Raw genomic sequence first — 56,241 nt, forward strand, 5'->3', positions numbered from 1 at the left:
TGACGGTTTTTGCGGTAAATGGCAAAGATGACCAGGGTCGCGAGGAGAACGCCAACCATGGCCAGGCTGAAGCCGGTCCAGGATGGCACACCGGCCGAAACACCAACCGTGCCACCGGTGCCCAACAGCGCGCCTTGGTTGGCCTGTGTTGCGGCCTTGTCGCTGGCCTTCTGGCCTTCAGCGGCCAATGTCTGGCGCGCCGCAGCGCTTGTACCGGTCGCAGCCAGGTACATGGCAACGCCTTTTGCCTCAACCTTGGCAACACGGGCCGACCAGCCGTTTTTATTGATGCTCCAGATTTTTAAGGAACGCATGAAGCTGAGACGCCGCGCGCACAGCGACTGGATGTGTTTGACGCCGGCGGTCGCGGACTTGGCAATGGTTTCGGGCCCAATCTTGCCGTCCACCTTCGCACCGACAATGGCCTGTGCTTCCCGCAGCGCCCGCGCGGGGCCGGAATTGACGCCGTAATCCCAGACCGCCAGATCAAAACCAGCCGGAAGGCTGTCACCGCCCACCGCATCCCAGTAGCGTGTCTTGTAGAGTGGCTTCACATCGGAAAGGGTAAGGTTGGCAATATCGAGATGCGGGAACGACGCGGCAGAAATGCCATATTTGGTGCCCTTGAAGGTGCCAACGCCCACTTTGCCGCCTGTCCAGTTGCCGGGGTCTTTACGGTCTTTCGACAGACCGCCTTCGGCCTGCAACGTAAAATCAAGGCATGCGCCATAATTGTCTTTTGCCATATCGCGATTTTCCTTGTTGATGAAAACGCGACATTTTTCCAGATAACGGTTGTGACTGTGGCATGGCGACAATGTTGCGGCGGCTTAAACCACCTGCCCATATTGCGTGCCGCCCTGAATCGTCACGCCCTGTGCGACCATGCCGGTGCTCAGGCGTTTCAGCTGGATATTGGGCATGGATTTCAGCCGCTGCGAGAAGGTGTTGACCGGTGGCAGGAAGCTTTCCTTGTAACCCTGATCGACCGCCCAGGTCTTGAAATCCTCAAACAGCCGGCTGGTGCGCAGCCAGCCGCCTTGCGGCTCAAACGGTGCTGGAACAACGCGGATATCGAACCATTCATTGAGCGGATCTAGCAGCAGCCAGGAATTCAGCGCGTCTTTTGAGCTTTCGGGAATGGAATAACCGCCATTCTTTTTCAGCCGGATGGCACCAGCCACAGCAAAACCCAACAGCAGATCCAGCTCTTCCGCCTGAATGCGCTCGGCAATATCGGTAATGACCTCGCTCTCGGGTATGGTGCGGTTAAATTGCATGACCACCAGACGGCGGCGCAGGCCGCGATCAATGCCGCCATTAAAACGGGGCAGGGTGTTGGTGGTAAAACAGTGCAGGGCGCGTGGCGAAAAGCTGACGACGTTTTTATAGAGGCTGCGGCCTTCAATCGGGTTGCCGGTGACCGCCGCCTTGAATTCCTCACCGGCAATGGCCGCAGCACTCAACTCGTCAGCGACATTGGCAGCCTTGCCAGCCAGATTGATGATGCGTTTTTCATCGTTGAAAAACGCCGGTGAAATCGACGACACCGCACCTTCGGGCAGAAGCGCGCGAAACAGTGCGGCGATGGTGGATTTGCCGTTGCTCGCGGTTTCGCCCAGCAGAATGAAGGCCTTCGGCTGTTTGACGCGTGTGGCAAGGCCGAAGGCAGCCGCCCCCAGCATTTCGGAAATCAGATGGATTTTGGCATCGGCATCGACATCACCCTTGAAGGCACCGCTCAGCAGCCGGTGCAGCAACGATCCATCAGGCGGTTTGCTGTCGGTGTGCAGATGATATTCGGCATCGATGGTGAACCGAAACCGGTCCAACGGATCATGGTCGCGGCAGGTCACCTTGCCACTGTCATCAATGGTAATCGTGCAGTTTTTGGCATTCATGCCGACCACGGGGTTCTTGAAAAAATCATCATCGCAAACCCGGGTGCCGAGCTCGTTGAGAATGCCGTCAATCATCCGTTTGCCAAGCTTCAGCGGTGTTGCCTTGGCACCAATGGCAACCGCGTCAAGCGCATGCACCGCAAGGCGAATTTTCTGGTCCGGTATCGGTCGCCATGCCGACGGACCAAAGGCCCAGAATTTCCCCTCCGCCCGCACGATGTCGCCGCCACAGGCCTGTTTCAACGCCTGCTGAAACTCACGCGCCAGCCAGACCTCGGACCCATAGCTTTGCGGCGGGAAATGCTCCGGCATGTCCTCAATACCGTCAGCGCCGCGCGGTTTGCCCCGTGTTGTGATGGCCGATTTGCCGACTGAGGATTTACCGGGGGCTGATGGTGTGACTTCTGTCGCGGCAGGTCTGCTGTCTGGAGGGGCAGGTGGCAGATAGGGGCGCATGGTCTGGCGCATGAATGTTTGCAGCCTTGCCTTTGTCCAGCCGGCATCCACCGCATCGGCACAGTCCCAGCCACGGCTGGGCAGGTTTCCGGCCTGCCAATCCGTATAGGAGAAAACCTCTGCCTGTGGGGCCTTGTCTGTCTCGGTAAACCCGACCAGCTGGACCCTGGCGGCGAGTGCCGTCAGGCGCTGCGCAATATCGCTTGCTGTCGACAGGCCCGGTTCATCGAAATCAGGCCAGATGATAATGTCGCGACCGGCCAGTGGTGACCAGTCGGCGTGTTTGGCGCCTTGTGTGCCGCCCGCCCATGACACAACGCTGTGTCCGGTCGCCTTGCGCAGGCTGTCGCGGCATTTTTCGCCCTCCACGACAATCACCCTGCCGCCGTCAGGCAATTCATGCAGGCCATAGAGTGGTCGTGGTTTGGGGAAGGGAAAACGGCACCATGTCTGGGTGCCGTCTTTCAGCCGCACAAACATCACCATCGGCGTTTCCTTGGTGCCACCGGGAAGGTCGTGCCGCAGCACATAGCCCATCAGCGAACCATCGCGGCGGTGATAGGGAAACACCATTGAAGGGGCAAATGCGCCCCATTCCGCCCGTTTGCCGCGGCGTTTGGGATTATAGAGCCGCACGCGGCGGCCGGGCAGCAAGGGTTCAACAGGGGGCGTTACCGGCACAATGCCGTCATAGGCATCCGTGGATGGGGTTTCAGTGCGTGCGATGTGATGATGGCTGCTGTCACCGATGCCCAGCAGGCGCATCGCCTCAGGCAGGCTGACGCCTTTCAATTTTTGCACAAAATCCAGCACGTCACCATTTTCACCACAACCAAAGCAATGAAACCGCTCAACGCCGTCCTGTCCGGCATAAATCGTAAATGATGCCGTGTTCTCTGCGTGGAACGGGCAGCAGGTTTGGTATTCGCGACCGTTGCGCTGCAGCCGGTAACCGTAGCTCGCCACGGTAGAAGACAGCGACACGTCGCGGCGCAGCCGTTCGACATCAGATGACATGTTGTTGTGACTCGTGTTGAATTATGTTGCGATTATCGCAACGTATTCGACGTAACGCAAGCCACCGACCGCGAAATATTTGCGGTCAAAGTGGTTTGCGGGTTTTGGGGATAGGGACTTGCGGCAGGGTTTAGGCTTTGACAAAAAGAGTTATGTCTCAAAGCGATCACGAGGACTCCAGGATAATTCACCGCTCAAACATGTTCGAGCCGCTGTTACTCGCTGATCCCACCTTTCGGGAGACTTGGGAAAGGCTCCGGCGCGAGCAGGAATCTGACGAAGAGGTGAGTGGCTATTTGATTGCTGGGGAATTCGCCTGCCATTTGATCCGATGTCTGGAAGCGGGTGATACATCGCGTTTTACCGCTGTTTTTCAGGTTGTAAAAGACTGGCATACCCATGGCGTCCAGTACGTGAAGGACGCAGCAATCGTCGGTTTGCTGGAAGATTTGCAGAACGAAAATCTGCACAACACGACCAAACCGGATGATTTTCTGCCATGGATGCACCCTGAAACAGTGACATGGTGGCATAAGGTGCGTGACTTCTGGGAAAAGGGAGTGCCTTTGGCCTGAGCGATTGGAGACTTCTTCCACTGCGCAGACTCGCGCCGCTGGCTTCCTCTCTTACGTCATCCCAGGGCTTGTCCCTGGGATCTAACCACGTACCGCAACCGCGACATATCTGGTCAACATGATTAGATCCTCGCCTCAGGGGCGAGGATGACGTGGAGTGAGTGGTTGGGGCGTTGTTTGGCGCTGAGGGTCCAACAAACGCTCCTCATGCCTAGTGCTTGTCACAGGCATCCAGCCGACGCGCGTCGGCGCGGCGAAAAGAGTCTATTCATCCCCAAGACTGGGGATGACTGGATCTCTGTGTCATCCCTCGGGTCAAGCCCGAGGACAGAGATGAGGGAGGATGTTGCGCCATTCATCCCACTCAGGCCGGACTGTCCGATGATGTGGCCCTGTCACCCAGAATAAGCCGGTACCCCTGTCGGTAACCCACCGTTTCAACCGAAATGCCGGAGCCTTCCAGCTTGGTGCGCAGATGGGACATGGCTACCTTGAAAGCCAGGTACATTTTTTCCTGCGTCGGTCCACCGTCAGGATCGTCGGCATACATTTCGGAAAACACCCGCTCCATGTGTACGGGTTTTCCCTTGCCGCTCCAGATGGCACGCAAGATACGGGCCTGCTGTTCGGTAATGCCATAGACCTGTGTTGCGAGATCTGCGGTCATCACCTGCACACCAGCGCCACAGCACGGGCAGTTCACGCCATATTTGCTTTCAAGCGGTTGCGGTGCCGGGGCAGGCTCCGGCATGTCCTCCTGCGGCAAAGGCCCGGCAAAACCGATATTGCCAATGCGGTCATTCAGATGGTCGCCATCCAGCGGCCGCAAGATGCGGTCTGTCTTGCCGTAATGCCAGTTCCACACCAGATAGCAGCGCATGTAACGGCGCACTTCCTGGCGGCTGCCCAGAGAAATTACCCAGACGGGATCGCCGCCGGTGGTCTTGCGCATCAGCTCGGAACCGGCTTCCGGACGCCGGCGACCGACCATGTTGCGCCAGTACAGCTTGCCATCGCGGTAATCAAACAGCGCGCGGGCGCGCTCCTTGTCGATCTGGTTGAAGGTTTGCCAGCTTGGAAAACGGTCCAGCGGGTTTTCAATTTTCCTGTAGCTGCTGAGGCGTGGTTTTTTGACGAAAATGTTCATGATAAAGCACCCTGACTGACGGTGTTTTCCTGTCTGCATTTGGCTGAGCAGGCAGGCACCGCCGGTTTTCTGGCAAATTGCCGTTTGGGGACTTTGCGAAGTGTGTTGCCACGCCTGCGATAACCGGTGCGAACCTGCCCATGGCGGCGCTCGCGGTTATCTGCTTCAAGGCGTTTTGGCCGAAGCGGCGAGGGGAAAGATATGTTGCTCATCGCGATTTCACCATCCCGTCGGGGCGGCCCTGAACATGCGACAGGCGCCTGAGATGATTGGCGAGCGAGATGAGGTTCTCTGCGGTCTGGCCGGTGATGACGAGAAGTGTTTCGTCAGCAACCACGCCACCGCGCATCACGCAACGACCGACAAGACGATCAATCATCTCTGCCTGTTCCAGCATAGACAGCGGCGACTGGCATTTCGCCATCGTATCCGTGTCTTGCTGAGGGTTGCCGCGCATGGTGATCATCCCGGTTAATTGTTGATGTTGTCGTAATCAACATTATGTTGTGATTATAGCAACGTCAACAGATAACAACACTGATAGACAGAAAAAATCAAGCGGCTGGAAACATGTGATTATCGGCAGGCCGAATCACTGGAATTATCGATAAATTACGGTGCTTTGAGCGCGCAAAAATGCCTAGTCTCTCATGCGATCAAGACCCGAAGACCGCCGCAATAGTGATCGTCTTTTCCATGCGCTCTTGCAAAATGTTGTGAATTTTGCAACAAATGCACAACGCTGCGCATCCAAGAGAGAATTTTATGGCCGAGATTGATGGCGAATGGTTTCACAACAGGTTGAAGGATACCGGTAAATCGCTGCGTGCGCTTGCCCGGCACCTTAACTCTGACCCGTCTGCCGTTTCGCGCACATTCTCCGGCAGCCGCAAGATGAAGATGGAAGAGGCGGTCCAGATTGCCATCTTTCTTTCCGTGCCGGTGTCAGAGGTGATCAAGCACGCGGGCATCACATCAGAGGCTGATGCCCTGCAAGCAAGAATTCTGCTGGCAGCCACCATTGATGAGGATGGTACGTTGCATATGCTACCGGAACCCCGGCCGCTGCCGCAGGCGGTTATTGAAAAGGCGCAACTGGCCGCCAGTGGCCATTACACACGGCAGATCATTGCCGCGCAGATCCGCGCATCCTCGGGCACTCTGGCAATTTGGGATGATGCGGTGGTGCTGTTTGGCCAGTCGGAACTGGTTGATCCGGCCGCGATTGGCGCGCTGTCCATCTGCGGGCTGCGTGATGGCAAGCAGATTTTGGCCAGGGTGGAGCGTGCGCGAAAGACAGGGGAAGCAGACCTTGTTTCACCAGCCGGCAAGATCGAAGACGCCATTTTGACCACCGCCACACCTGTCATTGCGCTCATACCCTAAGGGAACATAACCCAAGGGGAGGTTACAGATCAGCTTGGTCTGTCATGTCTGGAATAAGCGTAGCACCGCTTTCGCTGCTGAAACGTCAGCGAAGGCATCGTTGGTCGTGTAGACCGGGCGGATGTGAAATGTCAGGAAAACGACTGGCACCGGCTGAAGGAGTTTCGCAAAGTCCGGAGTATTCAGCCCCCATCCCATCGTTTTCCTGATGTTGATATAATAACATCATGTTGTGATAATATCAACATTCGCATCAAGCTATTTGCCGATCTTTTATCGTTTCAGTTGGCGCGCCAGCAGCGCACCGGCATCGCCAATGACAATTGCCGGGATTAGTACCAGCGCCATATCATTGATGTGTTTGGGCACATCGACCACCACAAGTGACAGCCCAAACCACGGATTGATGATCTGCACACAATAGATCGCCGCCCACCACAGGCCAAACGGCACCACGATCAGCAACCGACCAAGGCGCGTTGCGCTCCAACGATCTGCCGCTTCTGCAACGGCAATATCACGCGCCGCCTCAATGCTTTTGATTGTCTGTTCGGCCGCCAGCCGGTCCTTGTCGGTTTGCGCTGCCAGTTTGGCCTGATAGGCGGCAAGAAGGGGGCTGGTGAACTTTTCCACCATACCGCCCGGCAGAAGATTGCGCAGCCAAGTCATTTTGCCCAGCCAAACCTGTGCGCCAGATAATACCAACCTTCCGCAACAAGGGCGGCCACCATGCCGACAGCCAAGTGTAAACCGGTCGCAAGGTCCGGGTCATTGGACAGAATGTGCCCCATGTCAGGCGCAATCAGCCCCTTGGTAACAAGGATTGCTGCGACATAGCGCAGGAAGATGCGGGTGAAGACGAATGTCATGTTTGCCACCTCGATTGAAGATGGCGGCAGCATCGGGCAGGGATGGTTGTGGTGGCGAACCCGGAGCGGTCATAGGTAACGCAAGCCGGTCACCACTTTCATTGGAATTAGAGATGAGCAGACAGCGCGCCGGAGGCAAAGGCTTTTATCAGCAACACCGCAAGCGGCGAGAGAACGAGCAACAGCAAGGCCCACAATGCGTTGCGAATGCGGTCTGCCAGTTTGCCGACACTGCCTTCAATGCGCAGAAGCGCGGCATTGATGTGTGGCTGCTGCGCCTCCAGCGTCACAATCCGCTCCCTCATGTCGTTGATCCGCCCATGAAGCTTTTCAAGTTCGCCTCTGGTGACTTCATCCATTGTACCGCTGCCATGTTGATCGTTTGGCGACAGGGTACGGCCGAGATGGTTGCCCGCGAAAATCCAAGCCGTGTCGGACCATAGGCAAGACAAGAGCGGTTTAAAAAGTGGCGTTATCCGCTTATGATGTGCGGTACGAACCGCGAAAGATTGGCTGTTATCAGCGATTTGTCTTCACGAATGCCAATTCCGCAGGCCTGATCGCCGACAATCCAGCTGCCCAGCACCGCGTGTCCGGCCTCACTTTCAAACAGCGGTGCATAGGCCTGCACGATGTAACCCTCGTCACCGTAATCGCCAGGGGCTGCCAGCACCTCACGCCCGTCACGAAACAGGCTGACATTTTCGCCTTCACGCGACAAAAGCGGTTTCACCACATAGTCGGACAATCCGGCGGCGTCCGCATCATCGGCAAAATAGCTTGGCAGAAGATTGGGATGGCCGGGATAACGCTGCCACAGCAGTGGCAACAACCCCTTGTTGGACAACACGGCCTTCCAGGCCGGTTCAACGAACACCTGGCCGTTGTCGATAAGCTGCTCGGCAAAGGTCTCGCGCAGCATAAACTCCCACGGGTACAGTTTGAAGCAACGCTCGATGACGCGGTTCTGCAGGTCGGAATAACGGCCTTCGGCATCAATGCCGATTTTCCTGACATCAAGGAACTGCGCCCTGTGACCGGCCTGTATGGCGCAGTCCATCAGATAGGCCGTGGTGCCGTAATCTTCGGTGCTGTCGGATATGGCGGCAAAATGGAAAATCCGGTCCTTTGAGAACTGACCAAAGGCATCGACCAGCTTTTCCTGCACGGAGTTGAACTGGTCCGTATCCGGCGAAAGTGCGCCAAGGGCAATCTGGTCGATCAGCCAGTTATACTGGAAATAGGCGGTTTCAAACAGCGAGGTTGGTGTGTCGGCATTATATTCCAGCAGCTTGGCCGGGCCGTTTCCATCATAGGCCAGATCAAAACGGCCGTAGAGATGGCGGTCGCGCCGTTCCCAGGAATTTTGCACCACATCATGATACTCACGGGGAATGGCCAGCCGATCCAGCGCCTGTTCGTTTTTGACGATATCGCCGACCAGATCCATGCACATGTCGTGCAGTTCCTGGCTGGGGGCTTCGACATCGTCTTCTATCTCTTCCAGCTCAAAACAATAGGCCGCATCATCCACCCAATAGGCTTCGCCATACATTTCGTGAAACCTGAAACCAACGGCTTCGGCTTTTTCACGCCAGTCCGGGCGGGATGCTAGAGAGATGCGGCGCATAGCTCAGCCTCCCAACCTGAAATGGCTTCCGCTACCGGCACTGTGTCCGCTGCCAAAGCCGCTGCGGCTGGAGGTTTCAGTGCGAGGGTTAAAGGCGCGGGAGTCATAGGGCGCCATGCTGATCACATCTCGCAGTCCGCTCTGCTTGGCCTTGGCGCGTGCTTCAAGGTCCGGAACAACATTCTCACCATTTTTGTTGCGATAGATCGTTCTGCCGAAACTGCTATATCCACCACCACTTGTGCTGGTGCCGGGTGGCGTTTGTTGCTCTTCTTCCATACGCTTGCGGTATGCGTGATAAGTGGCCAGCGAATATATGCCGGAAGGCAAATAAAAGCCTACCAGTTTGGGGCTGAAAACATCGTTTCCGGACGGATTGTTGGCAGGGTTTGTCGGCAGCATTTCACATGCGCGAGCACCATATTCCATTTCACATGCGGGCATATTGATGAACCGCGGCGCAGTCGCAACATGGTCCTTTTTCGCATCTTCTATTGCAACCTTGCACACATCCTCACTGTGGGTTTGTGACAGGCAGCGATCAAGAGAGTCGATGATGGTCTGATCTTTGCTGCAACTCGTCATCATAATCGCACCGGTGGCAAGCGTACCAAGCGTAAGAAAGGGATGTTCTCCCATCAGACGTCTGACCATGATGGCACCTCAATACGTCATGCAGGCGGCATTCAAAATGCCGATAACAACTGCAATGCCACCACCCCAGATACCGGCGGCAATGTCACCATTGGTGATCTTGCCGTGCAGATCCTTCATCGTGAAATTGGCGATGTAAAAGGCAATGACCTGAACGATGATGCCGATCAATGCCCAGAGCGCATAATCGATCAGGCTGACGGAATGTGCAGCAGCCGAGGCCAGCGGCAGGCTGAAACCGAGAAGCGCACCCAGAAATGCCACGATGGCCGCGAGATTGCCTTCGCGGATCAGCCGGGATTCCGTGTGCGGTGTCAGCAGCGTGTAGATGAAGATAAACAGCCCGTAGCAGGCAAGACCGGTAACGAAATAGGTGAGGAAAGCCGGAAGGCCTGCCAGATATGCAGACATCTAAAATAACCTTTGTGCAGAGAAACCGGGAAAGACGTGATGGCGACGGCGCGCTTCAATCAGCGCGGCGCACACCTGATGGGCCAAGAGCATGTCGTGAGACGGTTACGGTGTGTCGGGATGCACGGAGCACGCGATAAAGCCAAACCCGCGCGCAGAGGTGACGGGGAAAAACGGCAAGGTGGGCATGGGGGGCACATCCGAATGAAGTGGGTCGATCGACAGAATCGGACGCTAGCGTTTTTCGCGTATGAGTTGAAGCGATTAATTGCCGCTGCACCTGAATTATCGTCAGGAAAACCGTCCCTTGAACGGAGCGGTCCGACTGATGGCGCGATGACATTGTGACGATGGCACCAAAAAAAGTGCCCAACCCCGAGGAGGTATCGGGGTTGGGCGTAGCTGCCCGTTTCGGGGACAGGGCGGGCAGTATGCGTTTAGTGCGACTGCAGCTGTTTGACTTGCGGTTCGGCCAGTTCCGTTTCCGTCTCATCCGCTTCCGGACGTTTGGTCCGCAGCAGTTTCAGCACGAAGACGAAGAAGGCCGGTACAAAGAACACCGCCAGAATCGTCGCAGAAATCATGCCACCAAGAACAGCAGTACCGATGGCGTTCTGGCTTGCAGCACTGGCACCGGATGCGATGGCCAGCGGCACAACGCCGAGTGTGAAGGCCATCGAGGTCATGATGATCGGGCGGAATCTGAGGCGGGCAGCCTCGATTGCCGATTCCAGCAATGGTTTGCCTTCGGCGTAGTTATCCTTGGCAAACTCGATGATCAGGATGGCGTTCTTGGCTGACAGACCGATGATGGCGATTAGACCGACCTTGAAGTAGATGTCGTTCGGCATGCCTGCCGCCATCACCGCCAGCACGGAACCAATCACCCCAAGTGGCACCACCAGCATCACCGATAGCGGGATCGACCAGCTTTCATAGAGACCTGCCAGGAGCAGGAACACGAACAGCAGGCTGATGCCGAACAGGAACGGTGCCTGCGAGCCGGACTTGATTTCTTCAAGCGACTGGCCTGTCCATTCAAAGCCGATACCATCTGGCATTTCGCTGGCAAGACGTTCCATTTCCGCCATCGCAACACCAGAGGAATTGCCCGGTGCCGGTTCGCCAGCAATACGCACGGTCGGATAACCGTTGTAACCGACGATCTGCGGCGAACCCTTCTGCCACTGTGCAATGGCGAAGGAGGACAGCGGCACCATGCCGCCGCTGGCATTGCGCACGTTAAGCTTCAGCAGATCCTCGACCTGAAGGCGGTTACGATCCTGTGCCTGCACGATAACGCGCTGCATGCGGCCCGCATTCGGAAAGTCGTTGATATAGGACGAGCCGAGATTGGCGGTGATGGTGTTGTTGATGTCAGAGAAGGTTACACCAAAGGTGTTGGCCTTTTCACGGTCGATAACCAGCAGAACCTGTGCGGCATCTGGCAGACCTTCCACACGCATGCCGGAGAGAACCGGGCTCTGGCTGGCCTTGGTCATCAGGTCGCCAGCAGCAGTGGCAAGTGCAGTCTGGCCAACGCCGTTACGGTCCTGAAGGCGGAAGGAGAAGCCGCCGGTGGCGCCAAAACCGTCAATGGCTGGAGGCGACAGCGCAAAGCTGGTGGCATCCTTCAGACCAAACAACTGCATGTTCACACGGTCGGCGATTTCCTGTGCGGAATTGCCGTCACCACGTTCACTCCAGTCCTTCAGCGTCACGAACATCAGGGCCGCATTGGCACCACTGCCGGAGAAGCTGAAGCCCTGAATGGCAACAATGTCTTTGACCGCAGGTTCTGCACGGAAGATCTTTTCGATCTGCTCAATGGATGCGGTTGTGCGGTTGGCACTGGCTTCCGGTGGGCCCTGAATATCGACAATCAGGTTGCCCTGGTCTTCCGCCGGAACGAAGGACGATGGCAGGCTGATGAACAGGTAACCGAGACCGGCAACCAGCGCGAGATAGATCACCATCATCCGGCCGGCACGTTTTGCCATGCCGCTGGTGACGTTGACATAGCGGTTGGTCAGGCCGTTGAAGTTACGGTTGAACCAGCCGGCCAGACCCTTCTTTTCGTGATGGCCCTTTTTGATGGGCTTGAGGAAGGTAGCGCAGAGCGCAGGCGTAAGCGACAGCGCCAGGAAGGCCGAAAAGGCAATCGACACGACCATGGTCAGCGAGAACTGACGATAGATGATACCCGTGGAGCCCGGGAAAAACGCCATGGGAATGAACACGCAGGACAAGACAAGCGTAATGCCGAGGATCGCCCCGGTAATCTGCTTCATGGCTTTGCGTGTGGCGGCCTTGGGCGAAAGCCCTTCTTCCGCCATGATACGTTCAACGTTTTCAACAACCACGATGGCGTCATCAACCAGAATACCGATGGCCAGAACCATGGCAAACATCGTCAGCACGTTGATGGAAAAGCCTGTCGCATACATGACCGCGACCGTACCCAACAGGGCAACCGGCACCACCAGTGTCGGGATGATGGTGTAGCGGAAGTTCTGCAGGAACACGAACATCACGACGAACACGAGAACAACCGCCTCGATCAGCGTCGACACCACCTTGTTGATCGACGCGGAGACGAATGGGCTGGTGTCGTAAGGTGTGGCGTATTCCACGCCGGCGGGGAAGAACTGCGACAGCTCATCCATCTTGGCCTGAACCGCAGCAGAGGTTGACACGGCATTACCAGTTGAAGACAGCTGGACACCGACAGCAGCGGTTGGCTGACCGTTCAGGCGGCTTGTAAAGTTATAGCTTTCCGCACCGAGTTCGACACGCGCCACATCCTTCAACAGCACGGTGCTGCCATCCGGATTGGCACGCAGAATGATCTCGCCAAATGCCTTTGGATCGGACAGCTGGCCCTGAACCAGCACGGTTGCAGTCAGGTCCTGGGAAATCGGGTTGGGGGCGGCACCGATCTGGCCGGCAGCAACCTGCGCATTCTGGGCCGAGATGGCGGCATTGATATCTGACGCCGTCAGATTAAGGCCAACCATCTTGTCCGGGTCGATCCACACGCGCATGGCGCGCTGGGCAGCAAACAGCTGGGCACGGCCCACGCCATCCAGACGACGCAGTTCGCCCAGAACGTTACGGTTCAGGTAGTCACCAAGTGCCACCTCGTCCATGCTGCCATCGGTGGAGGTGAGGGTAACCATCATCAGGAAGCCGGAGGCGGCCTCTTCAACGTTGATACCTTGTGATGTCACGGCAGAAGGCAGGCGCGATTCCACACGCCGGATGGCGTTCTGCACATCCACCGAGGCCTGGTTGATGTCAGTGCCAGCCTCAAAGGTTGCAGTGATGCTGACGGCACCAGACGTATCCGAGGTGGACTCGAAATACATCATGCCGGAAACGCCGTTCAGCTCCTCTTCGATCTGACGCGTCACACCCTGATAGATCTCCTGCGGAGATGCGCCGGGGTAGGACGTGGAGATGGTAAGCTGTGGCGGCGCGACCTTGGGGTACTGCGCAATGGGAAGAAAGGGCAGGGCAATGATACCTGCAATCGAGATGAACAGGGCAAAGACCCAGGCAAGGATCGGCCTTCTGATAAAAAACTGTGCCATTTTGTTACCTTACTGGCCAGAAGTTGCCGGGGCCGGCGTTGCTGGTGTTGACGTTGCCGCGTCTTGCGGCTGCTCGGCTTGGTTTTCGCTGGCGACCCATGGTTCAGGAACCACCTTGCTGTCCGGCTGCACCTTCTGCACGCCATCAACCACGATCTTTTCACCGGCCTTCAGGCCACTCTCGACCACCCATTCCTGACCGGTCGCCTGACCGAGTTCGACAACGCGCACCTTGGCGGTATCATCACCTTCGACGACATAAACCTGCGCCTTGCCATCCTGGCCGCGCACCACCGCACGCTGCGGCACGGTAATGGCGTCCTGTCTGACGGCCTGTTCAACCTTCACCCGCACATACATGCCCGGCAAAAGGTCACCATTCGGATTGGGGAATTCGGCACGCAGCGTGACCTGTCCCGTCGTGGAATCGACATTGGCACTGGAAAACAGCAGCTTGCCCTTTTCGCCATAGACATCGCCGCCATCAAAAACGAGCTCGACGCTGGCCTGTCCCGGTGCTGGGCTTTCAAGGCGCCCGTCATTGACGGCACGGCGTAGCGCCAGCAGGTCCTGTGCCGACTGGGTAAAGTCGGCGTAAACTGGGTCGATCTGCTGGATAAGGGCGAGGCTGGATGTACCATCCGCCGTCACCAACGCACCTTCGGTAACAAGTGCACCACCGATGATACCGCTGATTGGCGCGCGAACTTCGGTATATTCAAGATTGATCTTGGCTTCTTCCAGTGCGGCCTGCTGCAGCGCGACGTCTGCTTCTGCCTGCGCCAGATTGACGGATGCTGTGTCATAATCAATGCCGCTGGCGACATTGCGTTCACGCAGTGTCGTCTGGCGGGCCAGCTGAACCTTGGCATTGTCTCGGGTTGCCTCGGCGCGGCGCAACGAGGCTTCAGCACTGGCGACCCGTACGCGGAACAGTTTCGGGTCGATACGGTAAAGAACATCGTCCTGTTTGACGAAGGTTCCCTGTTCAAAAACACGTTCTTGCAAAATGCCCGAAACACGGGCCCGCACTTCCGAAACGCGGGTTGCGGCCACACGGCCGGGTAACTCGTTGATGACGGGAATGGGGTGCGCCTGCAGCTCAAGCACAGCAACGGCCGGCGGCGGCATGCCTTCCTGTGCCAGTGTACTGGTTGCGGTCAGGGCCAAAAGAGAAGTGGCAATAAGGCACGCCTTCAGGCGCGGCAAATATATGCTGCGGTACATAGTGGTTCCTTTAATATCGGGATCAGGCCTTAAGGCCCAAAATTACGTCTGATCGGGATAGGATGTGTAAATCGTTCGCACACCTTCAAGGATCTTGATCTGGTCTTCCGGGCTCCATTGGTAAAAGCCAAACAGCTCGGTGACAAAAAAGCCGCACAAAGCGAGGTAAGACATTAGCGCCGCATGCGGTTTCGGTCCGTTAGCCATCGCCTTGATGTCGGTCAGCGTCCACTCGCGCATCTGCCGCTGCAGTTTTTCTTCTGAGGAGACTGACGCGCAGACAGCAAGGGCAACCGCACGCTCCGTGTCATCGACCACCCGTGATGCAGCGTTGATGCGCCCGTACAATTCCGGGTGAGGGGTGTCCGCCGCCGCCTCAACGGCCGCAGACTGCCGTTCCAGCTCCATATTCATCCGGCGATCAATCAGTGCTTCCAGCAGTGCGCTTTTTGACTTGTGGTCATAAACCACCGTCGATTTGCTGACGCCGGCTTCCTGCGCAACCGCATCAATGGACAGGCCGGCTGCGCCAAGCCTCACGACGACACGCTCAGCGGCATCGAGAATATCGTCCTTCATGATTTTTCTGGTGCGACCCACAGCGCTCTCCGGATTGTTGTGGGTTTTGATTTACGAACGATCGTATTTAAAAGCAATAGAAAAACGACCGTTCGTATAAAAATTATCATTTATCAGGGTGTGGTGAAGTGTCGACAGTTGCGCAAGGGAAAGTCGCTCGATGGGCCGTTTCATCAGATTGTAATGCCGATGTCCCGATTTGGTTAAGTCCGGAATGGAGCCGATCCGAACGGCGAGAATCTGTGCTTAAGGCTCTATTTTCAGATGATGTTCGAAGATAATATTGATATACGCGCCGGGTAGATCTGGGGGATCATATGCCGACGCAAAGAATTGATGTGATTGATGGCTTGAGAGGCCTCGCTATTCTGATGGTGATCTATCAGCATGGTTACTCAATTAAGGCACGCGAAGTGTATACATTCTTCACTGGAGGATACCCATGGATTTTGGGCCACGCTTGGATGGGTGTCGGTATATTCTTCATTTTAAGTGGGTTTGTTCTCGCTATACCTTTTGCCTCAGGTAGGTCGAAATTGGCCAGCAGCGAGGATATTAGAAACTTCCTCAGACGAAGAGCAAAACGTCTTTTGCCACTCTTCATCTTCGCAGCGTTCGTCAGTTATGGCTTTTCGATGCACGCTGGAGCGCTGCAAACAAGGTCGCTCTTACTAACGCTGACCACGCTGACTATGTTTTCTAAGACCAACTTCTTTCCACTCATAAACGGCCCGTTCTGGTCACTCGCTGTGGAAATATGGTTCAGTATACTTTGCCCCTTCATCCTAGCTTATATGTTCCGGCACAACGTTGTACGTGCACTGTTGGCTATCTGCCTTTTTTCTCTCGTGGTGCGGATCGCAGGAACCTATTTTCCTTTCTCCAATTTGCAGGTAAATCCTGTTAAGGATTCTGTTTTTGGACGACTGGATGATTTCGCGATTGGGATCGCAGTCGCAATAGCTTTCGTCAAAGGAAAACTGCCCAAATGGGGTGACATGCATGCTTTTGCTGGAATCTGCCTAATCTTAGGAACCGCTGTTCTGTGGGATTCTCAGCTCCAGATGCCAAAGTTCGCTACCGCATTTTTCAACTTAGGCCTTCAGGCCGGAGTTGTTTTGATCGTAGTAGCAGCGCTCGGTAGCGCGCGATTTACACAAGCCGTGTTATCAATGTGGTTTCTCAGGTTAGCCGGAGCTATGTGTTTCTCTTTGTATTGCTGGCATGGCCTATTGATAGGTCCGACAATGCAGGCTAATCCGCTGAAATTCCAATCGATCGTGTCGTTTTGGTCTGCGCTGGTCGTGATATCCTGCTTCAGCTACAGGTTCATAGAGTTCCCAATGAAAAGTGCGCGCGAAATATTCTTCCTGAAGAAGGTATCTCCTGACAGTACAGCTAGCAAATTAAGCGAGACTTGACGACCGCTTGGCACAACTTAATGCCTTGCTCAATTTTTGGTTAGGGATACACCAGTACTTCGTACTGGATTCTCCAACACGACGTCCAGGTGTGTTTTCATATTCAGGCCGAGCGACGCTGCTATCTGGAGCAGTGTTGAATACCTGCAGTTGGAAGTACCGGCGTCTTCCCATTGGAACTGGCCTGTTTCCGTTTGCAAAGCTTTCAGGCACGAAGCGATATTAGATGCGATACTACCGTTTTTTAGCTGGCCGCGCCGATTATTCGTAATGATCCTGGACGTAAACCCAAAGCGTGTCCATTTGCTCGGCAGGAAAGTTTAACAACTGCGATAGTCGCATCACCATGGGATCATCTCGCCGGTAAGACTTTCTTCCCTCGACATCGAGCTCCGCGAGGTAACGTTCGTCTTGGTCTTCAATGGCGGCGTAAATATCCGCTTTTTTCAGAGACAACAGATCCCAGGCTGCCCTCCAAAACGGCACAGGCTCAATCGGCAAAAATTGCTTTGGGGCTCTTAAAGCTCGTTCTTGAAGTGCGCTAAATTCCGCATACTCAGCGGACGTCATTTCACGAAAAATACCGTCACTATATGTCTGTTCCATATCAGCCCCTCCTGCCTTCGATGATAAGACGTCCACTAAAATTGCCGGAACTCATGTAAATGCGCAGCCCATTGAGTGCCGCAGATGTGGAATGGGCACCGCCAACCAGAAGGCTGAAATAGGCGTTTCCGCTATCAACTCCCACAGCCTGTCCCGTGTAATATTTTGATTGCCCCTTGGCCTTGTTGAACTCGAAAATCATGCCTTCGAAGTTGAGATCATAGGTATTGGAAAGGCTTCTATAGCTGGGAGTCAGTGCTCCAACGCCCGACGTGCCTGCATCGTATCCGCTGCTGACGCCAATCATGCCGCTGGCCGAGATATAATAATTTGAGTTGATCCACGTCAGGCCGTTATCCGGGCTAAGTATCAGACAGGGAACCGCGTTGTTGACATTCGGGCGAATTGTGCCGCTGATCCTAATCTGACGAAACGCCTCAAGGCCTGTTCTGGTGTAGACTGCGACGTTTGATAAATCGCCGGTGTCATCTATTTGCTCCCACACCTTGCTGTTCTCAAGCGTTGTAACGCGGCCCCGTGCGTCAGCCACGTCATTGACCAGTTGGGTAGCAGTAAGGGTGGCTGTATCGACAGGAATGCTGTAGGCCTTGATGAACCATGTGACAGTGATGTTGGCTGGTCTAGTTTCTGCTGCGGTTCTGGGATTTCCGTTGACGCCATCCGAGATAGGATTTTGGACTTTGTTATTAATCGGAGTACTACTTCCGCCGGGGTTTGCTGCTGTGCCGCCAGCACTTCCATTATTGAAATTCTCCAGGATATGCCAGTGCCCCTGAAACGCATCTGCTTGTACCGTCCCAAACGCACGCCCGGCATCACGCAATGTTTGGCCAGCTCTCCACTGGCGTTTGAACAGTGCGTCATCAGTGGCAGGGAAGACCGGGTTGCCAGCGCCATTGACGGACCAACCGTTCGCCAAAGCCCATGTCCGCAATTCGGGATAGGCTGTGGTAATTTCAAGGCCCGGAATAATCTTGAGATAGCCCGGTGGTGTCGTGGTGCCGTTGCCGTAGACATCGATGATGGTGCCAATGGGCACGCCGCCATTCAGATAGGCTTGGTTGGCCCAATATTTGGCGGAGTGCTCAGTTCCATCCACAACCCCATCTAATTTGACAGCCCAATCCTGTGCGCGTGCCGACCATTGCGCTGCCGTCGCTGCGGAACTTGCCGTCTCAACAGCTGAGATTTCGGCATCCTGTGCGTGGCCTTGCGCGGCATCTCGCGCCTCATAGGCTTGCGTCGCATAACCAGCGGCATTGACGATCATGCCGGAATTTGGCCCTTTGCCCAGCAGGCCGCCGACCATCATCAGCGTGTCGCCTTCATCGAGATTATTGGCAATTTTTAAGCCGGACTGGCCATAATCGGCCAGAATGGAGCGGTCGGTCTGCTCCTTGAGTTGCTGGATCTGCATTGTCAGCAGATCCATACGCACTTCGACTGTCTCGGCGTAATAAGCGCCCTGATTTTCGAGATCGGTATCCTGCGTAAACGGCACGCCGCGCAGCAGCACGATTTTCTGGCCACTGGCTGGTGCGACATTCAATACGGCATTGCCGCCGGAATCGTCCGCCACACCGGTGACGGTAAAATCGTGCTGATGGTTGAGAACAGTTTCGCTGCCATTGGTATCGATAAGAATAACCCGCAAATGTTCGGGTTCATAAATCTTGAACTGATATTCAAATGCCGTTGTGACGCCGTTACCATTGTAAGGGCCAGAGCGGTTCACTTCGCTGGGTATCGTCATTGTTTCTCGCGCCTATGGGATTTGGCGAACCATAGGCGCAAGAAGGTTGTCAGGCCGATCTGGTGGTCAGAAGCTGCATGAGTGAGGTTTCTCCGCCCTTTGTCTGCGGCATGCGTGCCTCCACCACCTGGCTGATCTGTGTCGCTGGCAGGCCAAACGACAGGCCAGTCGTGTTGAGAGTTGCCATCAAACCGGCTGCATCAATGTCGTTGAGGACACCAGACGCACTGACCATGCCTGCCAGTCTTTTGGTACCATTCTTGCCCTTCGATCGCTGTCCTTTGCCACGGCGTGGCGATCCAGTTTTTAGACTTTCCGCATCGCGGAAAAACGGCATCGTCTCGGCAATCGAGAGCGCTGATACTGCATCACCGGCTGGAGACTTGCCGTGCGCAACAGCCTTCAACACGGCATCGATGTGAAATAAAGCGGCAATATCAATAGCCAGAGCGATACCCTCGGCAGCGTCATTACTGACCGGCATTCTACTTTGCGTAATACTGTTTTCACCCGTGCCGGATTTGGCTGTCATCAACGCGCCAAGGGCGGTCAGCAGGGTTTCAATCTCTCGTCCCTGGAGGCTGGTCATCGCATTGTCGGAGGGGTTTCCATCACGCGATGTCTGCAGCTTTTTTACCAGCCTGTCGGCATGGCTTGTGGCCTTGGCCTCGTTGCGGCGATATGTGTCCAGTCCTTGATGATATCCCGCCAGCCATACCGGCACTTCCACCATCTGATAGTTCAGTCGTTGCATCACCCAGCTGGAAAGCCCACCAAGCGGCGTGTTGCTGCCAATACTGGAGTTTTCGAACGTGCCTTGCCTGCTGGACATGTAGGGTGACAGCGCCGCCACACGGCGCATCACGCCCGGCCGCAGGGCAGTTTGCAGGTTAACGGAAAATTGCTGCTGACCGATGCTGGTCATGGCCTCGGACAAACCGGACATCTGTGTCATTGATGACCCGAGTTCTGTGGCAAGGCGAGCCGCGGTAACATTGTTCTTTGCGAAACGCGCCGTACCGCTCAGCAACGCGGCGCCGGATGTGTCTCCGGTCGCGGCATCGCGCAGCCAACCCTGCAACATCACATGGTCTGTACCTTGACCGGTCTGGATAAAGGCCGCCTGAATACGCTCGTCCCGCAGCAGGCGGCCAGTATTTGCCACGACTTCACTGAGTTCCAGATCATGCACCAACTCGTTGACATGGCTGTGCAGCACGGACATATCAAGCTCGAGCGGCATGGCCGTCTGGCCTTGCTGCTGCCCGCCGTGAAGGCCGCTGGTATGCGCCTTGGCAAACTTGCCGGCAACAAGCGCCTGTGACACATCATCTGTGTTGTTGCGCAGCGGGTAATAACCACCTGCCAGTTTTTTGCCACCAATCATAACCGGCGTTGCTTCCACCCATTGTGGTGTAACGCCGGTTACCCGTTTTTCGCGGGCAGCAATATCCGGCTTGAACGAAGCGGTATAATCCCAGACGGATTGGACAAAATCCGCGTCACGTGCGTCCAGGTATTTCAGCACGGAAACAACCTGTTGCTCGCTGAACGACCCGGCAATGGTTTCGTGTGTCAGCTGTCTGCGGTTTTCCGCAGTGCCGGTGTTCAGCGCAATGGCAATCATGTCCCATTTGGAAATTGACGTTCCAAGTGCCGGCACATGCAGGCGCCTACCCATGTCCTGACGCTCCGCGGGGGAGTAGACGTCATAAAGTGCGGCCAGATCACTCGCGGCCTTTTGTTTGCGTGCCAGTAATCGCCCAGACGCGGCATCGACAGGTGCCTTGATGGCAGCTTGCACGGTGCCCGCTTTTTTTGATCCATCGAGATCGCGTAGCACAAGGTTGGCATTCATGGCCGGGTCAAGATAAGGGCGAGGGCGCTCATAACGCTTAGTGCCGGCGGTACCTCCAGTATCTGCAGCGGCCGGCACCGTACCGTTTCCGATAGCCTGCTCAGCGCCCGTTGGTGTGCGGGTAAAGGCGCCCAACACGCCCGAAATGGTCTGTTCAAAGTCGCGCGTCTGCTCGGCATCCACCAGCTTGCCGGCCCGCATTGCTATGTGTTGCAGGTTACGGATGCTGTTGACCACGCCACGAAGCGATTGCAGCTGCAGTTTTTGGTACGGTGTGCGCATGGTGGAGGATATAACCTCGTCGGTTATTGCCAACTCGTTTTCACGACCTGCCCCCTTCATCTGTTCAATAAATATGTCCAAGCCACCCGTTGCACCTGCCTGAGTGCCTGACCAGGTCCCGAACGGGTCACTGGCCTGCATGGCCTGTGACGCGTTCAGGTCGTAACGGCCAAGCAGGTCGTCCATGGCGCTGTTGTAGTCTATGCGGCCATTATCGTGGAATGATGCGAGGGCAAACTGTTCGCGCCTTGCCGGCGTGTCAACGCTTTGAACATAGCCTTCCATCTCCTCCACTTCGTGGGCGATCTTCCGGCTCTCGACATAAAGCGCATGGTTGAGAATCTGTCGCTTTTTGGCGGTGTAGAGCTTTTTCGCAGTCTCGTTTTTATCAGCGGATGTGCCAGTTGAGATATCTGCGTCAACGGCGGCATCACCATTCTGCGTCGTCAATGGTGTCGCTGGGTCGACCGTTGATCCCGCAGAAAGCTGCACACCAAGACGCTCCGCTTCCTCTGCCGCACGTCGCTCGGCAGCCAGAAAACGTCTGCTCTCCATCGCGTCTGCCACGGACATGGTCGACATCATGGATATAGCAGATGCATGTGCCTCTTTAAGGGTCGTGTTTTGTGTCGTGTTGGACAAACGGCCAACCGCTTTCAGCTCTGTTTCCAGCCATTGCCCGCGGCGGTCGTTGTGAATGGCGTCCATGGCTTTCAGATCAGCGGTGCCGTCATAAAGCGGATCGCCATGGCGCTCGCGCATGATGCGCGCTGTCTCGCTGTCAATCCGGTCGTTGCGGCTCGGCACGGTCACCATAAGACGCAGCAATTCGTCACCGGAACTGTACCCGAAAATGCTGGCGACATCATCGGGGTCAAGACCACCTTTTGCCGTGTAGACGGTCTGGCGGCCGCGCGGCAGCAGGCCCAGAATGCCTTCGCCATAGTGTGCAACCAGCATCGCTTCGTCAAAACGAATACCGGCAAGATGATCAGGCATCTCGCCATCGCCAAGCCAGCGGCGGTTGCTCATCAATTCTGTCGCCCGGTAATGGCCTTCGGTGTTAACCTGCTTCTCCACCTGGGTGCGCACCGTTGCCTTCTCTTGCGCGTAGGCTGTGTCCTGTTCACGCCGCACCGGCTGCATCACGCTTTGCAGCATTTCGGCACTTGCTTCGTCCTCACTCTGCTGGCGTGTCGCCGTAAAATCGGCATATGCCGCCTTGGAAAGCCCCATGGCCTCTGCGGAAGAAAAGATCGGGCCACTTTCGCCGGCGTCCAGACGCGCCATTTCAAGCTGCCCGTCACTGACCAGCATGCGGTTAAACACTTCGGCAACCTCGGGGCTGGTTTTCCCGTTAACAGCTGCGCTCGTCGCGTAAGCCGTCGTCAACCACTTGCGGGCGCTCTCAAATGTGCCAGCAAGTTCGGGTGAGGGCACCTTGCCCTCCAGCATATATGTTTGAAAGTCACGGCTGAACTGGGCTTGCATGGCGCTGTCGACAGCTGCCGTTTTTGTCGTGCTGTCGGTCGAAACTGTTCCAAGAACGGTCGTGCCATCGGCCGTGGAAGGCGAGGTGTAATCAACTGCTTGTGCGCCAGCGTCTGCAACGTTCTTTGCGCTTTGACCCCACCAGTCTTTAAGCTGAGCCATGGCTGCCACCGCCGTCGGCTCACCCTCGTCGGCCATGTCCCGGATATGATTGGTGAACTGGCCAACTACGCCTGCAAGACCAGCGCTGGAGAAGGCCGTGATGCCACCGGCTCCCGACGCTCCGAAAGATCGGCTTTCCGATGCGGACGCGCGTTTGCCTCCGGCTTTATTCTGCGGCAAGGGTTGCACATCACCATTTTCCTGGGGCAGGGCATGGGCTTTGCCGTCTTCACTGGGCAGTGGTTGTGCATCGCCTTTTTTGACCGGCGTCAATTTAACGTTGTCACCGTTCTTGGCGCGCACATCGGACAGCACCGTTTGTGAAACAGCGTCGAGATCCTCGCCAACTGGATATCTAGTCAGTGCGTCAACGGTAAATGTCTTGGGGCCAGTCTTCGTCTGCTGCAGATAAAGCGTCTCGCCATTGGACATGTGTTTGATGTAGCCAATAATTGGCTGACCGAGTGCATTCTCTGCACCGGAAACTATTCGGTCGGCTGATGATATGATGTCAGGGATTACCTGAATATCTGCCTTCATGACAGGTAATTGTGTGTCTGAAAGTGTTGTGTTGTTGAGACTGTCACGAATAGTTTTGGTGCTGAGAGAATGTTTGGCTTTGGAAATGTCAAACCCCGTCGCATCCTGTACCGCCTGCACCACGCTGTCACCAGCACGACCGACATTTTCCTTTGAGTTTTTGCCAGGTGGAAATTGCTCGCTGCGGCGCAGTAGGGTTTGGGTTCTACGGTAATTTCGTTCTGTATTGAATTTAGCGGCGGCGTCTGTTGTTTTAACGTCTATCCGGCCATCATTTAGTGTCTGATCAAAATATTTTAGATAATCTTTCGCCTGCGCGGTGGAAAATGCGTCCGGTGCAAAACGTATATGGCTCTTCAACAATATTTCTTCTGGTGTAGATACGACTCTACTCGCATAAACGGCAGTCAAAACTTTTATGTCGCCACCGCTGTTGCGAGCTGCGTCCAGTTGCTGTCTGCTTATGCCCAATGTCGCTACGAAGTAATAAGGATCAATATCCTTCGTTTGGAGCGCGTCAAAAATATTCTCTACGTTGAAATATATGGTCTCAAGCGGCTTGCCTTTGAGATGCTGTCCTAGAATGGTTTCAAACTCTCTGGGCGAGCTATCTCGCAGCTTATTAGTCGATGCCAGTGTGGATATATCGTCGATTACTGAACTTGTTTTTTTCGCCTTAAGTGCTTTCCCTATGCTGCGTGTCAGGTGGTTCAAAGCACTCTTCGACACAGGCATTGCTCGCTTTGAACCAGCCTTTGCTAAATTAAACAGCGGTGCAAGTGCGAAGCTGGTTATAAAACTTTTCACGACGCCGTCGGAAAGTTCCTTCTCAGGATTGTAGAGAAAATGTTCAATGGCGTTATGTGAAAATTGCGAAAGAGCTTCTTTCGCGCCTTCCTCTGTGGATTTTCCTAAAAGGGATAAGAATGCATTGTCCAAAAAAGGAAATCTCGATTTGAAAGGCTCAGCGAACTTCCCAAAGGACAGGAGATTTAGTGGACCAACTGCCAAGCCTAGCGCTGCAGCCTGAGATTGAATCTCCTCGCTTTGTCCAGCTTTTCGGGCAGCGCTTACCCTCTTACCTCCTGATTCAGCGATAACATATGTGCCGCCAGCAACGGGATTGACGGCAGTGAGTATAAAGGCTGGCAGCATTGATCCGGCTGCTGCGCCGAGTGTTCGTCCCAAACTGTCTTCCATGCCGGGAGCGGCTGGAAAAAGTTTGTCTCCGTAATCTTGGACCGAGGCGCCTGTGCTCTGCAGCCACTGCGATACTTTCTTCAATCCGGAATTGTAATTTGGTCCAAATAACTCAAGAACTTCTTCTGGAGAGGCACCGCCGCTAATGACTTCAGAAAGCATGTTCTGGGCAAAGTCTTTGTTAATAACACTTTGGTGCTTAATGTCTTCCCTCAGCCGTTGGTATTCTGCATCAGAAAGATACGCACCAAAGGCAATTCTTATTGCCAGAGCTATACGTTGAGTGTCGTCAACAGGAGTTAATACCTGCCCGGCCAACTCAACTACCATTCCCGTCGAAGAGGTTGCGTTGCCTGGCAATGCTTTAAAAAACTCTCCAGTGTGCTGCCCAAAAGTGGCGGGAGGAGATACCGTCGGCTCGCGAGATCCGGAGTCTTCAATTGCGGAAAGGTCAACTACAGCTTTCTCCCAACCCGCATAGTTTGGAAGATCGCCGTCTATCAATACTGCTTTCTCGAGATTTCCATTGCGCCAATTATTGAGCTCCGGCGCATACGCTAGAATAGCGGCGCGTCTCGCTTCGTCTAGCTCGGACTGAAATTCATCCTCATGTCCAATCAGGAGGTAGAGCGGCGGTTGCTGTTTTCCGGTCACTTGCGCATAGTCTTGTGCGAGCTTGTGCTGTCTCATTATGACATCTGGACTTTCGTCTTCATGTCCGTTTTGGAAGTAGACCGGCCGTCCGTCGATGTATCTTACTTGGATATATTCTAGTGGCTCCGCGCGTTGTCTCGCGACGACATCTGGACTTTCGTCCACTGGTTGCGTAGCTGTAACTGGACCAATGCCGGCTTGCGTGTTTTGCTCTTGCGTTTCCGTGTCTGGCTTATTTTCCAAAACATGCCTCTCCTGTTTAAATGAGGCATGATTACCGGTGTGATGGTTGTGGGGACGAAGGGGTGGGTATGGCAGTCGCGCGCAGTTTTATGGGCTGGTTTGCGTTATTGATTTATGCGCTGGCGACGCCGGCATTTGCGCAGTCGGCGCCGGGTGTGCCGCCAGAAGGGTACAAACCTCCAGAATTCTGGAACGGCGTGCGTGCGGGTGACAGTTACGACAAGGTCAAGTCTTTGGCCGGCTGGTATCAGTGTGGTGAAATGCCGCGACCGAAATTGTGCACTGACATCAAGGGGCCGGACAGCAAGCCTGAAGTGTACGAACTGGAGTTTCAGAATAACAAGGCATTCCTGGGTGCACATTATATTCTCAGTGCGCCGCCGCTATGGTCCACCTACAAGCGGTTTAATCCCGTGCAGGACGCCAACACCACCCTGTTGGAAATAGGTTCAAATCCAGATTTCATTGATTTTATCAGCGAGAATTACCACGGCAGGGCATCCGGTATTGTCTCCAAAGCGGCCAGACTTCTGGCACCAGAAAATGACGACAAAATTTACAGCATTACTTATGTCAATCGACCTTTTGTAACTGGAGATTACCGCGATCAAATTGCTTACCGGGAAATACTTCCTGCTGAAACGTTCGTGATGAGAGTGGAGAAGTTTCTCTGGAAATCGCAGCCAGCTACTCGTCTTCGCGTGACGTTAAGTCCTGCGGATAGGAAAATACTGTTCCCTGAATATTGCATAGACAATTGCAAATCATGGAAATTGCGCTGAAACGACAGGTACGTTGTTTAATAATGCCAAAAAATGGGGGAAGCATCGATGAGTGATATGGCTGAAGACATCACAGTAAAAAGAAATTGGAGAGCGGCACGACGCGGAGTGTTGTTGAAACTCGCTGTGTTGGCGGCTGTCTCACAACTTGTTGTCATGGTTGTCGTAGGACATGTTCCGGCCAATTATCCCAACATGGGCAGGTATCTGGGAAGTCAGGTAGGCTCGGCGATTGCTTTCTTTCTCTTCGGTTTTGTTGGCTTCCTTATCACGCGGTGTATTCGCTACCGGAGCGGCGTGGCAGATGCTGGCCTGATTACCGGCGCAATATTTACTGTCGTCAGTGCCTATGCGGCAATGCAGGGCATGCTGAATGATTAGCGCTCATTTTAAATGACCTCGGACAGTGGTGTCCAAGGCCATTGAATGTTGGGACGTGTTGTGTCGTCCGGGTAGGGGATTAGCGGGTATTTGTAGCCAATAGGCGCGCTACGTCCTGGTGTTATCCAAATACATTCGCCGCAACAGGTCATCCATAAACGTCTTGATGTCTTTGTTTTTGCTGATGTTGTCCTTGTTTACTGCCCCCAGCTCTGCAACGTAGCCATAAAGCTCCCGCTGAAAGTCGGTGACACCCTTGTAGTCTTGCTCCGTCATCTGCGCCGGAGCTTTGACAAAACGCCCATCTTCAAGCCTCTTGAACGTAATCGCCAGAATGCGGCTATGCTCGCGTGCTTTCTGCGGATCGGTGCGTGCCAACTCTTTCCAGCTTGTGACGATTGCCCAGTCTTCGTTGGAGAGATTTCGACGATCATTGAACAGATCAGACTGTGCAAATTCCAACGGGTCATTCGCAAATTGACGCTGCAATTCGTAAAATCTGCGACTGGCTGTTCGTGGTTGCCCGTTTTTCTGTACCGTGTCGCTGTGTTCCTGAAGCAATTTTATGCCAAGAGGACCGATGACAGATTGATCTTCCGGCGACATTTTCAAAGGGTCAAATCCGTCGTTTGCGGAAATCTGTGCCATGGCAGATTGCATGAGGTCTTCCCGTCGATCATCAATGTTTTTCTGCGCGGTTGTGTAGTTTGTATCAATTGTTTTGCCCGTGGCGGCTCGCTCCTCGGCATCACCAATCGCGTCCAGACTTTGGCCAAGATAGGTAATTCCAGGCATATTATAATTTGGCAGCTCCACCCGCCGGGCGTCGACATTGCGGGCCGTACGAAACCCCAACAGGCTTCGGGAACTCGTCACCCTTGTTAATACCTGGCCGGGTCGGTCGCTTTGTCCGGCAATCATCAGAATGTTGCCTTTTCGGTCATGTCCCTGAAAAAAGCCGACCTCGGTAGAGCCACTCTCGCCAGATACGACAACGATATCGCCTGGTCGCGGACTGTTGGTCGCCACGCCAAAGTTCAGAAATGTTTTGGCTGAAGTGGCCTGCGCGCCATCTGTCAGGGGCGAACCAAGAACATTCTTGACGATATCGACAGACCACGGGGTTGGCGCCGCGTTGCCCGTTGCATTCTTGCTGAAGTTGGCAAGCGCTTCGAGTGCAAGATGGCGGCCCGACGTGTAGCGCAGATAATCCACTGCCGTGGTTGGTCGAAGCAGTGCGGGGCTGTCTGGTGGCAACGGTGCGCTGCTGGCAATGTCGACGGAGTTGCGTGTTGCTTTTGCATTCAGCACAGCGGGTTTCATCCGCTCCTGCAGGGCAGTTTTGTCTTTTTCCAAAATGCGTTCTGAGTGGTCCTGCATGTATTTTTCCGCCGCGATCGGATCTGTCTCAGCAATACGTGTGACGATCCTCGTGAACGCGTCGGACTGATACTCCGCTTTTTTCCGCTCAATGGTTTCCTTGTCCCAGTTCAGCAATGCGCCAGCTCTATCGACTGTATCCGCAACCTTTCCCAGTCTCATTTCGAGTTTACGGGGCACCAGCCTGTCTTCAACCGCATCATTGATATGACTTTCGATACTGCCGTCGAACGCGTCGATGACGGCGGTTTTCTGCTGGTCAAGGGCATGGTTGATTACCGTTCCTCCAGTGTCCCGCCGTGTCTCCTGTGAAGCCTGCTGGTAAATGGCGCGTGCGCCCGGCGGCAATCCTTTGCTGATGTCGCCATGTTTCTTCTCGGCTTCCTTTTCAAAAGCCGGCCGTGCTTCGATAGCCGCTTTGCCGGTGAGCGACAGAAAGCCACCGGGACCGTGCAGGGCATTACGGTTCCAGTTCGAAAATTCAGTCATTGCCTCTTTTGCCCTGGTCTCGTCATCAAGCTTTTTCAGGCGAAGGGCGGCTTCATTGAGGTTGGTGGCGGCGGTTCCCATACCCTTGCCAAGTGCCAGCATGCCACGGCCAATGCCCGCACCAAATGCATCGGCATCGGCGCGGGTGGTGAAGTTTTCGGAATATTCGGGGCGAAGCGCAACGCGCTGTTGTGTGTCCTGGTAAAGAGGAACGGTCGGCATTTAAAACCTCACTTAATAAGACCTACTTTTACGGCGTGTTTGTAGGCATCACTGCTGCCGCCCAGAATGGTGCCGCCGGCAGACAGGAAACCTTCCTTCTTGGCGGCGCTGGCGCGCATGCGGTCCAGTGTTGCGCCGGCGCGCTGGTTGGTTGCCTGCATGTTGTAGGCATAGGCCTCGCGATGGGCATTGGTGCGAATGTTCAGCGCATCGATCTCACCCATTTTTGCGGTGTCGATAATCGTGTCGAGCGGAGAGCCGAAGGTCAGGTCAACGCCATTGGCGGCCATCGCGGCACGCTGGCGGCCCGCAAGCTGCGCGGTCTGCATGCGTTTCTGCTGCTCTTCCTGCTTGCCGCGCTCCAGCGCGTCCTTTGCCTGTTTGTCGGAAATTTTCGCATTCATTTCCGCAATCTGGGCGTTGTAGTTGCTCGCTGCCGCAGTTGCCTTTGATTGTTGAATTTGTCCGGCGGCACCCATCAGGGTGGACCCGATCATCAACGTCAGTCCAAGATCACACATCGGCTGCCTCCATTTCGAAAAGCCGGAATTGATGCCCGCCAATGTCGACCGGCTCGAGCAGCCGGAAACCCAGCCATTCCAGCCAGCGAATGGAAACCGTGTTGCGGGCATCCACAAAGTTTCTCAGCACGGAATAACGCTGCAACAGTTGGTTTGGCCAACCGCTGGAAATGCGCAGAAAGGCGCGGAAATTTTGCTCCACCGCGTCGGTGCCCAGCAGCCAGGGTGCGCCAACACCGGCCAGAATGTTGATGTCGCCTACGCCGCCCATTACCTCCGGTTTGCCGTCGAAAAGTGCTGTCCAGCAGCAGGAGGATTTCCGGTAGGAAAAGGAGAGGGCGGCAAGCGGTGTGTGGCCGGATGCGGCAAAAACCTCATCACGGTCTGCCTGTCGCATACGTGCGGCAATGCTGGCGACATGGCAGGGTGCAGCCTGGACTATCTCGACATTAGCGGCCAAGGGTCACGTCCGGCATCAAGGCAAGAATGGTCATGGGCAACGGGTCAAACTGCTTCACCCACAGGCTGCCGCTGTTATTCCAATCCCAATAGGGGGTAATGCGCACATCGCCGGTGTAAAGCTGAATGGCCTCGTTCCAGGCCTCGTCACGGCGTTGTTTGTATTCCACCAGCTTGTCGCTGTTGCGGTCACCATCTTCCGGCCCGGTGAATATGCCGCGTGTATTTTCCACACGCATTGTCACTTCACTCACCGTCTTGGCGCGGCCCTGCACGGTGCCAAGGCCCTGCACCTGTCCAAGGTCCAGATCCAGCGTTTCAATCGCTGCCGTCATCGGCAGGCCAATATGCACCTTGGCGGCGGCGTTCTGCAATCTCACTGTTCCACCTGCCACGGCCAGGTTGCGCACCACATTGCCGTCGGCAAGCGCCACCACCTGCTGTCCTTCCAGATGGGAAAGTCCGCTTATCGTCTGCGTTGGCGCACCGCTGTAGGTCAGGCCGCAATCAACGAAAAACGCGTCTTCCACACCGCTGAAGGAACGGGAATGCAGTCGTTCTATGTAACGTTTTGTCTGGCCATTGATGGTCCGGCGTACAATGAAATAGGGAACGTCTTCGCCGTTTTCCTCAATGACAGTCACATCTTCAAAATGGGCGTCGCCGTGAGCGCCGCTTTCATGCCGTGTCCAGGCCCATACATCCTGTTCCTTCATATAGGTCAGGGAAACCAGCGCACCGTCATCCAGTACCACCCACACAATGGAATCCGGTGCCTGGGCATAATCCCATGCGGCAATTTCCCGGTCCTTGAACAGGTGGCGGGCCAGAATGGTCAAATCCTTGCCCACATAGCTGTCCTGCGTATAGTCGTAGGAAAAATCTCTGATGACCCCGCCCAACCGCTGCGCAAACAACACAGTGTTGCCCACGACGATTGGCTGCACACGGGCCGCACCACGGTATCCCTGGTTATCGAGCTTCAAGGCAGAGGGCGAAATCGCATCGGCTGCAGAACCGCCCGTCACGATCCATTCGGAACCGGAGGTCAACAGCAGCAGACCGCGCACTGAAATCATCGAGCGTATTTCGTTGACCTGCCGTGCACGAATACGGAAGGTCACTGCATCGCTGGCCTTGGCCGGAGACGACACGCCGAAATTCTCATAATTGGCCGATTGGCTGAGCCACACCGCCTGCGGATCATTTTTGGTGGAGGCAAAGGCCAGCCGCTGTTCGATAAAGGTCACGCAGCGCGGGTAGCTGCCAGCCTCGTTAAACGGGTTTCGACCGGACTGGGGCGTGTCGGAAAGATCGGGCGTGATGTTTTCATCATCAAAAGAAACACCGGTCGTGCCACCAATATAGCCATACACACCATTGTCGTTGCGGTACACGATGTAACGCACTGCTTTGGGCACAGCGGTCCAGGCCACGCGGTTTATGCCACCTTGCAGTGACAGGTCGTTGACCACAGAACCGGAGGTGGAAGGCAGGCTTTCCTCACCGCTGTCTGCCACGGCGGACACCACGTAACGATAGGTGGTCGCCACATAGCCGGTCTTGCCTGCCGTATTGCCCGGTGCCGTCACGGTAATTGCGCCTGCTGGCGCATTGATCAGCGGCTTGAACTCAACCGGTGTCAGAGTCCAGTTATCGTCCGCAAGGCGGCCAAGTTTTCGCACCGGGTGGTCGACATGGCACAGGTAGAGAACATCGGCTTCCTGAACGAATACCAGATCCTTCACCTCGGCCGATGTGTAGGTCGTCACTACTTCATACGGGGTCGCACCGGAGAGAATGAGACCACCGTCGCGGAAAATCCGTATGTAGGTGTGGCCAAATTCCAGGACATAGGTCTGTTCGGTATTGAACTGGAATTTGATCAGCCGCGCCGATTTTGCGCTGTCGCGTATTTCGTGCACGAACTCAAATCCGGCCCGGTTGGACACGCCGCCATGCGGGTGCACAAATACATTCAGTGCCGTGCGAAGGCCGCTGGTATATTTGGCCAGATCGTTGCGGGCGCCAAGGGCAGGGGAAAGCTCACCGCCGGTGAACGAGGGTTGATAGGCGCGTAAATCAGCCATGGTTGCGCACCGTCAGGAAATCGGTAGACGTGTCGGATGTCTGGCGCACCTGGTTGACATCAGCCTGTTCGGCCGCCGCCTGCATGGTTCTGGCAATGGTCAGCGCATCAGCGCGGATCTTGGGGTCGCGCGTCAACGGCATCGCCAGTCGCACCGCCAGGTGCCAGGAAAGCGCCTCGATGAACAGCGGCGAAAACCGTGTCGGGTCCGTCAGGCGGGAGGTGTAGCGCAAAAGGCAGGGCGACAAATTGCAATACAGCGTGTCACCCTCAATCTCGTAAGGATACTGCGCTTCGCGCTCATGGTGCGCACCGGCAAAGGCCATATCCGGCGCGCCGTCATCTGCCGCGTAAACCGGCCTTATCCAGCACACCTGCAGGCAGTCGGAAGGCCGCATATAGGCGTGTTGCCAAACGCCCGGTTTGACATTGGTTATCTCGCCCAAAGAAAGCGTCTTTCGCGCCGCCTTCCAGGGGTAGGATTGCAACAGCATATCGCGTGTCTGCGTATAAAACTGGTTGCAGGCGCGGGCTTCCGCGCTCTTTTCCGTTAAGTCATTGATGTTGTCTTTGCCCACATTGGAAAGGGCAAGATTGCAAATAGAAACGACTGAAGCCATGGACCAACCTCTTTTGTTGGCCCATGCTTACAAGCGCAATGGTTGGCACGCTGACATCGTGGGAAATAGACAGTTCAAAACCGGGAAAGGGCTCCAGTCAGGCAAAAACGCAAACGTGCCAAATGAAATCGTGACCCGCTGAAAACGGGCCTGATGGGGACAGCCGCAAGCCTTGCTGTCAGACGTAATTGCCAATCTGCCCGATCTTGTACTTGATGTGCAGGTTGGGGATAACGCCAGCCGTGTGCGCTGCGCGGTAGACATCACGTGATACGTGATAAACACCGCCCCAGAACAGGAGGCAGGACAGGGTTGCAATAATGTAGACCTGTAACCGCATTTGCTTATCTTTTCTGATATCTCCGGCAGCATTGTGATGCTGTGCCGTCAATATCTCTCCTCGCCCCAATGTCAATATCTGGCGAAATCCTCCTCCCGCCAGTATTAACCAGAATCATAGCGGTTTATCGGCCAAATTGCACGAATAATATGTGCCAAATTGGCACATACTAAAGAATAGGGTTAGCGTCTAAACTTCATGCGGGCATGATGTTGGTCGCTACACTTAAAGGTTTTTTGCCGCGCAAATGGCATTGTTGGCGGTAACCTCAAAACGTAGCCACGCTGGCACCGGCCGACGCCGGCCTGAACACGGCCTCAAAGGTGCAGGTCTTAGATATCTTCATCCAGCGCCTTGCAAACCTTTTCGCGTTCGATCGGGTCGCTGATGTAGCGTGGATCATAGTCATCGCTACACAGGGAGATGTGTTCGTTCAGACGCCAAAATTTAGGGCCAAATAGCGCAATGACAGCAAACACCGCGAGACAGAGCAGCAGAAACATTATCTTGATAAATCGAACCAAGCGTGCCTCGTGATGTCAGGGTTGCATACAGCAAAACATCAGTTTGATACGCTAAACTTGATCGCAGGTCGCCTTGCTGATCACGACGTCGCCAGCGGGCTTGCTGTCTTCTAACGTTGAAACCAGCCGCAACGTCAAGCCGATCGACAGCATGGCCTTGACGTAAGGTGTCTGGCACCAGTTTTTCTCCATGTCCCGTCTCGTTTTCTCAGACAGATTGGCGGGCACGGTGAAATGTTTGATATATGTCTTATCGTGGTAAGTGGCGTGGGTTAAGGTTACGCCATCGCCCGTCGTTTGCTGGTTCCCGGACAGTTGCCGTGTTTCGTCCGCAGCTTTTTCCTCCATTCTCTTGTCGAAGGATGTGCTCCATTCCTCGCACAATGCGGGATTGGCAGATACCTCTCCCAGGGCCTTGCCCTCGGTGTCTACAAACACGTTCGTCCTCGTCAGGCCCAATTCAAAAAGCAATGTTGGGCTTGTCGAACTACAGGTGTTGAACATCTGAAAATCCATGACGCTTTCACTCAGCGTGAAGTCGGTGCTCGATATCTCATAAACAGATATCAGCCGATCGGCCTCGGCCTCCATGCGTATTAACGTCATGAGATCACTGAGTTGCTGTGGCACTGGGGTTTGCAGCACAATCTGTTTCAGCATTGGTTCGAAGTCGAATCTGCCTGCCTGCCCGTTGCTGCCACTGTTGCTAACAGTGTTGCTGACAGGCTTATCAACCGTGTCACTCGCTGCGTCCTTGGCGGCGTCGCTGCTAGTATCATTTGTACTGTCAATGTTTTGGACTGCGGGTTGCTTCTGGGCAGTCTTTTTGACTGTCATGCCAGTATTATTGGCTGTCGTGCCAGTCTCGGCGGTCTGGCTAGCAACCTCCGAGAGGTGCTTTTCCATGGTTCTGCCGGTGGAAAATAACACAAGCCCGATGAAAACGATGGCAGCATTCGCAATAAACCCGCCTGAGCCAGTCTTTTTCGGGGTCATGGATTTGGCGGACAGAAGAAAGAGGTTCGCAATAGGAATAACAGAGAGAAACCACAGGTTCCTCGTGTCATAGGCGTCATTCGCGCGTGCCGCTGAAAATATGCCAAGCAACCCGCCAGCCAGCGCGGTACACACGAAATAGCTGCCAATTATTTGCCCGGAATAGCCGTCCCGTATCGCAGTCGGCAAATCAGTCAGGATCGAAACGCTGCCGGCCATCAAAACAAACGTAAAACCAAGCGACAGAAAATAGGGGGCTCTGTGCAGCTTCCATTCGAGTTTGGTCGCCGCGACCGCAAGCCCAGCCGAGGCAGCGAATATTGCCCAGACCAGCATATAGGTGCCGGTCTCTCCCAGCGACATTATTTGATATGCCAGTTCTTCCATGCCGCCAGTCCCCAATTCAAGGTTGTGGTAATGCCTTGCCTAAAAAAGTGCAAGACCTTGAAAACAATGGGCTGTTGTCTGGTGATGCGCATATGGTGTGCGGAAAAACAGCTCTTGTGTGCCGGCCGCTTCAATGCAGACCTTGTCAGGGAAATGCAGAATGGTGTGGCAGCACCGTGTTAGCCGAAATAACAACGTGGTCAGCCATATTTCAGGTTGCAATGCAGATTGACTATCGCGCGATCCTGTAGTGTAGATCGGTCGTTATGCCATGTGACGACATGCGATAGGGCAAGCATGTCGCGCAAAATGCTGAGTGGTCTTATGGCTACGGCAGTGTGCGAACAAAGAGAAGTGGCGGGTTGCGCAGACATGATCAGACGCAGCACGTTTTGAGAGAGTTGGGGGCTAAATGAAAAAGTTTGTGATGGTGCTGGCTTGCGGGCTGGCCGTTTCTTCCTGTGCTAAAAGACCTGATGCCATTGTGCCGGTGGACATTCCAATGGCGGCTTATGGCAATCTGGATTGTCAGGGACTTTCGCGCGAATACCTGCAAGAACTTGAAGTTCTGGCAACTGTATCAAAACAGCAAAATGACGCGGCCACGGGTGATGCGTTTGGCGTGTTCCTTATTGGCGTTCCAATGTCCAGCGTGGCCGGTGGAGATAAGGAAGGCAAGGTTGCTGTCGCCAAGGGCAAGGTTAATGCGCTTGAATCCAGCATGAAAGCTAAAGGCTGCAACGTACCTGCTGCGCCGAAGTCTAAAGGCACAAGACCTGCGACGCACAGGACTTAAGATCTGCCATTGGCAATGACGGGCGATGGATTGCAACGCAAATTCATGCCCGTTTACCGCCCGCTGTTTCATTCGGTTGGGCTGGTTTCCCCTATATTCGTTAGTCTTGATGCCTGCGACACCGCGTTTCCGAGCAGGAAAATTCCGCGTGATCTCCCCCTTTACAGGTCCCGATAAAAAGCTAATGTATGCAACTTAAGGGCGATTTATTATTGTCGAAAAAGGTTGTTTACGTGTATTTGAGATTTGTGCGCCAGACATCAATGCCGGGAGCGAGAAGCCGTGAAGGCTTTTTTGTTGCCGCCTATGAATTGTCCAGAAACACCAATCTGGATGAAACCACATATAACCACGTCACCGAACTTCTCGTGTGGTTTGGCGGAAATCTCGCGGCACCCAAAAAGTTCAGCCGCACCACCTCCAAAGGGCATTACCGCCGCATGGACACACCAGGCCTCAGCTGGTTCAAGCCGAGCGCGCAGCTGCATGTGAAAAAGGCGTTTGAACTGAAAGCCTTGCTGGATGAACACGGCCACGCAATCGAGGTCCTCAAGGCCCGCCGCCCGGGTTATGTGGTGTTTGAAGACAGGCACCAGATCGTGGCCGAACCTTTTGCAAATGACCACTGGTTTGCGTAACACATCGCGTTGGTTGGGTATTAGCTGGTGGGTGAGGTCACGCTGAAATAGGCGACAAAGTCCGGGTCGCTGACCCTGTTTCCGGCATCGTCGGTATAGATGCCCGGTTCTGCTCTTTCAAAAACTTCAAGCAACGGCGGCAGGTTAAATTCATCCTCTTCGTCATCACTTTCGGGCTTGAGTGTTATGCCCATGTGGCGATCAACGGTTCTAATGTAGCCGTGAATTTGCTGTTCTCTGGTCACTTTGCCGTCCGGTTCGCGGTAGGTAATGCCAATAACAACCAATGACCCAAGCAGCTCGTCGGCAAACTCCTGATCCCAGTCGTCATCCGTATCTTCCGTATCGTCGGTATCAACCCAGCCTTCGCGCGACATTCCAGATTCCTGTTTTCTGTGCAGCTATATAGGGTTGCATGGTTGCTTGAATTGATCAACCTTTGCGGTTTCAACACCGCCAACGCTCATGCCCGGTTGTTTGCATGTTCTGGCCGGGATAACAAGTCCAACTGCAATCAGGATAATGCAATGCCTCCACTTTCGATCCAACCCCGCATCAAACTGTCCCGTCTGAGGGACATTGGCTGGACCCATTGGGATCCGATCGGCCTGCTGGTGGAGGGAAAACACTGGAATGACGAGGATGTAAAACCGTTTGCAGATGAATATGACAGCTATCTGATTGCTGCTGCCGGAATGCTCAGACGTGGCGCGCCAGATCAGGAGGTCGTAGCCTTCCTGCTGCAGATCGAAACCGATCATATGGCGCTGACAGAACAGCCAGATAGTCTCGCCAGAGCAAAAGCAACCGTTGTCGCCATCAAAGCCGATGATGAGCTCTGGACATATCCCGAATAAACAACTCCTTTACCGGGCAGATCGCCTAAAACGGCTTTAGGCCAACCAGCAGCACGATCACGGCCTCAAGCAGGACAATGGTCGGTGCCGCATGTCGCAAAGTGCCGGGCAGGGTGCGCCCAAGGTCGGCCACAAGACGACGCAAATTGCCGGACAGCGTGCCGTGTATTCCTGACAGCACAAACACCAGGATAAATTTGGCAATGAACCAGCCGCTGGAATACCAGCCACCCATGAATGCCAGTGTCAGCCCCAGTGCCCAAACGGCAAACATGGCCGGTGTGGTCACACGCCGGTCCCAACGGTGAATGGCGGCGAAAAACGCCGGATTGCGTTGCGCACTGTCAGTGCCGGCGGAACGCAGCGTTACCGCAACCACCAGCATGCCGCCCGTCCACAGAATGACGGCAATGATATGCAAAACCCGCAGCCACAAATAGTCCATTGCCCACCACCTTCAAACCGCACCTGTAAGCATCGCCTGTCGGCGCGCTAACATACGCTCATTCATAACGGCGCCAAAGTGTCTCATCGCCGCGTGGCATATTCCGAACTCATGCGGTCGAAAGTTTGCGCCACGTCGCGCACGCCGGTGTGCATCATCTCAAGAAATTTGACTTGTGTTTCACTGTCGGATTTTTCCGGCAGGAATTTTTTGTGAATGAGTATTGTGAGTGCAGCCCATGTAATGGTCACGTCGCTATCAAGAACCTGTCTTCCATGTTTCTTGGCTTCGTAGTTGCGCACTTGTCCCAGCACATTCTCTACTTGCCTGAGATCATCGATCGTCATCACGGTCAGTTTCTGGCCATGCCGTTTGATGAAACCCTTGACCTTTTGTTCGGTGCTTTTGACCTGCAGCAACATGTCGACGAGTGCCTGATATTGTTTTGTATAACGAAAGTCAGGACCACATGCCTGGTCAAAAAATGAGACAGCGCAGAGATAGGCCAGTTGGCATGTCAGCTTCTCCAGAATGAACTGTCGCATACGCGCCATCTCTCTCGTCGTTTGGTGTTGGCTGTCGAGACCACCATCGTCTTTCAGAGAGGGGATAACCTCTGGCAATGCCGCCAGAAAATGCGCGCGTAAACGCGTGACACTTGGAAAACCGGCAACCGCCTGCGCATTCAGCAAATGCAAATACGTCTCGTGCGCGATGAAAATCGTCTCGCCAGGCTCGATCTGATCCGACGCGCCAGGCTCGACCTGATCCAACGCGGCAAGCTTGACCTGATCCGAGGCACTAAGCTTTGGAAGTTCGGGAAGGTATTTCTGGTAAGAATCCCGCAGCAGCAGTGCGTTCGTCAATGCCAGCATCATCCAGCAGAACAGGCCAAGCGACGTGTATGTGAATTCGTACCGCAAGGCGGCAATGGCTCCAAGCCCTCCCGCAGCCACAGTCCAAAGTACAAACCTGCGGTGGACTGGAGAGGTCTTGTTTTTCCTGACCCACAAAATCGGCAGGATTGGGCCGGAATTCAACAACGGCCACACCAGCGGAAGCGCTGAATAGCTCTCTGGTCCCCAGATTTCGCCAGCGATCAAGTACGCTAATTGCAAACTCAGGACAGCCCATGCTGCCATGATGAGATAACTAACGTTTACATTCCCGACATTAAACATTCCGCCCCCAAAGTCTCTCATCGCCGCACCGCATATTCCGAACTCATGCGCAAGAAGGTTTGACCTACCTCGCGCATACCGGTCCGCATCATCTCGAACATCTTGGCCTGCGTGTCACTGTCGAGTTTTTCCGGCAGGAATTGTCTGTGAACGAGTATTGTGCGTGCAGCCCATGTCACGGTCAGGTCGCTATCGAGCACCTGTCTTCCATGTTCCTTGGCGTCGTCGTTGCGCACTTGTCCCAGCACATGCTCCACTTCCCTGAGATCATCAATCGTCATCACGGTCAGTTTCTGGCCACGCCGTTTGATGACACCTTTGACCTCTTGTTCGGTGCTTTTGATCTGCAGCAACATTTTGACGAGCGCCTGATATTGTTTCTTACCGCGAAAGTCAGGGCCGCATACCCGGTCAAAAAACGAGATGGCGCAGAGATAGGCCAGTTGGTATGTCAGCTTTTCCAGCATGAATTGGCGCATACGGGCCATCTCTCTCGTCGTCTGGTGTGGGCTGTTGAGACCACCATCGTCCTTGAGAGAGGGGATAACCTCTGGCAATGCCTCCAGAAAATGCGCGCGTGAACGCATGACACTTGGGAAACCGACAGCTGCCTGAGCACTGAGCAAATGCAGATATTTTTCGTACTCGGTGACGATTTTCTCGAGATGCTCTGTATTTTCCAGTGCTTTAACGAGCTTCTCCAATTCCAACTGGATTATGTAGTCATTCCCTTTCGGCCATTGCAGCGCGCACATGAATGCCATCATCATCCAGCCGAAAAGGCCAATGGCCGTGTAGATAAATTCGTAGCGCAGGGCGACAATGGCTCCAAGCCCACCCAAACCGACAATCGACATTACAAACTGCCGACCGGCAGGGTTTTTCAGGTCGGTACTTACCCAGAGAACCGGCATCAAAGGACCGGACATTAGGCCCAACCATATCCAGATCTTCACAGTAGAACTGTCTGGCCCCCAGTTTTCGATGGCGATTAGGTGAGCCAAAAGCAAACTCAGGACAGCCCATGCTGCCGTCATGAGATAACCAACCCTCACATTCCCGACTTTAAACATTCCGCCCCCAAGCTGCTCTCGGGCAATATGAAGGCTGCTCCTTACAACTTCGGAAACATTGCAAGGGTTTACGCACCACAGCTCGCACATGCCTTTGGCAAAATCCCATGCCAGAATGATAAAAGGCCCGCATTGCTACGAGCCTCATTGTCTGGTTCACGCCGTCGTTCTGGCCTTGGCTCAGAACGATACTTTCCAGGCAGTTTTCACCCAAAGGCTTGGGTCGTTGCCCTGTGTGGAGGCATTCAGCATGAAGGTGGCTGTGCCGCCTGCCACGTCAAATTCCGCACCAACGCCACCGCGCAGCCAAACCCGGTCAGTATCCTGCCCATCAAAGCTAAAGCTGGACAGGCGGATGATTTCGCCTGTGGTGCCTGCCGTCTTGTCTTCAAAGCGGTAGGCCACTTCACCACGTGTCAGCACGCGGAACTGGTCATTCAACGGTGTTACACCGTCGACACCCAAACGCCATACAGTCGCATGGTCTGTGCTTTCGTCGAAACGGGCAGGGAAGCCACCACCGGTTTCGGTGTAGGCATCCATGCGGCTGTGGGCATAGGTCAGGCTGGTATAGGGCGTCATGCTGGTGTCTTGCAGCTTGAAAGCGTCCAGCCAGTCAAACCGCACACGGGCCGCCCAGCTATCCACATCGGTCTTGCCCTGCGAATAATCCAGCGCGCCGCCATTGAGATAACCGCGATCGATATGCAGGCTGGAAGAACCGTAGTAACCGCTGACGGTGGCATAAATCGCGCCAGTAACCGGCAATGTCACCTCAGGAGAAATGAACAGACCCTTCTGGTTGAAGTCGCCACCGGCCTCAAGGTTCTGGTCGGTGTAAAGGCCACCGGCCGCAATGCGCGCGGTAATGCCACCTTCAAAACCATAGGCATAGGTCAGGTCGGTAATCACAAGGCCGCCATTGGATACGTCACTCTTGTCATAACCGCCATCGGTGCTGATCTGCAGATACTGCCTGCCAGCGTCCAGACGGTTGCGCATTGGGTCACCATGCAGGCCGTTCAGCGCGGTGCTCGCCTGGTCAAGGCTGGTGCGGGCAGAAGGGGAACCAGAAAGGCTGCGTGCAAACTGCTCGACATCGATGATGCCGGATCCGGAACGGGCAATATACGCCGACGAATATTCTGTCGTGCCGACAATCACTGTGCCATCGGCGCTGATGCCTGTCGCATTCTGCGTGAAGTCGTGGGACACGCTGACACCGCTATCGCGCAACCACTCTTCAACGGTAATCATCTGGGTTTGTTCGGTCCAGACAAAACCTCTGTTCTGATCATCAGTGGCGGATTCCCCGACAATAATGGAGCCATCCTTGCTAAGCGCATTGGCTTTCGAGAAATGTCCGCCTTCAAGCGTGCCGAGGCTTTCCATTGTGCCGCCTTGCGTCCAGCGAAAAGCACGGTAATTATCACTGGTATTTGCCAAGCCAACGACAACAGATCCATCGCTACTGATCGCCTTGGCAGAGGACGAATACCCGGTTTGCAGACCGCCCAAATCCTGCATGCCACCCTCTGTTGTCCATCGGAAGGCATGGTTCACATTGTCATTGTTTTCAGCCTCACCAACGATGAAAAGTCCATTGTCGCTGATGCCGAGGGCTTTGGAGTTGCCTGAATTGTCGGTTCTAAGTGTGCCGAGCGGCGTTACTGTGCCACCACCATCAGTGGTCCAGAGAAATGCACCTGAGTAACCGCCAATGTCTTGGTAACCGACAACGGCCGAGCCATCACCGCTGACACCAAATGCAAACGACGTTTGTGCGTTAATGCCAGTCAAAGTTTGAATGCCACCGTCTGCCGTCCAGCGAAAAGCAATATTGCCAGACTGCCCGACAATGACCGAACCGTCTGCACTTGCGGCATAAGCTGCGGAGCCTAAGGGTGCGAGGCCGGTTATTCCATCTGCTGCCGTCCAGCGGAACGCGTTACCTACCGAGCTGCCGACGACAGTCTTGCCATCCGCGCTGATGCCAGTAGGACTTGCGTGGTTCCCAACAAGTGCACCAAGCTCTTCATAACCGTCTGGCTCTGGTACTGTGCCGGGAGCAGCTGCCCACGCAGGCGCCATGGTCGCACCAAGAGACAGAGCCGTGGTGGCGGCCAAAGTCAGGAAAAATCTGTGCTGTGCCGCGGAGTGGCGGCGTTTATGGCGGGCGGCGGCGGGCGCGGTGCGGCTCATGAAATGTCCCTAGGAGTTATTTTGCGAAATAAACGACAATCTTAACGCGCAGGACATACTCGAATCATGCGTTTTGATTGTAATTTTCACTCTTTGGGTTGTGAAGCTTAACTCAGGCTTGTGGGCGATTTATTTTACAGCATTTGCGTTGTGCCGCGGTCTGCTTTGGCGCCGGCCACTTTATAGTCCGCGTTGCTTGGTTTTTCTGTAAATTCTGTTGGCGGCACGCCGTCAGCACAACTCAAGCAGGAACCAGAAAGGCGAAATAGGCGGTTGAGCATGCAACCGCCTCATCATTTCGTCAGACCGAACGCGTCAAACCGCCATCCACCTTCAGGTTCTGGCCGGTAATGTAACCGGCGCCTTCGGAAACCAGGAAGGAGATCGTCGCGGCAATTTCCGCACTTGTGCCGTAACGTTTCATAGGCACGGCATCGCGGCGCTGTTCTGTGGCAGGCAGGCTGTCGATCCAGCCCGGCAGCACGTTGTTGATGCGGATGTTGTCACCCGCGTAAGTGTCTGCGTAGATCTTGGTGTAGGAGGCAAGACCGGCACGGAACACCGCAGAGGTCGGGAACATCGCCGCCGGTTCAAACGCCCATGCGGTCGAAATATTGACGATCGCGCCGGACTTCTGGGCCTGCATGATCGGGGTGACCAGCCGCACCGGGCGGATCACATTCATCAGGTACACATCAAGTCCGGTGTGCCATTGTTCATCGGTAATTTCGGTAATCGCCGCACGCGGCCCGTGGCCGGCACTGTTGACCAGCGCATCGACACGGCCCCATTTTTCCATGGTCGCATCAACCAGTCGTTTCAGGTCGTCATTGGACTGGTTGGAACCGGTCACGCCAATGCCGCCCAGTTCGGCGGCCAGTGCCTCGCCCTTGCCGGAGGAGGAAAGAATGGCAACCTTGTAGCCATCGGCAGCAAGCCGTCGGGCCGCTTCTGCTCCGATGCCACTGCCACCAGCGGTGATAATTGCTGTTTTTTCTACTGCCATGGTCGTTTTCCTTCCAGAACATGCGTGTTCATTGATATCAGCTGAAATGGGTTTTATCATCGCAAAGCTTCGGCGAGCTAATCAGTTCTTTTGAATTTTGACTGTAGAAAATCTATCGTATGAACAATCCATCCGGAAAACTTCCTTCGTTGAATGGCCTCAAAGCCTTTGAGGCCGCCGCACGCCATCTGAACTTCCGGCTGGCTGCGGAAGAACTGGGCGTGACGCAGGGCGCGGTTGCCCAGCAGGTGCGCGGGTTGGAGGCCGAGCTTGGTCTACAATTGTTCGAGCGCCTGCCGCGCACGCTGGCGCTGACGGGGGAAGGGCGCGCCTACATTGCCGATATCAGGCGGGCCTTTGAAATCATCACCCGCGCAACGGCGGACCTGCGCCCGCAACCGGTGCGGCTGGCCATCAGCACGACGCCGACGTTTGCTTCCAAATGGCTTATCCCGCGCCTGCCGGAACTGACAGCCCGCCATCCGGAACTGGATATCCACATCGTCGCGACGGACCGTATATCGAATTTCCAGATTGATGGTGTTGATCTGGCCGTCCGCCACGGCGTGCCGCCCTTCGGGCCGGGGCTGGCGTCTCAACTGCTCTTCCGCCAGGAAATCATTGCGGCCTGTAGCCCGCTGGTCCTGCGGGAGCGCGTCGCACCCGCCACCATCGCTGAACTCTCCGCTTTTGCGCTGTTGCAGGACGCCCATAATTTCTGGCCGGAATTTATCGAACAGCATTTTGGTGCCGCTGCTGCCCCGCATGACATGCAGGCCTTCCGCCGCATCAGCTTCAACCAGACATCGCATGCCATTGACGCGGCGGTGGCCGGGCAGGGCATTGTGCTCGCCACGCGCAATTTCATCACAACCGATCTCGTGGAAAAACGTCTGGTGCAGATTGGCCAGTGGGTGCTGCAAGGCCCATCGGATTTTTATCTCGTCTGGCCAAGACACCGCAAATCGGACGCGCTGGATGCGGTGAAAAACTGGATGATCTCAGCCGCCCAGTTGGCAGAATAAGCACCTCCAGCAATCAACACTTACCCGTTCGACAAACAACGTATTTTTCCAGTGTTGACTCATGATTAGGTGCCATACTATATGCCGCCATATGGATATGCTTGAACAAAAACACGTAAGTCTGCTGGAAGAGGCAGAACGCCGTGGCCAACCAGGCTTTGGCAATATGCGACTGTGTTTTGAGGTGCTGTCGCTGGCTTCGGCCATTGACCGCTCCTGCGCGGTACGCCTTGCCGAGCACAACCTCTCGGAAGGCAAGTTCGTCTTGCTGTTCCTGCTGCGGGATTTGCCAGAAGGGTTGGCGCCACATGAACTGGCGGAGCGCGCTGGCGTCACCCGCGCCACCATTACCGGCCTCTTGGACGGGCTGGAGCGTGATGGATATCTCGCCCGCTACCACGATGCCAAGGACCGCCGCAAGGTTTCGGTGCGGCTCAGCGTCAAAGGCCAGACACTGGCCGATCAGCTGTTTGATGAGCACAGCCGCTGGATTGCCTCACTGTTCGCCGCGCTGGACGCGCAGGAGCGGGCGCTGCTGGGCGGTCTGCTGCAACGGGTCTGGCGCACGCTGGACAATCCGGCTGCGGATAGTGACGTCAAGGAAACCGGTATAACGCCATGACATCAGGTAAAACGGCAAAACGGGTCGCCGATATCGACCCGTCGCGGCTTGCTGCGCTGAATTCCGGCATGTCGGAAGCAACAACACTGACTGAATGTCTGGCGGTTGATTTTGCGGCACTCATGCTCGCTGCTTTGCCTGACATCGGGCAGGGCGCGCTTGACCAGATGCGACACGCCGCCTTAGACGGCATTTCAAAACGCATGCCGCTTGCCGCGCGCCTGATCCTTGCTCGTTACGGCTCTCAAAAGGCCGAAGAGCTTTCCCATCACCCATCCGATACGGTGCGTGGCTGGGCCTGTTTTATGGTCGGGGCGGTTGAAGGCCACAGCTTGCCAGAGCGGCTGGACATGATCCGCCCCCTGGCAGATGACCCCCATTTCGGTGTGCGTGAATGGTCGTGGATGGCGCTTCGCCCACATGTCGTGGCCGATCTCGAAAACGCCATCACGCTGTTGACCGGCTGGACGGCAGAACCGTCGGAACGTCTGCGGCGCTTTGCCAGCGAATTGACCCGGCCGCGCGGTGTCTGGTGCGCGCATATAGCCGCGCTGCGGGCCTCACCGGAATTGGCAGTGCCTATCCTCGAACCCTTGCGCGCTGATCCCGGACCATATGTGCAGGATTCCGTCGGCAACTGGCTGAACGATGCCAGCAAAGACCGGCCGGAATGGGTGCAGGCACTCTGCGCCCGCTGGCAGGCAGAGGGACCGTCACTCGCTACCAGCAAGATCTGCAAACGTGCTCTGCGATCCATCACCAGCAAGGCATGACATCAAGACCACACACAAAGGATATCGGTCATGACCCACTACCTCGCCGAACTTTATTCGCCAAAACCGCAATGGCTGGGGCTGGATCAGGCAGCGCGCTTGCAGTTCTTTGAGGCCGTGGGTGCCGGTCTGCAGGCACTGTCGGAATTGGGCGTTGAGGCCATCACGCTTGGCCAGACGGATGCGGCAACTCTTCATGCCTCCCGCCACACATTCCTTGCCGTGTGGCGCGCGCCTGATGCGCAGGCCATCGAGGCATTGATCTCGGGCATAGCCGCATCCGGCTGGCACGATTATTTCGACACCATCAATGCCAGCAGTGCGCAAGGCGATTTTGAGGGCCATCTGGCCCAGTTGATCGCAGCGTGAGCCTGAAAAAAAAGCAGCCACTTTGGCTGCTTTTCTTGTTCTTGGCTGTCAGCGCTGCCTTATTTTACCGCTGGGGAAAGCGGGTTATCCTCCAGCGTTTCCGGCAGAAACTCGCGTTTGACACCCTCATGGATCAGTGTCTGTGCCGCATCCCAAAGGCGGCTCGATGATTTGCCGATTGGCGTCTTGCGCTCCAGCACCAGATCCCGGTGTACGCCGGGCGAATGCCATGTGCCGCCGCTGGTGAAGAAATTGTGCAGCAGCGGCTGCAAGCGGTCTATTGCGCGGGCAAAACGGGCATCCGCCGTCGTGCGGGCTTCAAACTCGTCCCAATAGGCGCGAAACTCTTTGCACTGGTCGTCCGGCAGCAGGCCAAACAACCGGTCGGCCGCCAGCTTTTCGCGCTCTTCCTGATCCTGCATCGCCACAGAGTCATAAATAAACGTGTCGCCGGCATCGATCTCGACAACATCGTGGATCAGGATCATTTTCAACACGCGCGTCAGGCCGATTGTCTCATCGGCATATTCGGCAAGAATGACCGCCATCATCGCCAGCTGCCAGGTATGCTCGGCGTCGTTTTCGCGCCGGGAAATATCCAGCAGCGGCGTTCTGCGCAGCACGGTTTTCAGCTTTTCAACTTCAAGAATGAAGCGCAACTGCTTGGCCAGCCGGGCATCGCCAAACAATGCCTCCATGTCGGCATCGTCAAGCGACAGCGGTTTCAGTTTGGGATCGAAAGTCATGCATCACCTTGAATGTTTGCGCAGCAAGTAGGGCAGGGCCATTGGCAGATTTGGCGACCAAAAACTGGAGCCTATTCCTTGATTTCAATCTCTGCTTCAATGGCCGCAGCAATAAAGGCAAGCCTTGCTTCTTCAACCGTCTTTTTGCCTTTCAGCGCTGCTTCAATAACCAGCAGCGCCTTGTCCAGCGCTTCGCCTTCCTCCAGCGGCCAGTCTTCAATCAGCGCCCAGGATGCCTCCTGAAGGTTGCTGATGGTGGTGAATTTGCCTGGTTCTTCCAGTGCCAAAGTCACGCTCTTGTTCCAGTTTTTGCTCATCGGGTGGCCTCCAGTCTGATTTGAAATGCCCCATAGCATTGAATGGCAGTCGTGACGATGGGCAGCATTTTGACTGGATTATATTCTTTTACTGGAAAATGCCGACATCATGTGAGCAAGCGATCATGTACGGGGTTATATGACCTTGACAGGAGAAGGTTCACGACTACACGACGGGTAATTGTATGACGGGAGTAGAAACGTGAAAACTTTAGCGTTGGTGTCGACATTTGTCGGAAAAACATTCGCGGCATGGGTGGTTTTATTTGCGGTTCTTGGATTTTTCTTTCCAGACACCTTCAAGCAGATTGGACCATGGATTGTCACCCTTTTGTCCATCATCATGTTCGGCATGGGTTTGACACTGTCGCTTGATGATTTCCGCGAAGTGGTCAAACGTCCATTCGACGTGACAATCGGCGTACTCGGCCAGTTTTTGATCATGCCGCTGCTTGCCGTGCTGTTGACGATGATCATCCCAATGCCGCCTGAGGTTGCTGCGGGCGTCATTCTGGTTGGCTGCTGCCCGGGCGGTACATCATCCAACGTCATGACCTATCTGTCCAAGGGCGATGTGGCGCTGTCGGTTGCCTGCACCTCCGTCACCACGCTTGCCGCGCCCATCGTCACGCCGTTCCTGGTCTGGCTATTTGCCAGCCAGTATCTGCCGGTGGATGGTTGGGCCATGTTCATGAGCATCATCAAGGTGGTCATGGTGCCGCTTGCTCTGGGTGCAGTCCTGCAAAAAATCCTGCCTGGCGTGGTGAAGGCGGCGGTTCCGGCACTGCCATTGGTCAGTGTTATTGGTATTGTGCTCATTGTCTCGGCCGTGGTTGGCGCTTCCAAGGCTTCCATCGTCCAGTCCGGTCTGCTGATCTTCGTAGTCGTCATTCTCCATAACGGCTTGGGTTATTTGCTGGGCTTCTTCGCAGCAAAGGCAACGGGTCTCTCGTTGGCAAAGCGCAAGGCCATTGCCATCGAGGTTGGAATGCAAAATTCCGGACTGGGCGCGGCTCTCGCAACCGCCTATTTCTCGCCGCTTGCTGCCGTTCCAAGCGCCATCTTCAGCGTCTGGCACAATATATCTGGCGCGCTTCTGGCGAACTGGTTCTCCGGCCGCACGGAAAACGAAAGCAAATAAGCTTTGCTGCGTGGAGAAGGCTACTCCACGCCAGAGCATGGAATGTAACAAGGCGCGCCGATACTTTTGGCACGCCTTTTTCTTTGCCGCCAGGCACAGTCAGCCGATCACGAGACTGTTATTTGATCGTGATCACGGCTGCGCCGGTTTTTCTGGAAACCGGTTAGTTGCTTGGCTATACATTTTCCAACAGTGCGTGCTGCGTGCGCTGCGGGATTCCCCGAAATCGACGGAGACTAAGATCAACTTCCAACCAAGGGAGCGTGAACCTGTGTCTTCGACATTAAAGCAAGGTCGCATCAACTCTACCCTTCGTAAATTCCTCGACAGCGGGTCCTCCAGCGGTCTCGTGCTGATGGCGGTCGCCTTATTGGCCATCATCATTGCCAACTCGCCGCTGGCAGAGGCTTATTTCAGTCTGCTGCATGTCTATCTTGGGCCACTCAGTGTCCAGCACTGGATCAACGATGCCCTGATGGCGGTGTTTTTCCTCATGGTGGGTCTGGAGATCAAACGTGAGATGATGGATGGCCAGCTAAACAGCTGGCACCGGCGTGTGCTGCCGGGTGCTGCTGCCGCTGGCGGCATGGCATTTCCAGCATTGTTTTACGTGCTGTTCAATAAGGACAATCCGGCTGCATTGCAGGGTTGGGCCATTCCGGCCGCAACCGACATTGCCTTTGCCCTGGGCGTTATCTCGCTGTTGGGTTCGCGTGTGCCTGCCTCGCTGAAGATATTTCTTGCAGCCTTGGCCATCATTGATGACCTCGGTGCAGTCATCATCATTGCGCTGTTTTACACTGAAAATCTCAACCTGCTGGCCCTTGCCGGTGCATTTTTCGTACTCGGCAATCTGTTCCTGTTCAACAGAATGAAGGTCAGGCAACTCTGGCCCTATCTGGCTTTGGGGGCAGTCCTGTGGTTGCTGATGTTTATATCGGGCATTCACGCGACGTTGGCCGGTGTCATGCTGGCGCTTACCATTCCGCTGAAACTGACCCCCGGTACACCAGAGGCAACGCCGGAGGAATCACCACTCCATCGCCTTGAGCATGGGCTGCATAAGCCGGTGGCATTTTTCGTGGTGCCGGTCTTCGGTTTTGCCAATGCCGGTGTATCGCTGTCTGGTCTCAGCCTCGGCGTGTTCAGTGAACCTGTCACCATGGGCGTGGCTGTGGGGCTTGTTCTCGGCAAACTGGTTGGTGTTCTCGGTGTTGTCGCACTTCTGGTCAAACTGCGTTGGGCACAACTTCCGGCGCATGCAAGCTGGGGCCAAATGACTGGCACGGCCTTCCTGTGCGGTATCGGCTTCACCATGTCGTTGTTCATCGGCCTCCTGGCCTTTGATGATCCGGCTTTGCAGGACCACGTGAAGATCGGTATTCTCTTGGGCTCGCTGGTGTCTGGCACCGTGGGCGCCACGCTGCTGGCCATATCTGGCCGGAAGGTCTCCGTCGCCAAGGCCGCCTGAAATCCGAATGGGTCGACCGCCCATGTCTACGGCATGCGGCGGTCGTTACCCGGTTGGCGTCACCCACCGACCTCACAGAAATGTCAGGCTGACGTGACCGCAGTGTAAGGAACGAACAGGGAAACAGCGCATTGGGTTTTTGGATAGAATGAAAGGAGATCCCCATGCCAAACTCAAGACGAACCACTCTGCGCGTGCTTGATAATGCCGAAGTAGAGCTTGTCGAGGCCTCCCGCCATCCCTCCATAAACCAACTTTCTGATAGCGAGCTGCAGCAGCTGCGCAAGAATCTGCGGGAACGCCGCGATCGTGCCCGCGACATTGCCAACCGCACGCGCCGCGAAATGCGTGGCAAGTCGGTGCGCGATGATGGCAAGGCGGCCAAAACAGATACCGGCATTCGTGAGCGGCTGTCTATTCTTGCCAATGCCGTGCAGCGCACCAATCAGGAACATGCCCGTCGTCAGCGCTTTGAAGGACGTGGTGAGTTGAAGCGTAACGCCGAAAAGGCGCTGGAAATGCGTCGCGCCGCCGCAAGCCCCATCAACAGACCAACCTCGCGCCGCGCTGACAAGGGTATGCGCGCTATTCCCAACGAGCGGGCGGAAGATCTGGTCAACCGCATGGAGCTGGGGCGTGTATCGCAATTTGTCCGCGACAGTCAGGCCAAACGCGACAAACGCCATGAAGAGGCCGGTGTTTAAATGTCTGTGTAACCGCGCATCTCAATATGCGGCGCATTCGCTTCGCCGCCCATTTTTTCCTGGCAGTACATTACAGTCGTTCATAGCACAACTTTCACCCTGCATCTCCTTGGAGACGCGGGGTGACTTTTGTTTGGTGTGCATGTCACGCCCGCGTGGCGTGGCGTGTCCTGTGCCCGGTTTCTTGAGCCCGCGGCCCCAATACGCTACATGCAGCACCGTCCTGAAAAATCCCGCTGTCGAATGATGAAGGAGATGCCCATGAACCCGCACGATACCCGCCCGCGTATTCATCTGACCGGCGCATCCTGCTCGGGCGTCTCCACCTTGGGGTCCGCTCTGTCGGCGCATTACGGCGTGCCGCAATTTGATGTCGATGATTTCTACTGGATGCCGACCGATCCGCCATTCACCACCAAACGCCCGCCTCAAGACCGGGTAAAGCTCATTCAGGCGCAGCAACGTCAAAGCAATGGCTGGGTGCTGACCGGGTCGTGCATGGGCTGGGGCAATGCCATGCTTGGCGATGTCGATCTCATCCTTTTCCTGCACACGCCCACGCATATACGGTTACAACGGCTGGATGCACGCGAGGCCGCCCGTTATGGCGCACGTATTCTGCCGGACGGCGACATGCATGTTCAACACATGGCATTTCGCGATTGGGCGTCCCGTTACGATGACCCGGCCTTTTCCGGTCGCAACATTGCCCAGCATGAGGAATGGCTGGCAGAACAATCCGCCCCGATTCTGCGCCTTGATGGTGCCTTGCCCACCGCAGAACTGATGGCGCAGGTGACGCAGGCGCTGAAGAACACCGTGTGACACCCAAACTCTGACCGCGCGCAAGGATCGGGTGGCTGAGGCCACTTGGCCGCTCCTATAAGCAAACCTCCCAATCAAGGAGGTCTCTCATGGGCATGTTAGAAAACAAGGTCGCCATCATCACCGGCGCATCGTCAGGCATTGGCCGCGCCGCTGCCATGCTGTTCAGCGCGCAAGGTGCCGCCGTTGTGCTGAATGCCAGGCACGCACCGGCGCTGGAGGCGGTGGCGGATGAAATCCGTGCCAAAGGCGGTCAGGTGGTCACTGTGGCGGGGGATGTTGGCCAACAGCAAACCCACGAAATGCTGGTTGCGCAGGCCATCACGTCTTTCGGCGGCGTCGATATCGCCTTTAACAATGCCGCCACCATTGGGCCTCTGAAACCGCTGGCCGAGGTTGATGTCGCGGAATGGCAGGACACGATCACCACGACACTGACCTCGGCTTTCCTCGCCAGCCGCGCTCAGATCCCGGCCATGCTGGCGCGGGGCGGCGGGTCGCTCATCTTTACCTCAAGCTTTGTCGGCACCAGCGTTGGCCTGCCGGGCATGGCGGTCTATGCCGCCGCCAAGGCCGGGTTGATGGGACTGGTAAAGGGCATTACAGCCGACTACGCGGTGAACGGCATCAGGGCGAACGCGCTGCTGCCCGGCGGGGTGGATACGGCCATGGCCGGGGATGAGGCACAAAAACAATGGGCAGCCGGTCTGCACGCCATGAAACGTATCGCCCAACCAGAAGAAATTGCCAATGTCGCGCTGTTTCTGGCCAGCCCCATGGCCAGCTTTGTTGCTGGCTCGGCGCTGTTTGCCGATGGTGGCAATGCGGCGGTGAAGTGAGGCCGCACTTCACCTGAAACAACACCGCCACCTGGCGTGGCGGTGTTTTCGCTTAATTGCTGGGCTTAATATCGCCGGCAATTCCGCATTCAATGACATTGACGTCAACCGTTTCCAAGGGACGTCCGCTTTTGGTTTCAAATGCGCCACGAATGGTCACGCCTTTGAGAAGCATCGATTTGTATTCTTCGCGGTTACACCAGTTTTTGCGCATCACGTCCTTTGCCAGAGCCGGCACAGGATCAGGGGAAAATATCTTGATGGTATAAACCCGGTTCGCATAGCTCGCACCAGATATGCCCAGCGCGCCATTGGTGGTGGCAAAGGTTTTTTCCGCCTTGGCACGTTCTGTCATTTCGGCATCGATTTTCAGTTTGTCGAGGTTGCACCCCACGGCGTCGGCATTGGCACTGCGCACAATATTGCCTGTGCGGTCCAGCAGCTCGCCTTGCAAAGTCGCGCCAAATGCAAACAGCTCTTTATAGTCGTTTGCGTTGCACCAGGTAAATTCCGTCAAATCTTGCCATTGCTGCCGCTCGGCCTCATTGTCGTTCCCAATCCGGTAGCGATAAATCAGGGCATAACCATCCGCTACAACGGCGGTCAGCCTAACGTTTTTGTCGAAGTTTTGTGGAATGGTGCGGGATGCCGCATAACGTATCAGGGCCGCTTGTATCGCTTCGCTCTGTGTTTGAGGTTCTGGCGGCGGAGGCGGCGGAGGCGGCGGTGGCGGCGGTTGTGCGGCCTGCAGCACCAGACTGAACTCGAATTGTTCGAAACGCTTCTCGGCAATACGATCCAGCTGCGTCGCAGAAATCAAAACGCCCAAACCGGCCAGCGTCATGATGATGTTTGTTAAAATCGTGTCGTCAATCGGCTTGGTTTTTTCCTGACCTTTGTCGAACACAAGCGCGAGATTGGCAACGGGTACCAGGCCCATCAGCCATCGGTCATTTTCGCCGTAGGCATCGCGGGAACGCGCTGCCGAAAACAGGCCGGCCACAGCGCCAGCGAGCGCCATCATGGCAACGTGTGTTCCGACGATAACATGGGCATAGCCATATTCGATTGCCATCTGTTCCGGCAGGAAGAGCAGGGTAGAGGCGTAAAGTATGACGAAGACCAGACAGCAGCCGAAGAAATAGGCGCCACCGCCAATTTTCCATGTCGGTTTTGTTATCGCAAGGATTGCCCAAGCTGAAAACACCATCACGGGCCACGACCACAAAATCCTCATGAACATGCTGAGCTCAAGCAGCTCGCGTGCGAATTCTTCCATGCCCAGACCCCTCTATTCCCGGTTGTGTGGTACGGCCTCGCGCATAAAATCGCAAGACCAGGCAAAGCCGTGGCGGGAATTTCTGCGGCAGGGGTAAATCATTGCTTACGCTCGCGATTGTCATCCTCGCCCGTGAGGCGAGGCTCCAAGCCAGTGCCTGATATGCGAGGTGAATAGATTGTCTTCGCAAGGGCGCCGCGTTCACGATCGTCCTCCTCGCCCTTGAGGCGAGGATCCAAGCCGGTGCCTGATATGCAACGTGGTTGATTCTCTCCACAAGGGCGAGAATGACGACGGCGATTGTGCTCTCTGACACTCGCGGTCGTGCTCGTAGAGAACACGGGCTTCAACAGAAACGGGCGGCCTTGAACAAACAAGCCGCCCGTATGGAACTGTGTCTGCAGGCACTAGTGCCTCAGCTGTCGTCACCCTGCGCAGGCAGCCAGTCCGGTGGCGGGCCGCCCAGCGCTTCGGCAACGCCGTCGCCCTGCGGCTGTTCGGCTCTCGCGGGTGCTGGCTTCGGTTTCGACTTTGCCCTTGTGGTCTGTGGCACGGTCACCGGCTGCGCATCAGCGGCATCCACCCATTTCGGGCGGCGCTTTTCATCCTGCCAAAGCGCGTCGGAAATCGTAAAAACCTCGCCGGTTTCGCGGATTTCCCCGTCAATGTAACCACGCGTGTTGGCAACCACCTTAACCATTCGAAGGGTTGCCCATGGTCACACCGGCGGTAATGCGGCCGGTGGTCGGCGCCGTGCCTGTCACCGTGTAGTTCAGGCGTACATACCGTTCCGCCGTGCCGCGCGGCAGAAAGTCCGGCAGAACGACCTTGCCCGCCTTCAACTCTGCCAGTGGCACGGCCTGCGACCACACGACCTTGGGCGAGGCGAAGGCCGGCGCATCATCGGTTTGCAGCGCAATCGTCAGTGTTGTCAGGTTGTTGAAATCTTCCACCACCTGCAGGCGCAGTCGCACCGGCTTGCCCTGGCCAACATCGCGTACAACGCCGCCGGCAATGGGTGAAAGGTCGAGAATGTTGGTCGAGGCTGCCGTGGCAGTAATCGCCTGCGCATTGGACAGCAGGCTCTGTGTATCGAAAATCATGCGTTTTCCCCGTGATAGGTGTCAAAGCAAAGGAAAGGAGAAGGTGCCCGCCGCCATTGGCGGCAGGCCTTACGGGTGCGTTTACAGGGCTACTGCCGGTACAGGCGCTTCGGTGCTGAGCAGCGAGTCCGCAATCCGGATTGGAATGTTGCGGTAGGTGGTCACTTCTTCGCCCTCCAGCGTCGCAGATTTCAGCGGCACGGTGTTGGCGCGTCCCGTCGTCAGGCCACGGTCGGTGGACTGTTCGTCGAGAATTTCCATGACCTGGCGGTTCATGTAGCACACGGTGCGGCCGCCCTTGGCGTTGATGCCGTAGGTCATGTACAGGCGGTAATAGGCCTGTCGCAGCAGCTTCCACAGGTCGACATTACCGGCCATCATCTCGGACACATCGATATTGGCAATACGCGCCATGTAGCGATAATCCTTCACGAAGGCGCCCATGTGCCATTCAAAGGCGGTGACCTTGGCGTAATAGGTGTTGCCGTCATCGTCTTTTACCGGCTCTTCGCCCTTGTCCATCACTTCCACGCCGGCCTTTGTGCCTTCGGGGTAGAGCAGGGATGCAGCATGGTCTGCCCATGTCACAAACCAGATGGAGGTGTTGTCGCCACCGGTGCCGCCGGCATTGATCACCTGGTTGGCGGCATTCGGCCGAGTCGGGTCGGGAATGTTGCTGTTGTAGGCGCTGAAACGCGGTGCAAACCCCTTGAACTTCTCGGGCGTCTTGTCCGTGTCGTGGTAGAAAAGGCCGGTTGCCATTTCCTGGTTCATCGCTTCCAGGAAGGGGGCGCTGTCCACCAGTCGCTGCTTGGCCGGGTCCGGCGCCAGCTTCAACAGGCGAGTGTCGATTTCAGAGCGCGCTTCCAGAAAACCGGTGGTGTCATCCACCTGCTGCAGCGTGCTCTTGGATTTCTGCACACCCTTGTAGAGTCGGCCCCAGCCAGCGGACGGCAGACCGGTGCGAATGGAGTGACGGTGAATGCCCTTGAGGTTGCACTGCGTGGCAATCGCATCTTTCAGGATGGGATTGTTCTGCGCCAGCAGTTCAAGAACGATGCCCTCGCCAGAGGCTTTGTGGGCGTCAATGAGGGTAGGTACGGTGCTACCAATGATAGCCATGTGTTATTTGCCCTTCGGTGCGTCGTTTGGAAAAAGAAGGTGAGCGGTTTCGGCCTTTCTGCCCCCGCCGTCTGCGCCTCCCGTTGGTGGGTTGTCCTCCCGGATCATCGATCCGACCTTTGCGAATATGCGGATAAGCTCGGGATGGTTGCCGCCGCCACTGGCGTTGAGGTATTCCCTCAAGGCGGGCGTGCCGAGCGTGGAAAGTGCGCGCTGGGCACTGGAAACCGTGCCCTGCCATTTGTGGCCGCCAATGTCGCGGTCGCGTCGGGCCTCGTCAGCCCAGCCCTGAACACGGTTGGCCCAGTTTTCAGCCTGCGCCGCACCACGCCGTGATTGTGTTTCAATGAACTTGTCGGCCAGTTGCTGCGCCTGGCGCGTCGTCAGGCCCAGTTCCTTGAAGTCGCTGCCCATCGCATCCAGCAGTTCCTGGTCCACCTCCACGCCGTCAGGCATGGTGAGCGTATATTTGCCGTCATCGGGAACCGTATCGTCAGGGTTTTTGGCGGCATCATCCTTTGTGGCGTTGTCGCTATTGCCATCTGATGTATCGCCGTCATCATTGTCGCGATCGTCGTCATCAAAGTCATCAGCCGCATTGGCCTTATCATCGGGAAACAGCACGGCCTCGGGTGAGGGCGCATTGGCCTCGTTACCACCGCCGCCAAAGCTGTCGCCTTCGGCACTGAACAGCAATGCGGCGCGGCCCAGCCACCTGTTACGCATCAACGTCATAGTCTTCGCCTTCCTCGCTGTCGGCACGGCGTTTCGCCGCTACCTTTTCTGCTTCCTTGAAATCAGCGATCGCCAGCAACAGCTTCGGGTACATGGTGGGGTCGAT

General features: G+C 55.6%; 56 protein-coding genes (2 of these 56 cut by a window edge). 17 read left to right on the forward strand and 39 right to left on the reverse strand.

All coding sequences use genetic code 11. The features are described from left to right. Together ACZ5FM_RS06575 and ACZ5FM_RS06580 are read right to left on the reverse strand one after the other, a co-directional pair. On the reverse strand, positions 1 to 746 hold the 5' portion of the coding sequence (locus tag ACZ5FM_RS06575) for a glycosyl hydrolase 108 family protein (protein WP_464040067.1). 70 nt of this gene lie to the left of the window's left edge; only the first 746 of its 816 coding nucleotides appear in the window; its start codon is at positions 744 to 746; its stop codon lies beyond the left edge, outside the window. Between the two features lie 84 nt (positions 747 to 830). Next, on the reverse strand, positions 831 to 3,374 hold the full coding sequence (locus ACZ5FM_RS06580; RefSeq protein WP_464040068.1) for a CHC2 zinc finger domain-containing protein: 2,544 nt from the start codon (positions 3,372 to 3,374) through the stop codon (positions 831 to 833). A 152-nt stretch (positions 3,375 to 3,526) separates the two neighbouring features. Between ACZ5FM_RS06580 and ACZ5FM_RS06585 the strand changes: the two genes are divergently transcribed. Next, positions 3,527 to 3,949 (forward strand): DUF7674 family protein, encoded by a 423-nt coding sequence (locus ACZ5FM_RS06585; protein WP_275641064.1) that lies wholly within the window; start codon positions 3,527 to 3,529, stop codon positions 3,947 to 3,949. Positions 3,950 to 4,313: 364 nt separating this feature from the next. On the opposite strand, the gene ACZ5FM_RS06590 is transcribed toward ACZ5FM_RS06585, so the two are convergent. The 3 genes from ACZ5FM_RS06590 to ACZ5FM_RS06600 are packed head-to-tail and all read right to left on the reverse strand — an operon-like array spanning position 4,314 to position 5,553. Continuing rightward, entirely contained in the window at positions 4,314 to 5,096 is a 783-nt protein-coding gene (locus ACZ5FM_RS06590; RefSeq protein ID WP_464040069.1) for a helix-turn-helix domain-containing protein, read from the reverse strand. Continuing rightward, positions 5,093 to 5,308 (reverse strand): hypothetical protein, encoded by a 216-nt coding sequence (locus tag ACZ5FM_RS06595; protein WP_464040070.1) that lies wholly within the window; start codon positions 5,306 to 5,308, stop codon positions 5,093 to 5,095. Before ACZ5FM_RS06595 ends, ACZ5FM_RS06590 begins: the two co-directional genes overlap by 4 nt. After that, positions 5,305 to 5,553, reverse strand: a complete 249-nt coding sequence (locus ACZ5FM_RS06600) for a hypothetical protein (RefSeq protein ID WP_464040071.1) — start codon at positions 5,551 to 5,553, stop codon at positions 5,305 to 5,307. The genes ACZ5FM_RS06595 and ACZ5FM_RS06600 overlap by 4 nt, the downstream gene beginning before the upstream one ends. Before the next feature lie 308 nt (positions 5,554 to 5,861). Between ACZ5FM_RS06600 and ACZ5FM_RS06605 the strand changes: the two genes are divergently transcribed. Beyond that, positions 5,862 to 6,482 (forward strand): helix-turn-helix domain-containing protein, encoded by a 621-nt coding sequence (locus ACZ5FM_RS06605; RefSeq protein ID WP_192491263.1) that lies wholly within the window; start codon positions 5,862 to 5,864, stop codon positions 6,480 to 6,482. A gap of 273 nt (positions 6,483 to 6,755) precedes the next feature. Here the strand turns inward: ACZ5FM_RS06605 and ACZ5FM_RS06610 are convergent, their stop codons facing one another. The 9 genes from ACZ5FM_RS06610 to ACZ5FM_RS06650 all read right to left on the reverse strand — a co-directional run bounded on the left by ACZ5FM_RS06610 (position 6,756) and on the right by ACZ5FM_RS06650 (position 15,466). Then, complete coding sequence (locus ACZ5FM_RS06610; protein WP_464040072.1) at positions 6,756 to 7,151, reverse strand: hypothetical protein; 396 nt, start codon at positions 7,149 to 7,151, stop codon at positions 6,756 to 6,758. Further along, positions 7,148 to 7,351 (reverse strand): hypothetical protein, encoded by a 204-nt coding sequence (locus ACZ5FM_RS06615; RefSeq protein WP_192491265.1) that lies wholly within the window; start codon positions 7,349 to 7,351, stop codon positions 7,148 to 7,150. Before ACZ5FM_RS06615 ends, ACZ5FM_RS06610 begins: the two co-directional genes overlap by 4 nt. Before the next feature lie 107 nt (positions 7,352 to 7,458). Next, entirely contained in the window at positions 7,459 to 7,710 is a 252-nt protein-coding gene (locus tag ACZ5FM_RS06620; RefSeq protein ID WP_192491266.1) for a hypothetical protein, read from the reverse strand. Between the two features lie 113 nt (positions 7,711 to 7,823). Continuing rightward, the gene (locus ACZ5FM_RS06625; RefSeq protein ID WP_464040073.1) at positions 7,824 to 8,981 is read right to left on the reverse strand and encodes a glutathionylspermidine synthase family protein; all 1,158 of its coding nucleotides are present in this window, start codon (positions 8,979 to 8,981) and stop codon (positions 7,824 to 7,826) included. A gap of 3 nt (positions 8,982 to 8,984) precedes the next feature. Then, positions 8,985 to 9,635, reverse strand: coding sequence for a DUF1190 domain-containing protein (locus ACZ5FM_RS06630; RefSeq protein ID WP_464040074.1), 651 nt, complete (start codon positions 9,633 to 9,635; stop codon positions 8,985 to 8,987). 9 nt (positions 9,636 to 9,644) lie between these two features. Beyond that, positions 9,645 to 10,046, reverse strand: a complete 402-nt coding sequence (locus ACZ5FM_RS06635) for a DUF350 domain-containing protein (protein WP_250982574.1) — start codon at positions 10,044 to 10,046, stop codon at positions 9,645 to 9,647. A gap of 437 nt (positions 10,047 to 10,483) precedes the next feature. Further along, positions 10,484 to 13,639: a multidrug efflux RND transporter permease subunit gene (locus ACZ5FM_RS06640; protein WP_464040075.1), complete on the reverse strand. Its 3,156-nt coding sequence runs from the start codon at positions 13,637 to 13,639 to the stop codon at positions 10,484 to 10,486. Between the two features lie 9 nt (positions 13,640 to 13,648). Continuing rightward, positions 13,649 to 14,866, reverse strand: a complete 1,218-nt coding sequence (locus ACZ5FM_RS06645; protein WP_464040076.1) for an efflux RND transporter periplasmic adaptor subunit — start codon at positions 14,864 to 14,866, stop codon at positions 13,649 to 13,651. 42 nt (positions 14,867 to 14,908) lie between these two features. After that, positions 14,909 to 15,466, reverse strand: coding sequence for a TetR/AcrR family transcriptional regulator (locus ACZ5FM_RS06650; RefSeq protein ID WP_312944094.1), 558 nt, complete (start codon positions 15,464 to 15,466; stop codon positions 14,909 to 14,911). A gap of 296 nt (positions 15,467 to 15,762) precedes the next feature. Here ACZ5FM_RS06650 and ACZ5FM_RS06655 point away from each other — a divergent pair, with 296 nt between their 5' ends. After that, positions 15,763 to 16,866: an acyltransferase family protein gene (locus ACZ5FM_RS06655; protein WP_464040077.1), complete on the forward strand. Its 1,104-nt coding sequence runs from the start codon at positions 15,763 to 15,765 to the stop codon at positions 16,864 to 16,866. A 261-nt stretch (positions 16,867 to 17,127) separates the two neighbouring features. Here ACZ5FM_RS06655 and ACZ5FM_RS06660 read toward each other — a convergent pair whose 3' ends face one another. The 3 genes from ACZ5FM_RS06660 to ACZ5FM_RS06670 are packed head-to-tail and all read right to left on the reverse strand — an operon-like array spanning position 17,128 to position 23,939. Next, positions 17,128 to 17,472: a hypothetical protein gene (locus tag ACZ5FM_RS06660; RefSeq protein ID WP_259146502.1), complete on the reverse strand. Its 345-nt coding sequence runs from the start codon at positions 17,470 to 17,472 to the stop codon at positions 17,128 to 17,130. 1 nt (position 17,473) lies between these two features. Continuing rightward, positions 17,474 to 19,246, reverse strand: coding sequence for a hypothetical protein (locus tag ACZ5FM_RS06665; protein WP_464040078.1), 1,773 nt, complete (start codon positions 19,244 to 19,246; stop codon positions 17,474 to 17,476). A 49-nt stretch (positions 19,247 to 19,295) separates the two neighbouring features. Continuing rightward, complete coding sequence (locus tag ACZ5FM_RS06670; RefSeq protein WP_464040079.1) at positions 19,296 to 23,939, reverse strand: PBECR3 domain-containing polyvalent protein; 4,644 nt, start codon at positions 23,937 to 23,939, stop codon at positions 19,296 to 19,298. A gap of 1,805 nt (positions 23,940 to 25,744) precedes the next feature. Between ACZ5FM_RS06670 and ACZ5FM_RS06675 the strand changes: the two genes are divergently transcribed. Next, positions 25,745 to 26,458: a hypothetical protein gene (locus ACZ5FM_RS06675; protein ID WP_464040080.1), complete on the forward strand. Its 714-nt coding sequence runs from the start codon at positions 25,745 to 25,747 to the stop codon at positions 26,456 to 26,458. A 48-nt stretch (positions 26,459 to 26,506) separates the two neighbouring features. Next, positions 26,507 to 26,839 (forward strand): hypothetical protein, encoded by a 333-nt coding sequence (locus tag ACZ5FM_RS06680; protein WP_464040081.1) that lies wholly within the window; start codon positions 26,507 to 26,509, stop codon positions 26,837 to 26,839. A gap of 108 nt (positions 26,840 to 26,947) precedes the next feature. On the opposite strand, the gene ACZ5FM_RS06685 is transcribed toward ACZ5FM_RS06680, so the two are convergent. The 8 genes from ACZ5FM_RS06685 to ACZ5FM_RS06720 all read right to left on the reverse strand — a co-directional run bounded on the left by ACZ5FM_RS06685 (position 26,948) and on the right by ACZ5FM_RS06720 (position 34,866). Then, positions 26,948 to 28,930 carry a C40 family peptidase gene (locus tag ACZ5FM_RS06685; RefSeq protein ID WP_464040082.1) on the reverse strand — a complete coding sequence of 661 codons (1,983 nt, stop codon included), beginning with the start codon at positions 28,928 to 28,930 and terminating at the stop codon, positions 26,948 to 26,950. An 8-nt stretch (positions 28,931 to 28,938) separates the two neighbouring features. Continuing rightward, positions 28,939 to 29,451 (reverse strand): virion core protein, T7 gp14 family, encoded by a 513-nt coding sequence (locus ACZ5FM_RS06690; protein ID WP_464040083.1) that lies wholly within the window; start codon positions 29,449 to 29,451, stop codon positions 28,939 to 28,941. Beyond that, complete coding sequence (locus ACZ5FM_RS06695; RefSeq protein WP_192491283.1) at positions 29,444 to 29,911, reverse strand: hypothetical protein; 468 nt, start codon at positions 29,909 to 29,911, stop codon at positions 29,444 to 29,446. Before ACZ5FM_RS06695 ends, ACZ5FM_RS06690 begins: the two co-directional genes overlap by 8 nt. Further along, positions 29,901 to 32,000, reverse strand: a complete 2,100-nt coding sequence (locus ACZ5FM_RS06700) for a phage tail protein (protein ID WP_464040084.1) — start codon at positions 31,998 to 32,000, stop codon at positions 29,901 to 29,903. Before ACZ5FM_RS06700 ends, ACZ5FM_RS06695 begins: the two co-directional genes overlap by 11 nt. Beyond that, positions 31,993 to 32,619 (reverse strand): phage connector family protein, encoded by a 627-nt coding sequence (locus ACZ5FM_RS06705; RefSeq protein ID WP_464040085.1) that lies wholly within the window; start codon positions 32,617 to 32,619, stop codon positions 31,993 to 31,995. The genes ACZ5FM_RS06700 and ACZ5FM_RS06705 overlap by 8 nt, the downstream gene beginning before the upstream one ends. Before the next feature lie 178 nt (positions 32,620 to 32,797). Further along, entirely contained in the window at positions 32,798 to 33,010 is a 213-nt protein-coding gene (locus tag ACZ5FM_RS06710; protein ID WP_192491286.1) for a hypothetical protein, read from the reverse strand. 281 nt (positions 33,011 to 33,291) lie between these two features. Continuing rightward, a complete protein-coding gene (locus ACZ5FM_RS06715) occupies positions 33,292 to 33,483 on the reverse strand; it encodes a hypothetical protein (RefSeq protein ID WP_464040086.1) in 192 nt (63 codons plus the stop codon). Positions 33,484 to 33,534: 51 nt separating this feature from the next. Beyond that, the gene (locus ACZ5FM_RS06720; protein WP_464040087.1) at positions 33,535 to 34,866 is read right to left on the reverse strand and encodes a hypothetical protein; all 1,332 of its coding nucleotides are present in this window, start codon (positions 34,864 to 34,866) and stop codon (positions 33,535 to 33,537) included. A gap of 412 nt (positions 34,867 to 35,278) precedes the next feature. Between ACZ5FM_RS06720 and ACZ5FM_RS06725 the strand changes: the two genes are divergently transcribed. Continuing rightward, on the forward strand, positions 35,279 to 35,662 hold the full coding sequence (locus tag ACZ5FM_RS06725) for a hypothetical protein (RefSeq protein ID WP_250982557.1): 384 nt from the start codon (positions 35,279 to 35,281) through the stop codon (positions 35,660 to 35,662). Between the two features lie 233 nt (positions 35,663 to 35,895). After that, a complete protein-coding gene (locus tag ACZ5FM_RS06730; RefSeq protein WP_464040088.1) occupies positions 35,896 to 36,300 on the forward strand; it encodes a hypothetical protein in 405 nt (134 codons plus the stop codon). 20 nt (positions 36,301 to 36,320) lie between these two features. Here ACZ5FM_RS06730 and ACZ5FM_RS06735 read toward each other — a convergent pair whose 3' ends face one another. Further along, the gene (locus ACZ5FM_RS06735) at positions 36,321 to 36,677 is read right to left on the reverse strand and encodes a hypothetical protein (protein WP_250982556.1); all 357 of its coding nucleotides are present in this window, start codon (positions 36,675 to 36,677) and stop codon (positions 36,321 to 36,323) included. Between the two features lie 150 nt (positions 36,678 to 36,827). Here ACZ5FM_RS06735 and ACZ5FM_RS06740 point away from each other — a divergent pair, with 150 nt between their 5' ends. Then, entirely contained in the window at positions 36,828 to 37,157 is a 330-nt protein-coding gene (locus tag ACZ5FM_RS06740) for a hypothetical protein (RefSeq protein ID WP_464040089.1), read from the forward strand. A 25-nt stretch (positions 37,158 to 37,182) separates the two neighbouring features. Here the strand turns inward: ACZ5FM_RS06740 and ACZ5FM_RS06745 are convergent, their stop codons facing one another. The 5 genes from ACZ5FM_RS06745 to ACZ5FM_RS06765 all read right to left on the reverse strand — a co-directional run bounded on the left by ACZ5FM_RS06745 (position 37,183) and on the right by ACZ5FM_RS06765 (position 43,064). Then, positions 37,183 to 37,602 (reverse strand): CopD family protein, encoded by a 420-nt coding sequence (locus ACZ5FM_RS06745; protein WP_464040090.1) that lies wholly within the window; start codon positions 37,600 to 37,602, stop codon positions 37,183 to 37,185. Between the two features lie 83 nt (positions 37,603 to 37,685). After that, entirely contained in the window at positions 37,686 to 38,705 is a 1,020-nt protein-coding gene (locus ACZ5FM_RS06750; protein ID WP_464040091.1) for a hypothetical protein, read from the reverse strand. Between the two features lie 95 nt (positions 38,706 to 38,800). Continuing rightward, positions 38,801 to 39,856, reverse strand: coding sequence for a hypothetical protein (locus ACZ5FM_RS06755; protein WP_464040092.1), 1,056 nt, complete (start codon positions 39,854 to 39,856; stop codon positions 38,801 to 38,803). 180 nt (positions 39,857 to 40,036) lie between these two features. Beyond that, complete coding sequence (locus tag ACZ5FM_RS06760) at positions 40,037 to 42,058, reverse strand: autotransporter domain-containing protein (protein ID WP_464040093.1); 2,022 nt, start codon at positions 42,056 to 42,058, stop codon at positions 40,037 to 40,039. Between the two features lie 301 nt (positions 42,059 to 42,359). Continuing rightward, on the reverse strand, positions 42,360 to 43,064 hold the full coding sequence (locus ACZ5FM_RS06765; protein WP_464040094.1) for an SDR family oxidoreductase: 705 nt from the start codon (positions 43,062 to 43,064) through the stop codon (positions 42,360 to 42,362). Positions 43,065 to 43,183: 119 nt separating this feature from the next. Here ACZ5FM_RS06765 and ACZ5FM_RS06770 point away from each other — a divergent pair, with 119 nt between their 5' ends. From ACZ5FM_RS06770 to ACZ5FM_RS06785, 4 genes are all read left to right on the forward strand, one after another. Continuing rightward, positions 43,184 to 44,089: a LysR substrate-binding domain-containing protein gene (locus ACZ5FM_RS06770; protein ID WP_464040095.1), complete on the forward strand. Its 906-nt coding sequence runs from the start codon at positions 43,184 to 43,186 to the stop codon at positions 44,087 to 44,089. Between the two features lie 91 nt (positions 44,090 to 44,180). Then, positions 44,181 to 44,711: a MarR family winged helix-turn-helix transcriptional regulator gene (locus ACZ5FM_RS06775; protein ID WP_464040096.1), complete on the forward strand. Its 531-nt coding sequence runs from the start codon at positions 44,181 to 44,183 to the stop codon at positions 44,709 to 44,711. Beyond that, positions 44,708 to 45,484: a DNA alkylation repair protein gene (locus ACZ5FM_RS06780; RefSeq protein ID WP_464040097.1), complete on the forward strand. Its 777-nt coding sequence runs from the start codon at positions 44,708 to 44,710 to the stop codon at positions 45,482 to 45,484. Before ACZ5FM_RS06775 ends, ACZ5FM_RS06780 begins: the two co-directional genes overlap by 4 nt. Before the next feature lie 30 nt (positions 45,485 to 45,514). Then, positions 45,515 to 45,853 (forward strand): DUF6616 family protein, encoded by a 339-nt coding sequence (locus tag ACZ5FM_RS06785; protein ID WP_464040098.1) that lies wholly within the window; start codon positions 45,515 to 45,517, stop codon positions 45,851 to 45,853. 59 nt (positions 45,854 to 45,912) lie between these two features. Here ACZ5FM_RS06785 and ACZ5FM_RS06790 read toward each other — a convergent pair whose 3' ends face one another. Both ACZ5FM_RS06790 and ACZ5FM_RS06795 read right to left on the reverse strand, forming a co-directional pair. Next, positions 45,913 to 46,599 (reverse strand): HD domain-containing protein, encoded by a 687-nt coding sequence (locus ACZ5FM_RS06790; protein ID WP_464040099.1) that lies wholly within the window; start codon positions 46,597 to 46,599, stop codon positions 45,913 to 45,915. Positions 46,600 to 46,670: 71 nt separating this feature from the next. After that, positions 46,671 to 46,916, reverse strand: coding sequence for a DUF982 domain-containing protein (locus ACZ5FM_RS06795; protein ID WP_192491301.1), 246 nt, complete (start codon positions 46,914 to 46,916; stop codon positions 46,671 to 46,673). A gap of 202 nt (positions 46,917 to 47,118) precedes the next feature. Between ACZ5FM_RS06795 and ACZ5FM_RS06800 the strand changes: the two genes are divergently transcribed. The 5 genes from ACZ5FM_RS06800 (at position 47,119) to ACZ5FM_RS06820 (ending at position 51,896) form a co-directional block, all read left to right on the forward strand. After that, complete coding sequence (locus ACZ5FM_RS06800; RefSeq protein ID WP_464040100.1) at positions 47,119 to 48,057, forward strand: bile acid:sodium symporter family protein; 939 nt, start codon at positions 47,119 to 47,121, stop codon at positions 48,055 to 48,057. A gap of 271 nt (positions 48,058 to 48,328) precedes the next feature. Further along, positions 48,329 to 49,528, forward strand: coding sequence for a Na+/H+ antiporter NhaA (gene nhaA, locus ACZ5FM_RS06805; protein ID WP_464040101.1), 1,200 nt, complete (start codon positions 48,329 to 48,331; stop codon positions 49,526 to 49,528). A 164-nt stretch (positions 49,529 to 49,692) separates the two neighbouring features. Then, a complete protein-coding gene (locus tag ACZ5FM_RS06810) occupies positions 49,693 to 50,232 on the forward strand; it encodes a hypothetical protein (protein ID WP_464040102.1) in 540 nt (179 codons plus the stop codon). A gap of 261 nt (positions 50,233 to 50,493) precedes the next feature. Next, complete coding sequence (locus ACZ5FM_RS06815; RefSeq protein ID WP_464040103.1) at positions 50,494 to 51,057, forward strand: ATP-binding protein; 564 nt, start codon at positions 50,494 to 50,496, stop codon at positions 51,055 to 51,057. Positions 51,058 to 51,146: 89 nt separating this feature from the next. Beyond that, positions 51,147 to 51,896, forward strand: coding sequence for an SDR family oxidoreductase (locus tag ACZ5FM_RS06820; RefSeq protein ID WP_464040104.1), 750 nt, complete (start codon positions 51,147 to 51,149; stop codon positions 51,894 to 51,896). 52 nt (positions 51,897 to 51,948) lie between these two features. Here the strand turns inward: ACZ5FM_RS06820 and ACZ5FM_RS06825 are convergent, their stop codons facing one another. The 6 genes from ACZ5FM_RS06825 to ACZ5FM_RS06850 all read right to left on the reverse strand — a co-directional run. Beyond that, the gene (locus ACZ5FM_RS06825) at positions 51,949 to 53,175 is read right to left on the reverse strand and encodes a hypothetical protein (RefSeq protein ID WP_464040105.1); all 1,227 of its coding nucleotides are present in this window, start codon (positions 53,173 to 53,175) and stop codon (positions 51,949 to 51,951) included. A 415-nt stretch (positions 53,176 to 53,590) separates the two neighbouring features. After that, positions 53,591 to 53,875: a hypothetical protein gene (locus tag ACZ5FM_RS06830; protein WP_464040106.1), complete on the reverse strand. Its 285-nt coding sequence runs from the start codon at positions 53,873 to 53,875 to the stop codon at positions 53,591 to 53,593. Continuing rightward, positions 53,868 to 54,278 carry a Bbp16 family capsid cement protein gene (locus ACZ5FM_RS06835; RefSeq protein ID WP_464040107.1) on the reverse strand — a complete coding sequence of 137 codons (411 nt, stop codon included), beginning with the start codon at positions 54,276 to 54,278 and terminating at the stop codon, positions 53,868 to 53,870. Before ACZ5FM_RS06835 ends, ACZ5FM_RS06830 begins: the two co-directional genes overlap by 8 nt. A gap of 81 nt (positions 54,279 to 54,359) precedes the next feature. Next, the gene (locus ACZ5FM_RS06840) at positions 54,360 to 55,400 is read right to left on the reverse strand and encodes a major capsid protein (RefSeq protein ID WP_250982539.1); all 1,041 of its coding nucleotides are present in this window, start codon (positions 55,398 to 55,400) and stop codon (positions 54,360 to 54,362) included. Between the two features lie 3 nt (positions 55,401 to 55,403). Further along, a complete protein-coding gene (locus ACZ5FM_RS06845; protein WP_464040108.1) occupies positions 55,404 to 56,135 on the reverse strand; it encodes a hypothetical protein in 732 nt (243 codons plus the stop codon). After that, positions 56,119 to 56,241, reverse strand: the 3' end of a protein-coding gene (locus ACZ5FM_RS06850; RefSeq protein WP_464040109.1) for a hypothetical protein. It continues 231 nt past the right edge of the window; the window shows 123 of its 354 coding nt (coding positions 232-354); its start codon lies beyond the right edge, outside the window — the gene reads right to left on this strand; the stop codon is at positions 56,119 to 56,121. The genes ACZ5FM_RS06845 and ACZ5FM_RS06850 overlap by 17 nt, the downstream gene beginning before the upstream one ends.

The organism is Agrobacterium sp. 5Ca50 (assembly GCF_055381905.1).

Excerpts from the sequence above, each read along its gene's own strand:
- ACZ5FM_RS06840 (WP_250982539.1), bottom strand. The coding sequence starts at position 55,400 with ATGGCTATCATTGGTAGCACCGTACCTACCCTCATTGACGCCCACAAA.
- ACZ5FM_RS06825 (WP_464040105.1), bottom strand. The coding sequence starts at position 53,175 with ATGGAAGAATTCGCACGCGAGCTGCTTGAGCTCAGCATGTTCATGAGG.
- ACZ5FM_RS06585 (WP_275641064.1), top strand. The coding sequence starts at position 3,527 with ATGTCTCAAAGCGATCACGAGGACTCCAGGATAATTCACCGCTCAAAC.
- ACZ5FM_RS06795 (WP_192491301.1), bottom strand. The coding sequence starts at position 46,916 with ATGAGCAAAAACTGGAACAAGAGCGTGACTTTGGCACTGGAAGAACCA.
- ACZ5FM_RS06620 (WP_192491266.1), bottom strand. The coding sequence starts at position 7,710 with ATGGATGAAGTCACCAGAGGCGAACTTGAAAAGCTTCATGGGCGGATC.
- ACZ5FM_RS06775 (WP_464040096.1), top strand. The coding sequence starts at position 44,181 with ATGGATATGCTTGAACAAAAACACGTAAGTCTGCTGGAAGAGGCAGAA.
- ACZ5FM_RS06815 (WP_464040103.1), top strand. The coding sequence starts at position 50,494 with ATGAACCCGCACGATACCCGCCCGCGTATTCATCTGACCGGCGCATCC.
- ACZ5FM_RS06660 (WP_259146502.1), bottom strand. The coding sequence starts at position 17,472 with ATGGAACAGACATATAGTGACGGTATTTTTCGTGAAATGACGTCCGCT.
- ACZ5FM_RS06745 (WP_464040090.1), bottom strand. The coding sequence starts at position 37,602 with ATGGACTATTTGTGGCTGCGGGTTTTGCATATCATTGCCGTCATTCTG.
- ACZ5FM_RS06720 (WP_464040087.1), bottom strand. The coding sequence starts at position 34,866 with ATGGAAGAACTGGCATATCAAATAATGTCGCTGGGAGAGACCGGCACC.
- ACZ5FM_RS06845 (WP_464040108.1), bottom strand. The coding sequence starts at position 56,135 with ATGACGTTGATGCGTAACAGGTGGCTGGGCCGCGCCGCATTGCTGTTC.
- ACZ5FM_RS06785 (WP_464040098.1), top strand. The coding sequence starts at position 45,515 with ATGACCCACTACCTCGCCGAACTTTATTCGCCAAAACCGCAATGGCTG.
- ACZ5FM_RS06685 (WP_464040082.1), bottom strand. The coding sequence starts at position 28,930 with ATGCCGACCGTTCCTCTTTACCAGGACACACAACAGCGCGTTGCGCTT.
- ACZ5FM_RS06700 (WP_464040084.1), bottom strand. The coding sequence starts at position 32,000 with ATGGCTGATTTACGCGCCTATCAACCCTCGTTCACCGGCGGTGAGCTT.
- ACZ5FM_RS06625 (WP_464040073.1), bottom strand. The coding sequence starts at position 8,981 with ATGCGCCGCATCTCTCTAGCATCCCGCCCGGACTGGCGTGAAAAAGCC.
- ACZ5FM_RS06725 (WP_250982557.1), top strand. The coding sequence starts at position 35,279 with ATGAAAAAGTTTGTGATGGTGCTGGCTTGCGGGCTGGCCGTTTCTTCC.
- ACZ5FM_RS06580 (WP_464040068.1), bottom strand. The coding sequence starts at position 3,374 with ATGTCATCTGATGTCGAACGGCTGCGCCGCGACGTGTCGCTGTCTTCT.
- ACZ5FM_RS06640 (WP_464040075.1), bottom strand. The coding sequence starts at position 13,639 with ATGGCACAGTTTTTTATCAGAAGGCCGATCCTTGCCTGGGTCTTTGCC.
- ACZ5FM_RS06690 (WP_464040083.1), bottom strand. The coding sequence starts at position 29,451 with ATGTGTGATCTTGGACTGACGTTGATGATCGGGTCCACCCTGATGGGT.
- ACZ5FM_RS06755 (WP_464040092.1), bottom strand. The coding sequence starts at position 39,856 with ATGTTTAAAGTCGGGAATGTGAGGGTTGGTTATCTCATGACGGCAGCA.
- ACZ5FM_RS06830 (WP_464040106.1), bottom strand. The coding sequence starts at position 53,875 with ATGGTTAAGGTGGTTGCCAACACGCGTGGTTACATTGACGGGGAAATC.
- ACZ5FM_RS06820 (WP_464040104.1), top strand. The coding sequence starts at position 51,147 with ATGGGCATGTTAGAAAACAAGGTCGCCATCATCACCGGCGCATCGTCA.
- ACZ5FM_RS06635 (WP_250982574.1), bottom strand. The coding sequence starts at position 10,046 with ATGTCTGCATATCTGGCAGGCCTTCCGGCTTTCCTCACCTATTTCGTT.
- ACZ5FM_RS06605 (WP_192491263.1), top strand. The coding sequence starts at position 5,862 with ATGGCCGAGATTGATGGCGAATGGTTTCACAACAGGTTGAAGGATACC.
- ACZ5FM_RS06645 (WP_464040076.1), bottom strand. The coding sequence starts at position 14,866 with ATGTACCGCAGCATATATTTGCCGCGCCTGAAGGCGTGCCTTATTGCC.
- ACZ5FM_RS06665 (WP_464040078.1), bottom strand. The coding sequence starts at position 19,246 with ATGACGATACCCAGCGAAGTGAACCGCTCTGGCCCTTACAATGGTAAC.
- ACZ5FM_RS06790 (WP_464040099.1), bottom strand. The coding sequence starts at position 46,599 with ATGACTTTCGATCCCAAACTGAAACCGCTGTCGCTTGACGATGCCGAC.
- ACZ5FM_RS06595 (WP_464040070.1), bottom strand. The coding sequence starts at position 5,308 with ATGAGCAACATATCTTTCCCCTCGCCGCTTCGGCCAAAACGCCTTGAA.
- ACZ5FM_RS06680 (WP_464040081.1), top strand. The coding sequence starts at position 26,507 with ATGAGTGATATGGCTGAAGACATCACAGTAAAAAGAAATTGGAGAGCG.
- ACZ5FM_RS06765 (WP_464040094.1), bottom strand. The coding sequence starts at position 43,064 with ATGGCAGTAGAAAAAACAGCAATTATCACCGCTGGTGGCAGTGGCATC.
- ACZ5FM_RS06835 (WP_464040107.1), bottom strand. The coding sequence starts at position 54,278 with ATGATTTTCGATACACAGAGCCTGCTGTCCAATGCGCAGGCGATTACT.
- ACZ5FM_RS06610 (WP_464040072.1), bottom strand. The coding sequence starts at position 7,151 with ATGACTTGGCTGCGCAATCTTCTGCCGGGCGGTATGGTGGAAAAGTTC.
- ACZ5FM_RS06615 (WP_192491265.1), bottom strand. The coding sequence starts at position 7,351 with ATGACATTCGTCTTCACCCGCATCTTCCTGCGCTATGTCGCAGCAATC.
- ACZ5FM_RS06780 (WP_464040097.1), top strand. The coding sequence starts at position 44,708 with ATGACATCAGGTAAAACGGCAAAACGGGTCGCCGATATCGACCCGTCG.
- ACZ5FM_RS06705 (WP_464040085.1), bottom strand. The coding sequence starts at position 32,619 with ATGGCTTCAGTCGTTTCTATTTGCAATCTTGCCCTTTCCAATGTGGGC.
- ACZ5FM_RS06770 (WP_464040095.1), top strand. The coding sequence starts at position 43,184 with ATGAACAATCCATCCGGAAAACTTCCTTCGTTGAATGGCCTCAAAGCC.
- ACZ5FM_RS06590 (WP_464040069.1), bottom strand. The coding sequence starts at position 5,096 with ATGAACATTTTCGTCAAAAAACCACGCCTCAGCAGCTACAGGAAAATT.
- ACZ5FM_RS06630 (WP_464040074.1), bottom strand. The coding sequence starts at position 9,635 with ATGGTCAGACGTCTGATGGGAGAACATCCCTTTCTTACGCTTGGTACG.
- ACZ5FM_RS06655 (WP_464040077.1), top strand. The coding sequence starts at position 15,763 with ATGCCGACGCAAAGAATTGATGTGATTGATGGCTTGAGAGGCCTCGCT.
- ACZ5FM_RS06810 (WP_464040102.1), top strand. The coding sequence starts at position 49,693 with ATGCCAAACTCAAGACGAACCACTCTGCGCGTGCTTGATAATGCCGAA.
- ACZ5FM_RS06675 (WP_464040080.1), top strand. The coding sequence starts at position 25,745 with ATGGCAGTCGCGCGCAGTTTTATGGGCTGGTTTGCGTTATTGATTTAT.
- ACZ5FM_RS06740 (WP_464040089.1), top strand. The coding sequence starts at position 36,828 with ATGCCTCCACTTTCGATCCAACCCCGCATCAAACTGTCCCGTCTGAGG.
- ACZ5FM_RS06600 (WP_464040071.1), bottom strand. The coding sequence starts at position 5,553 with ATGCGCGGCAACCCTCAGCAAGACACGGATACGATGGCGAAATGCCAG.
- ACZ5FM_RS06735 (WP_250982556.1), bottom strand. The coding sequence starts at position 36,677 with ATGTCGCGCGAAGGCTGGGTTGATACCGACGATACGGAAGATACGGAT.
- ACZ5FM_RS06760 (WP_464040093.1), bottom strand. The coding sequence starts at position 42,058 with ATGAGCCGCACCGCGCCCGCCGCCGCCCGCCATAAACGCCGCCACTCC.